The 55,350-nt window shown below is 68.7% G+C and carries 51 protein-coding genes (1 of these 51 running past the window's edge); 22 read left to right on the forward strand and 29 right to left on the reverse strand.

All coding sequences use genetic code 11. The annotated features are described in order from the left end of the window. The 4 genes from AC1Q6E_RS19685 to AC1Q6E_RS19700 all read left to right on the forward strand — a co-directional run. Positions 1-706 carry the 3' portion of a hemin-degrading factor gene (locus AC1Q6E_RS19685; RefSeq protein WP_492573367.1) on the forward strand. 326 nt of this gene lie to the left of the window's left edge, so only the last 706 of its 1,032 coding nucleotides appear in the window; its start codon lies beyond the left edge, outside the window; it ends in the stop codon at positions 704-706. A 20-nt stretch (positions 707-726) separates the two neighbouring features. Further along, entirely contained in the window at positions 727-1,605 is an 879-nt protein-coding gene (locus AC1Q6E_RS19690; protein WP_492573368.1) for a ChaN family lipoprotein, read from the forward strand. A gap of 94 nt (positions 1,606-1,699) precedes the next feature. Then, positions 1,700-2,677, forward strand: coding sequence for a Gfo/Idh/MocA family oxidoreductase (locus AC1Q6E_RS19695; RefSeq protein WP_492573369.1), 978 nt, complete (start codon positions 1,700-1,702; stop codon positions 2,675-2,677). A 125-nt stretch (positions 2,678-2,802) separates the two neighbouring features. Continuing rightward, positions 2,803-3,165 (forward strand): hypothetical protein, encoded by a 363-nt coding sequence (locus AC1Q6E_RS19700; RefSeq protein ID WP_296556127.1) that lies wholly within the window; start codon positions 2,803-2,805, stop codon positions 3,163-3,165. Here AC1Q6E_RS19700 and AC1Q6E_RS19705 read toward each other — a convergent pair. The 9 genes from AC1Q6E_RS19705 to AC1Q6E_RS19745 form a co-directional block, all read right to left on the reverse strand. Continuing rightward, the gene (locus AC1Q6E_RS19705; protein ID WP_492573370.1) at positions 3,136-4,551 is read right to left on the reverse strand and encodes a heavy metal sensor histidine kinase; all 1,416 of its coding nucleotides are present in this window, start codon (positions 4,549-4,551) and stop codon (positions 3,136-3,138) included. The two genes, AC1Q6E_RS19700 and AC1Q6E_RS19705, sit on opposite strands and share 30 nt — an antisense overlap. Continuing rightward, a complete protein-coding gene (locus AC1Q6E_RS19710) occupies positions 4,551-5,237 on the reverse strand; it encodes a heavy metal response regulator transcription factor (RefSeq protein WP_152797148.1) in 687 nt (228 codons plus the stop codon). The genes AC1Q6E_RS19705 and AC1Q6E_RS19710 overlap by 1 nt, the downstream gene beginning before the upstream one ends. Before the next feature lie 19 nt (positions 5,238-5,256). Continuing rightward, entirely contained in the window at positions 5,257-5,721 is a 465-nt protein-coding gene (locus tag AC1Q6E_RS19715) for a DUF411 domain-containing protein (protein WP_152797799.1), read from the reverse strand. A 20-nt stretch (positions 5,722-5,741) separates the two neighbouring features. Next, positions 5,742-6,668: a copper homeostasis membrane protein CopD gene (gene copD / locus AC1Q6E_RS19720; RefSeq protein ID WP_296556124.1), complete on the reverse strand. Its 927-nt coding sequence runs from the start codon at positions 6,666-6,668 to the stop codon at positions 5,742-5,744. A 3-nt stretch (positions 6,669-6,671) separates the two neighbouring features. After that, a complete protein-coding gene (gene copC / locus AC1Q6E_RS19725) occupies positions 6,672-7,055 on the reverse strand; it encodes a copper homeostasis periplasmic binding protein CopC (RefSeq protein ID WP_152797152.1) in 384 nt (127 codons plus the stop codon). Positions 7,056-7,096: 41 nt separating this feature from the next. After that, positions 7,097-8,068, reverse strand: a complete 972-nt coding sequence (locus AC1Q6E_RS19730) for a copper resistance protein B (RefSeq protein ID WP_492573371.1) — start codon at positions 8,066-8,068, stop codon at positions 7,097-7,099. A 10-nt stretch (positions 8,069-8,078) separates the two neighbouring features. Next, a complete protein-coding gene (locus AC1Q6E_RS19735; protein WP_492573372.1) occupies positions 8,079-9,818 on the reverse strand; it encodes a copper resistance system multicopper oxidase in 1,740 nt (579 codons plus the stop codon). Positions 9,819-9,918: 100 nt separating this feature from the next. Further along, complete coding sequence (locus tag AC1Q6E_RS19740) at positions 9,919-12,339, reverse strand: heavy metal translocating P-type ATPase (protein WP_492573373.1); 2,421 nt, start codon at positions 12,337-12,339, stop codon at positions 9,919-9,921. A gap of 97 nt (positions 12,340-12,436) precedes the next feature. Then, positions 12,437-14,710, reverse strand: coding sequence for a DUF6351 family protein (locus AC1Q6E_RS19745; protein WP_492573374.1), 2,274 nt, complete (start codon positions 14,708-14,710; stop codon positions 12,437-12,439). A 107-nt stretch (positions 14,711-14,817) separates the two neighbouring features. Between AC1Q6E_RS19745 and AC1Q6E_RS19750 the strand changes: the two genes are divergently transcribed. The 4 genes from AC1Q6E_RS19750 to AC1Q6E_RS19765 all read left to right on the forward strand — a co-directional run bounded on the left by AC1Q6E_RS19750 (position 14,818) and on the right by AC1Q6E_RS19765 (position 18,597). Next, positions 14,818-15,774, forward strand: a complete 957-nt coding sequence (locus AC1Q6E_RS19750; protein ID WP_296556116.1) for a LysR family transcriptional regulator — start codon at positions 14,818-14,820, stop codon at positions 15,772-15,774. Between the two features lie 122 nt (positions 15,775-15,896). Next, positions 15,897-17,282: an acyclic terpene utilization AtuA family protein gene (locus tag AC1Q6E_RS19755; RefSeq protein WP_296556115.1), complete on the forward strand. Its 1,386-nt coding sequence runs from the start codon at positions 15,897-15,899 to the stop codon at positions 17,280-17,282. Continuing rightward, entirely contained in the window at positions 17,279-17,632 is a 354-nt protein-coding gene (locus AC1Q6E_RS19760; protein ID WP_152797164.1) for an AtuA-related protein, read from the forward strand. Before AC1Q6E_RS19755 ends, AC1Q6E_RS19760 begins: the two co-directional genes overlap by 4 nt. Beyond that, on the forward strand, positions 17,629-18,597 hold the full coding sequence (locus AC1Q6E_RS19765) for a Bug family tripartite tricarboxylate transporter substrate binding protein (protein WP_152797166.1): 969 nt from the start codon (positions 17,629-17,631) through the stop codon (positions 18,595-18,597). The genes AC1Q6E_RS19760 and AC1Q6E_RS19765 overlap by 4 nt, the downstream gene beginning before the upstream one ends. Before the next feature lie 30 nt (positions 18,598-18,627). Here the strand turns inward: AC1Q6E_RS19765 and ftsH are convergent, their stop codons facing one another. Together ftsH and AC1Q6E_RS19775 are read right to left on the reverse strand one after the other, a co-directional pair. Next, the gene (gene ftsH / locus AC1Q6E_RS19770) at positions 18,628-20,667 is read right to left on the reverse strand and encodes an ATP-dependent zinc metalloprotease FtsH (protein ID WP_296556114.1); all 2,040 of its coding nucleotides are present in this window, start codon (positions 20,665-20,667) and stop codon (positions 18,628-18,630) included. Beyond that, the gene (locus tag AC1Q6E_RS19775) at positions 20,664-21,617 is read right to left on the reverse strand and encodes a LysR family transcriptional regulator (RefSeq protein WP_492573375.1); all 954 of its coding nucleotides are present in this window, start codon (positions 21,615-21,617) and stop codon (positions 20,664-20,666) included. The genes ftsH and AC1Q6E_RS19775 overlap by 4 nt, the downstream gene beginning before the upstream one ends. Positions 21,618-21,731: 114 nt before the next feature. Between AC1Q6E_RS19775 and AC1Q6E_RS19780 the strand changes: the two genes are divergently transcribed. Genes AC1Q6E_RS19780 through AC1Q6E_RS19795 form a run of 4 tightly spaced genes read left to right on the forward strand, consistent with a single transcriptional unit; the run spans position 21,732 to position 25,707 of the window. After that, positions 21,732-22,706, forward strand: coding sequence for a tripartite tricarboxylate transporter substrate binding protein (locus tag AC1Q6E_RS19780; RefSeq protein ID WP_296556113.1), 975 nt, complete (start codon positions 21,732-21,734; stop codon positions 22,704-22,706). A gap of 35 nt (positions 22,707-22,741) precedes the next feature. Continuing rightward, positions 22,742-23,734 carry a Bug family tripartite tricarboxylate transporter substrate binding protein gene (locus AC1Q6E_RS19785; RefSeq protein WP_492573376.1) on the forward strand — a complete coding sequence of 331 codons (993 nt, stop codon included), beginning with the start codon at positions 22,742-22,744 and terminating at the stop codon, positions 23,732-23,734. Positions 23,735-23,785: 51 nt separating this feature from the next. After that, positions 23,786-24,847 carry an isocitrate/isopropylmalate dehydrogenase family protein gene (locus AC1Q6E_RS19790; protein ID WP_152797176.1) on the forward strand — a complete coding sequence of 354 codons (1,062 nt, stop codon included), beginning with the start codon at positions 23,786-23,788 and terminating at the stop codon, positions 24,845-24,847. A 2-nt stretch (positions 24,848-24,849) separates the two neighbouring features. After that, positions 24,850-25,707, forward strand: coding sequence for an amidohydrolase family protein (locus AC1Q6E_RS19795; protein ID WP_492573377.1), 858 nt, complete (start codon positions 24,850-24,852; stop codon positions 25,705-25,707). Between the two features lie 1,071 nt (positions 25,708-26,778). Here the strand turns inward: AC1Q6E_RS19795 and AC1Q6E_RS19800 are convergent. The 3 genes from AC1Q6E_RS19800 to AC1Q6E_RS19810 form a co-directional block, all read right to left on the reverse strand. Next, positions 26,779-27,270 (reverse strand): DUF6306 domain-containing protein, encoded by a 492-nt coding sequence (locus tag AC1Q6E_RS19800; RefSeq protein ID WP_152797178.1) that lies wholly within the window; start codon positions 27,268-27,270, stop codon positions 26,779-26,781. Between the two features lie 20 nt (positions 27,271-27,290). Further along, positions 27,291-27,644, reverse strand: a complete 354-nt coding sequence (locus AC1Q6E_RS19805) for a cupin domain-containing protein (protein WP_152797180.1) — start codon at positions 27,642-27,644, stop codon at positions 27,291-27,293. 133 nt (positions 27,645-27,777) lie between these two features. After that, positions 27,778-29,808: a glycoside hydrolase 5 family protein gene (locus AC1Q6E_RS19810; RefSeq protein WP_492573378.1), complete on the reverse strand. Its 2,031-nt coding sequence runs from the start codon at positions 29,806-29,808 to the stop codon at positions 27,778-27,780. A gap of 206 nt (positions 29,809-30,014) precedes the next feature. Here AC1Q6E_RS19810 and AC1Q6E_RS19815 point away from each other — a divergent pair, with 206 nt between their 5' ends. The 6 genes from AC1Q6E_RS19815 (at position 30,015) to xth (ending at position 34,336) form a co-directional block, all read left to right on the forward strand. After that, positions 30,015-31,049 (forward strand): helix-turn-helix transcriptional regulator, encoded by a 1,035-nt coding sequence (locus tag AC1Q6E_RS19815; protein WP_296556106.1) that lies wholly within the window; start codon positions 30,015-30,017, stop codon positions 31,047-31,049. A 98-nt stretch (positions 31,050-31,147) separates the two neighbouring features. Beyond that, complete coding sequence (locus AC1Q6E_RS19820; RefSeq protein ID WP_492573379.1) at positions 31,148-32,344, forward strand: NnrS family protein; 1,197 nt, start codon at positions 31,148-31,150, stop codon at positions 32,342-32,344. An 11-nt stretch (positions 32,345-32,355) separates the two neighbouring features. Continuing rightward, positions 32,356-32,811 carry an azurin gene (azu, locus tag AC1Q6E_RS19825; protein WP_492573380.1) on the forward strand — a complete coding sequence of 152 codons (456 nt, stop codon included), beginning with the start codon at positions 32,356-32,358 and terminating at the stop codon, positions 32,809-32,811. 86 nt (positions 32,812-32,897) lie between these two features. Next, a complete protein-coding gene (locus tag AC1Q6E_RS19830) occupies positions 32,898-33,212 on the forward strand; it encodes a type II toxin-antitoxin system RelE/ParE family toxin (protein WP_296556104.1) in 315 nt (104 codons plus the stop codon). Beyond that, on the forward strand, positions 33,209-33,520 hold the full coding sequence (locus AC1Q6E_RS19835; protein ID WP_152797194.1) for an addiction module antidote protein: 312 nt from the start codon (positions 33,209-33,211) through the stop codon (positions 33,518-33,520). Before AC1Q6E_RS19830 ends, AC1Q6E_RS19835 begins: the two co-directional genes overlap by 4 nt. A gap of 36 nt (positions 33,521-33,556) precedes the next feature. Next, a complete protein-coding gene (gene xth, locus AC1Q6E_RS19840; protein WP_296556102.1) occupies positions 33,557-34,336 on the forward strand; it encodes an exodeoxyribonuclease III in 780 nt (259 codons plus the stop codon). Between the two features lie 6 nt (positions 34,337-34,342). Here the strand turns inward: xth and AC1Q6E_RS19845 are convergent, their stop codons facing one another. The 9 genes from AC1Q6E_RS19845 to AC1Q6E_RS19885 form a co-directional block, all read right to left on the reverse strand. After that, positions 34,343-35,887 (reverse strand): gamma-glutamyltransferase family protein, encoded by a 1,545-nt coding sequence (locus AC1Q6E_RS19845; protein WP_492573381.1) that lies wholly within the window; start codon positions 35,885-35,887, stop codon positions 34,343-34,345. 5 nt (positions 35,888-35,892) lie between these two features. Continuing rightward, a complete protein-coding gene (locus AC1Q6E_RS19850; RefSeq protein WP_152797201.1) occupies positions 35,893-36,510 on the reverse strand; it encodes an SRPBCC family protein in 618 nt (205 codons plus the stop codon). Next, complete coding sequence (locus AC1Q6E_RS19855; RefSeq protein WP_152797203.1) at positions 36,507-37,658, reverse strand: FAD-dependent oxidoreductase; 1,152 nt, start codon at positions 37,656-37,658, stop codon at positions 36,507-36,509. Before AC1Q6E_RS19855 ends, AC1Q6E_RS19850 begins: the two co-directional genes overlap by 4 nt. 37 nt (positions 37,659-37,695) lie before the next feature. Continuing rightward, the gene (locus AC1Q6E_RS19860) at positions 37,696-38,790 is read right to left on the reverse strand and encodes a DODA-type extradiol aromatic ring-opening family dioxygenase (protein WP_492573382.1); all 1,095 of its coding nucleotides are present in this window, start codon (positions 38,788-38,790) and stop codon (positions 37,696-37,698) included. Further along, positions 38,787-39,266: a (2Fe-2S)-binding protein gene (locus AC1Q6E_RS19865; protein ID WP_492573383.1), complete on the reverse strand. Its 480-nt coding sequence runs from the start codon at positions 39,264-39,266 to the stop codon at positions 38,787-38,789. The genes AC1Q6E_RS19860 and AC1Q6E_RS19865 overlap by 4 nt, the downstream gene beginning before the upstream one ends. Then, the gene (locus tag AC1Q6E_RS19870) at positions 39,263-40,111 is read right to left on the reverse strand and encodes an FAD binding domain-containing protein (RefSeq protein WP_152797209.1); all 849 of its coding nucleotides are present in this window, start codon (positions 40,109-40,111) and stop codon (positions 39,263-39,265) included. Before AC1Q6E_RS19870 ends, AC1Q6E_RS19865 begins: the two co-directional genes overlap by 4 nt. Next, positions 40,108-42,480 (reverse strand): xanthine dehydrogenase family protein molybdopterin-binding subunit, encoded by a 2,373-nt coding sequence (locus tag AC1Q6E_RS19875; protein ID WP_492573384.1) that lies wholly within the window; start codon positions 42,478-42,480, stop codon positions 40,108-40,110. Before AC1Q6E_RS19875 ends, AC1Q6E_RS19870 begins: the two co-directional genes overlap by 4 nt. 2 nt (positions 42,481-42,482) lie before the next feature. Then, positions 42,483-43,490 (reverse strand): Bug family tripartite tricarboxylate transporter substrate binding protein, encoded by a 1,008-nt coding sequence (locus AC1Q6E_RS19880; protein ID WP_152797214.1) that lies wholly within the window; start codon positions 43,488-43,490, stop codon positions 42,483-42,485. 71 nt (positions 43,491-43,561) lie between these two features. After that, on the reverse strand, positions 43,562-43,942 hold the full coding sequence (locus AC1Q6E_RS19885) for a RidA family protein (RefSeq protein ID WP_152797216.1): 381 nt from the start codon (positions 43,940-43,942) through the stop codon (positions 43,562-43,564). 317 nt (positions 43,943-44,259) lie between these two features. Between AC1Q6E_RS19885 and AC1Q6E_RS19890 the strand changes: the two genes are divergently transcribed. Next, positions 44,260-45,174 (forward strand): LysR family transcriptional regulator, encoded by a 915-nt coding sequence (locus AC1Q6E_RS19890; RefSeq protein WP_152797218.1) that lies wholly within the window; start codon positions 44,260-44,262, stop codon positions 45,172-45,174. A 9-nt stretch (positions 45,175-45,183) separates the two neighbouring features. On the opposite strand, the gene bioD is transcribed toward AC1Q6E_RS19890, so the two are convergent. The 3 genes from bioD to bioF are packed head-to-tail and all read right to left on the reverse strand — an operon-like array spanning position 45,184 to position 48,469. Then, a complete protein-coding gene (gene bioD / locus AC1Q6E_RS19895; protein WP_152797220.1) occupies positions 45,184-46,608 on the reverse strand; it encodes a dethiobiotin synthase in 1,425 nt (474 codons plus the stop codon). Further along, a complete protein-coding gene (locus tag AC1Q6E_RS19900) occupies positions 46,605-47,270 on the reverse strand; it encodes an alpha/beta fold hydrolase (protein ID WP_152797222.1) in 666 nt (221 codons plus the stop codon). The genes bioD and AC1Q6E_RS19900 overlap by 4 nt, the downstream gene beginning before the upstream one ends. Further along, positions 47,267-48,469, reverse strand: a complete 1,203-nt coding sequence (gene bioF / locus AC1Q6E_RS19905) for an 8-amino-7-oxononanoate synthase (protein WP_152797224.1) — start codon at positions 48,467-48,469, stop codon at positions 47,267-47,269. The genes AC1Q6E_RS19900 and bioF overlap by 4 nt, the downstream gene beginning before the upstream one ends. A gap of 99 nt (positions 48,470-48,568) precedes the next feature. Here bioF and AC1Q6E_RS19910 point away from each other — a divergent pair, with 99 nt between their 5' ends. The 3 genes from AC1Q6E_RS19910 to AC1Q6E_RS19920 all read left to right on the forward strand — a co-directional run bounded on the left by AC1Q6E_RS19910 (position 48,569) and on the right by AC1Q6E_RS19920 (position 50,994). Continuing rightward, the gene (locus tag AC1Q6E_RS19910) at positions 48,569-49,849 is read left to right on the forward strand and encodes an adenosylmethionine--8-amino-7-oxononanoate transaminase (protein WP_152797226.1); all 1,281 of its coding nucleotides are present in this window, start codon (positions 48,569-48,571) and stop codon (positions 49,847-49,849) included. A 97-nt stretch (positions 49,850-49,946) separates the two neighbouring features. Beyond that, the gene (locus AC1Q6E_RS19915; protein ID WP_492573385.1) at positions 49,947-50,090 is read left to right on the forward strand and encodes a hypothetical protein; all 144 of its coding nucleotides are present in this window, start codon (positions 49,947-49,949) and stop codon (positions 50,088-50,090) included. Positions 50,091-50,097: 7 nt separating this feature from the next. Then, positions 50,098-50,994, forward strand: coding sequence for a ZIP family metal transporter (locus AC1Q6E_RS19920; protein WP_152797230.1), 897 nt, complete (start codon positions 50,098-50,100; stop codon positions 50,992-50,994). Between the two features lie 29 nt (positions 50,995-51,023). Here AC1Q6E_RS19920 and ntrC read toward each other — a convergent pair whose 3' ends face one another. From ntrC to glnA, 3 genes are all read right to left on the reverse strand, one after another. Continuing rightward, a complete protein-coding gene (gene ntrC, locus AC1Q6E_RS19925) occupies positions 51,024-52,541 on the reverse strand; it encodes a nitrogen regulation protein NR(I) (protein ID WP_152797232.1) in 1,518 nt (505 codons plus the stop codon). Between the two features lie 50 nt (positions 52,542-52,591). Continuing rightward, a complete protein-coding gene (glnL, locus tag AC1Q6E_RS19930; RefSeq protein WP_296556082.1) occupies positions 52,592-53,680 on the reverse strand; it encodes a nitrogen regulation protein NR(II) in 1,089 nt (362 codons plus the stop codon). Between the two features lie 184 nt (positions 53,681-53,864). Next, positions 53,865-55,277: a type I glutamate--ammonia ligase gene (glnA, locus tag AC1Q6E_RS19935; protein ID WP_152797236.1), complete on the reverse strand. Its 1,413-nt coding sequence runs from the start codon at positions 55,275-55,277 to the stop codon at positions 53,865-53,867. Positions 55,278-55,350 lie beyond the last annotated feature (73 nt).

Genomic DNA, 55,350 nt, shown 5'->3' on the forward strand with positions numbered 1-55,350 from the left:
CTACGCCGTGGGCGGCGAGCGCCCCAGCCTGCAAGTGTTCGACCAGCAGGGCGAGGCGGTACACAAGATCTACGTGGTCGAGGGCACCGACCGCGCCGCGTTCGAGGCCCTGCTGGCGGCGCAGGCCGACAGCGCGCAGCCGGTCACCCCGGAGCCGCGGCCGGCGCCCGGGCGCAAGGCCGACCAAGAGGTCGACGTCGATGCCTTCCGCCAGGAATGGCGCAATCTGCGCGACACCCACGAGTTCTTCGGCCTGCTGCGGCGGCATGGCGTGGAACGCACGCAGGCGCTGCGGCTGGCGCCTCCCGAGTTCGCGCAGCAGGTCGGCGTCGGCGCCGTGGATGCCGTGCTGAACTCGGCCGCCGGATCGGGCCTGTCCATCATGGTGTTCGTCGGCAATGCCGGATGCGTGCAGATCCACACCGGGCCGGTCCACCGCATCGCGCCCATGGGCCCCTGGCTGAACGTGCTGGACCCGGGCTTCAACCTGCACCTGCGCATGGACCTGTTCACCGAGGCATGGTTGGTGCGCAAGCCCACCGTGGACGGCATCGTGACCTCGCTGGAATGCTATGACGCCGAAGGGTCGCTGATCGTGCAGTTCTTCGGCGAACGCAAACCCGGCAAGCCCGAGCTGACGGCATGGACCGCACTGGCGGACGGACTGGCCGCCATCGCGCCGGGCACGCCCCGGCCCGCGGCATGACGGCCGGCGGACTCGCCCCGATGCGGCGCCGTCGCGGCGCCCTGCCCGGCCCTCGGCCCCTGGCCGGCATGGCCGCGGCCCTGCTGCTGGCCGGATGCTCCTGGCTGCCCGGCAGCCGCGATGCCGCCGTCGCGTCGCTGGCGGCCGAGCTGCCGCGCCACGAGGTCGTGCTGCTGGGCGAAGTCCACGACAACGCCCAAGGCCACCGCCTGCGCCTGCAGGCGCTCACGCGCGCGGTGCGCGCGGGCTGGCGGCCGGCCATCGCCATGGAGCAGTTCGATCGCGAACGGCAGGCCGACCTGGACCGGGCCATGCGGACCTGTACGAACGCCGACTGCGTGATCCAGGCCGCCGCGCCGGCCAGGACGGGTTGGGACTGGGCGCACTACCGCCCCGTGCTGGAACTGGCGCTGCGCGAGAAGCTGCCCGTGGTCGCCGCCAATCTGTCGCGCGCCGATGCCGGCACCGTCATGAAGCAAGGCCCCGCCGCCCTGTTCGATACCGACGAATTGCGCCGGCTCGGCCTGCTCTCGCCCGCTCCCGACCTGCTGTCGGCGCAGCGCAGGGAAGTGGCCGAGGCCCATTGCGGCGCCCTGCCTCCTTCCATGCTGGGCGGCATGGCCATGGCCCAGCTCGCGCGCGACGCCGTGATGGCCGGAACGATCGCCAACGCCGCGCGCGTGCCCGGCGCTTCCGCCCCGCGGCCCGTCGTGCTGCTGGCCGGCAACGGCCACACCCGCCGCGACATCGGCGTGCCGCGCTGGCTCAAGCCCGCCGCCATCCTGTCGGTGGGCTACACCGAACAGCCCGCGCCACCCGGCGCCTACGACCGCGACATCCTCATTCCGCCCGCCCCGCGCGAAGACCCCTGCAAAGCGTTCCAGGTCCCCGGCCGCTAGTGCGGCGCGGGACCGCGCGCCTAGAATAGCGGGATCCCCTCGAACCACGGGCGCGGCCACCGGCCGCGCCTTCTCATCCCGGAGACCGCGTCCCATGCCTGCCCTCTCGCCCGCCCCCATCCGTCTGTGCATCGCCGGCGAAGGCGCCATGGGCTCGACGCACGCGCGCATCTTCGCGGCCATGCCGGGCGTGGAGATCGTGGCCCTGGCGGCCGCCGACATGTCGCGCGGCCGCCAGCTGGCCGCGCAATACGGCATCCCCGATTGCAGCGCCGACCTGGCCGCCACGCTGGCCCGTCCCGACGTGGACGCGGTGGTGCTGGCCACGCCCTCGGGGCTGCATGCCGGGCACGCCGAACTGGCCGCCCGCCTGGGCAAACCCATGCTGATCGAGATCCCCGCCGCGCTGACCCTGGCCGACACCGAACGCCTGGTCCGCGTGCAGACCGAGACCGGCGTGGCCATGATGGTCGCGCACAGCCGCCGCTTCGCGCCGCCGCACACCTCGCTGCGCGAGCGCATCCAGGGCGGCGATTTCACGCTGCACCACCTGGTCTGCGAGACCTACTTCTTCCGCCGCAACAACCTGAACATGTTCGGCGAACCTCGCACCTGGGTCGACAGCCTGCTCTGGCACCATGCCTGCCACACGGTGGACCTGTTCTGCTGGCTGCTGGACGAGACGGAGTTCGACGTCTGGGGCCAGCGCGGCCCCGATCATCCGGAGCTGGGCATCCCCATGGACGTCACCGTGGCCATGCGCTCGCGCAAGCGCGGCACGCTGCTGACCATGGCCATGTCGTTCAACAACAAGGGGCCCTTCGGCGGCTTCTATCGCTACATCGGCGAAGAAGACACCTACCGCGCCTTCCGCGACGAACTGACCGACAGCGACGGCAAGATCGTGGAGATGCCCGGCGCGCAGCCGGCGTTCGAGGCCCAGGACACCGAATTCATCGCGGCGCTGCGCGAAGGCCGTCCCAGCCGCTGCGACATCGCGTCGGTGCTGCCCGCGATGCGGGCGCTGGACGGGATCGACCGCATCATGCGGGGCGCGCCCGCCGCCGGATGACCGACATGTAATCCCCCGGCCATCCGGCTGTTGGTGCCCGGCTCCTAAAGTGAAGGCTCCTGTGCAAGCCCACGCACAGCCAACCAGACGCCATCGAACGGCGCCTGGCACTTCTGGAGATCGACATGTTGAACGGCAAGATGCTCATCCTCGTCGCGGCCCTGGCGGGCGGCGCGTCCCCCGCCTACGCCACGGATACGGCTATGTCCGGCTCCGCCCCGCGGACCGCGAACCCCGCGCTGCTGGCCAGCGCGGACGGCTGGGCCTTCGTCAACGGCGAGTGGGTCCGCCAGGACCATGCCTACGCCATGAAGGACGGCAGATGGGTCCATACCGATACGCTGCCCCACGCCTCGGCGCAAGCCGGCCCGGCCACGCCCAAGACGCAAAACGCTCCCTCGGCCAGGAGCGACAAGTTCATCGCCTCTGACGGCTGGGTGTTCGAGAACGGCGAGTGGTCATTGCCCCCGCGCGTCCGGGGCCAGTGACGCGGACGGCGCGTCCCTGCCCGGAAAGATCAGCGTGAAGCGGGTCCGGCCGGAAACGGAGCCGGCGGTAATGTCGCCCCCGTGCGCCACCATGATGGCGCGCGTGATCGACAGCCCCAGCCCCGAGCTTTCCGAGTCGGGCCTCGCCCTGGACTTGTCGCCGCGAAAGAAACGGTCGAACAGCGAGGGGATCAGTTCCGCCGGGATTGCCTTGCCATCGTTCTCGATCGCGATCGTGACGGCCTTGGCCTCGCCCGCGACGACGACGTCTATCGCCCCGCCCCGCGGCGTATGGCGCAAGGCGTTCGAGAGCAGGTTGCTCAAGGCGCGCCGCAGCATCAGCCGGTCGCCCACGATCCTGCCACGGCCCGTCAGGCGCATGGCCACCGCCTTGTCCTCGGCCAGGGCCTCGTAGAACTCGAACAGGGCGCCGACCTCGTCCTGGACGGCGATGAGCTCGGCATCGGGCAAGGTAATGCCGTGCTCCATCTTGGCGAGATACAGCATGTCGGACACCATCCGGGACAAGCGCTGCAGCTCCTCTTCGTTCGACGCCAGGATCTCGCGATATTTCGCCGCTTCGCGCGGCTGCGACAGCACGACGTGGGTCTGCGTCAACAGATTCGTCAGCGGTGTGCGAAGCTCGTGGGCCAGGTCGGACGAGAACTCCGACAACCGGCGAAAATCGTCCTGCAGCCTGGCCAGCATGGCGTTCAAGGTCGAGGCCAGGTCGGACATCTCCAGCGGGACGGCATCCACGGGCATGCGCGCATCCAGTTTCTGCGCCGTGACGGAACGGGCCCGCGCGGCCATCGTCCGCAAAGGGGCCAGCCCGCTGCGGGCCGCCCACCAGCCGAACACCCCGCTCACGAGCGCGGACAGCGCCACGTACAGCACCAGCGACTGGAGGAAGCCCCGCATGAAGTGCGCATGGATCCCGGTCGCCAGCCCGACGATGACGCGCAGTTCGCCTCCCGGCTCGCCCGCGGTGGCCGTGGTGGTGCGCAACCCCCGGTACTCGGCCCCGTCCTGCTTCCAGGTGAATGCCTCTTTTCCCGCCGGCAAGGCCTGCGCCGCGCTCAAGGCATGCCGGAACTCGAAGCCGTCCGTGGCATACACGCTCGCTCCCCGCCCCGTCTGGATCCACGCCACCAGCCCGGGATGATTCTGAAGGGCGGCGCCCAGGCGCACCGGCATCGAGGCGGCCTCCGCTTCCCGGGCGATTTTCCGGACCAGGCTGGCCTTCTCTTCAAGCACGGCGAAGTCTTCGTAGGCGAAGTGCTGGTCCATCGACGAGGCGATCAGCGCCCCCAATCCAAGGAGCACCGTGGCCGACGACAGCGCGAAGAAAGTCGTCAGCCGCGTCGTCAGGGAAAAAGGGCGCATCAGGCCGGATCCTCCGGTTCTTCGAAAACGTAGCCCATGCCCCGCACGGTCTGGATGAGCTTCGCCTCGAACGCGTCGTCGATCTTGGCGCGCAGCCGGCGGATCGCCACGTCGATGACGTTCGTGTCGCTGTCGAAGTTCATGTCCCATACCTGGGAGGCGATCAGCGACCGCGGCAGCACCTCGCCGCGCCGGCGTACGAACAGTTCGAGCAGTGCGAACTCCTTGCTCGTCAGGTTGATGCGCCGGCCGGCGCGCGTGGCCCGGCGGCGGACGAGATCGAGCACCAGATCGCCGACCTGGATGCGATCCGTGGCGATCTGCCCACTGCCCCGCCGCAGCAGGGTCCGGACACGGGCCAGCAGTTCGGAAAAGGCAAAGGGCTTGACCAGATAATCGTCCGCGCCGAGCTCCAGGCCCTTGACCCGGTCGGCCACGCTGTCGCGCGCGGTCAGGAACAGGACGGGAACATTGTTTTCGACCGCCCGCAGGGTTTGCAGGATGCGCCAGCCATCCACATCGGGCAGCATCACATCGAGCACGATCAGATCGTAGGGCTCGCTCAACGCCCGGTACTGTCCGTCCAGCCCGTTGTCCGCCAGGTCGACCACGAACCCGGCCTCGGTCAGCCCTTGCCTGAGATACTCGCCGGTCTTGGCTTCGTCTTCCACGACCAGTAGTTTCATCGCGAAGCCTCGCCGCGCATCAACGATAGGCCTGGTAGACGCTGGACCGCCCCCCGGCCCGGAGCAGCACGACATCGTAGGCGGATTTCCGGCCCCCATACTCGGGGCCGTCCATGCCCGGCGAGCCCAGGGGCATGCCCGGGACGGCCAGGCCGATGGCCGGCGGACGTTCGCGCAGCAACCGCCTGACTTCCCGGGCGGGCACGTGTCCCTCCAGCGCATAGCCTTCCACCACCGCGGAATGGCACGAGCCATGGTCGTCCGGAATGCCGAGACGGCTGCGCGCCGCGGACGTATCGTCGACATCGTGGGCGATCACGCGGAATCCGTTGTCCTGCAGGTGTTTGATCCAGTCCTTGCAACATCCGCAAGTCGGCGTCTTCCAGACTTCCACGGTCGTCGCCTTCTGCGCCCGGGCGCCAAGGGGAAGCAAGGCGGCTCCGATCAGGAGCGCGCGACGTGACAGGCTTGCGTGCTTAGGCATCATGCATGGTTCCTTGAAAATCAGGCGGGCGGGCCGAGCGTTCCCAGCCACGCCACCAATAACAGAATCGCGGTCGCCGCGCCGGCTTCCAGCGCCAGGCTCTTGCGCAGAAGGACCAGGGCGGCCTCGGGACGGCCGCCAGCGATCGACGCCTCCAGCATGGGACCGAGGCGAAACCGGTTCGCGGCGGCCAGGCCCAGCATCAAGGCGAACAACCCTAGCTTGCCGACAAGAAGCCAGCCATACAGCCCCGACAGCAGGCCTTGGACGGTGGGGCCGACGATGAACCAATAGTTGGCGGCACCCGTGAACGCCAAGGCCGCGACGATGACGGTCCCGAGGCCCGCGAACCCCGTCAGCCCCCGGCTCAGCAGGCGTACCTGCCGATCGGGTGCGCCATCCGGGCGCAGCCACAGCATCGCCGCGAATACGGTCAATGCCCCCAACCAGCCCGCCGCCGCGATCAGGTGGACGATATCGGCGGCCAGATGCAGATACCCCCGCGCGCCATCGTCCATGGCGCCATGTCCGCCCCAGGCAAGGCTGGCCAGCGCGACCAGGGCCGATCCGGCAACGGCCCACAGGCCGGACACGCAACGATACTTCATCGACACGGCACAGGCCAAAGCCAGCATCAGCGCCACGATCCGTATCGCGGCCGCCAGTCCCGCATCGGTGCCGCCGACCACCATGGCCAGGATGGACGGCCGCAAATCCATGAGATGCTCCGCGCCGCTCATGGATTGGGCAAGCAGCGCCAGGCCGAGCCCGGCCAGCGGAATGCCGATGGCCGCGGCCGTCACCAGCAAGGCGCCGAATCGCAGGCTCTTCTCGCCGTCCTCCCATTCACGGCGAAAGCTGTGGAGGATGAACAGCGGCACGCCGCCCAGCAGCGCCAGGTCCACGTAGAGCGCGAAGCGTACCGCCACGCCCAGTCCCTCGGACATGGTCTATTTCACGCTGAACGGGAAATTTCCCGTCACCGGATGCGTATCGGACGATACCGCCCGCCACTCCACGCGGTAGGTACCGGTCACCAGCGGCCTGGCGGGCGTGATGACCATCGTCTTGGGATCGGCATCGCCCGAGACCTTGGCCTCCACCGGCATGGGCGCGTGGGTCATGCCGGGCATGCCGGTCATGAGCAGCCGGGCGCCCGAGAACTGGGTGACGAGCGCTTCCGAAAAACGCAGCTCGATTCTCGACGGCGCCGCGGTCTCCGCCCGGGCCTCGGGCGTCGACGACACGAGTTCGGGATGGGCCTGGGCCGCGGCGGCGACAAGCAGCCCGGCCGTCAGGACGGCGGCACTCAGGGCGGTACGAGCGTTGGACATGATGCACCTTGCGATGGGTAGGAAAGAGAGATGGCGGGAGATCAGAACCACATGCGCACGCCGACCACGAACCGGGTGTCGCTGCGGCGTTCCCCGTGCGCCCGCCCATAGTCCGCGGTGGTCCCATAGGTCCGGTTCCAGGTCACGCCGACGTAGGGAGCGAATTCGCGGCGGATCTCGTATCGCAGCCGCACGCCCAGCTCCGTGCTCGACAGGCCGGACCCGATGCCTCGCCCGTGGTCGTTCTTGCCGAAGAAATTGACCTCGGCGGCCGGCTGCAGGATGAGCCGGTTCGTGAAGAGGATGTCGTACTCCCCTTTCAGGCGCGCGGCGGTCTGTCCGTTCTCGCCGGCGAAGACGAGGGCGGACGCCTCGAAGTTGTAGAGCGCCATTCCCTGGAAGCCGAACGCGGCCCAGGTCCGCGACGAACCGGGCTTGAAGTCGTGGCGCACCCCGCCCACGACATCCCACCAGGGACTGATGGCACGGCCCCACAGCGCCTGCACCTCGGCCTCGTGGAGCTTCCCGCCCGAACGCTCGCCTTCCGAGCTGAGCCACAGGCGGTCGATGTCGCCGCCGATCCAGCCCTTGAAATCCCAGCTCAAGGCGTTCCCGCCACGCGCGTCCTGCCATTCCAGCCGATCCACGAGGAACAGGGAATTGATGCCCTTGTCGTGCACGGCATGGCCCGACGTATCCAGGGCTGCGGCCTTGCGGTCGGCATCGGTCAGCCTGGGAATGGGCGTGCGGCTTTCCGTGGGCGCGGCGTCCATGGTCTGCATCGGGGCGTGATCCATGCTTTGCATGGGACCGTGATCCATGCCCGGCATCTTGCCGTGATCCATCCCTTGCATGTGCGAATGGTCCATCCCTTGCATCTGCGAATGGTCCATGCCCTGCATCTGCGAATGATCCATCCCCTGCATCTGGGCATGGGCCGTCGACGAGGCCAGCGCCAGGCCGACGAACGCGGCGGACAGCGCCGGCGCGGTGCGGTGAATTGAAAAAATCATGGCCCCCCCTTTACTCTTGCACCCGGACTTCGCGGAACATGCCGGCTTCCATGTGATACAGGAGGTGGCAGTGATAGGCCCAACGCCCGAGCGCGTCGGCGGTCACCCGGTAGCTGCGCCGCGACCCCGGCGGCATATCGATGGTGTGCTTGCGCACCATGAAATTGCCGTTCTCGTCCTCCAGGTCGCTCCATAGTCCATGCAGGTGGATGGGATGGGTCATCATGGTGTCGTTCACGAGCACGATCCTGACCCGCTCGCCGTACTTCAGCAGCACCGGCCTGGCGTCCGAGAACTTGATGCCGTCGAACGACCAGGCGAATTTCTCCATGTGGCCGGTCAGGTGCAGCTCTATGGTCCGGCCTGGCGCGCGTCCGTCGGGATCCTCGAAGGTGCTGCGCAGGTCGGCGTAGGCCAACACGCGGCGGCCGTTGTTCCGCAGGCCCATGCCGGGGTCGTCCAGCTTGGGCGCGGGGCTCATCGTCTGCATGTCGACCAGGGGATTGTTCTTCTCCGACGCGGGATGGGACTGCATGCCGCCCGAGGCCCCCTGCCCATGGTCCATGCCTTGCATCTGGCCGTGGTCCATCCCGGCCATGCCACCATGATCCATGCCGGCCATGCTGCTGTGATCCATGCCCATGTCCTCCATGGCCAGGATCGGCCGCGGATCCATGTCGGGCACCGGCGCATGCAGGCCCTCGCGCACGGCCAGGGTGCCGCGCGCATACCCCGTGCGGTCCATGGACTGGGCGAAGATGGTGTAGGCCTCGTCCCTGGAAGGCTCGACGATCACGTCGTAGGTCTCGGCCACCGCGATGCGGAATTCGTCGACCGCGACGGGCTTGACGTGCTGTCCGTCGGCCGCCACCACCGTCATCTTCAAGCCGGGGATGCGGACGTCGAAATACGTCATGGCCGACCCGTTGATGAAGCGCAGGCGCAGGCGTTCACCCGGCTTGAACAGGCCCGTCCAGCCGCCGTCCGGTGCCTGTCCATTCAGCAGATAGGTATAGGTGTACCCGCCGACGTCGGCGATGTCGGTCGGGTTCATCCGCATCTCGGCCCACATCTTCCGGTCCGCGATCGTGGCCGACCAGCCCTTCTCCCGGACATCCCGGAAAAAGTCGCCGACGGTGCGCTTGTGGAAGTTGTAGTAGTCGGACTTTTTCTTCAACGTGCGCATCAGCCGCGCCGGATCCTCGTCGGTCCAGTCCGACAGCATCACGACGTACTCGCGGTCGTAGGCGAACGGTTCCGGCTCCCTGGCGTCGATGATCAGCGGCCCGTAGACGCCCGCCTGCTCCTGGAATCCCGAATGGCTGTGGTACCAGTAGGTGCCGTTCTGGCGCACCTTGAAGGTGTAGACGTACATGCCGTCGGGCGCGATGCCTTCGAAGCTCAGCCCGGGCACGCCGTCCATGTTGGCGGGCAGCAGGATGCCGTGCCAATGGATGGACGTGGACTCCCGCAGCTTGTTGCGCACGCGCAAGGTGACGGTGTCGCCTTCGCGCCAGCGCAGGAGCGGCCCCGGTATGCCGCCGTTCACGGTCATCGCGGTGCGCGGGCTGCCGGTGAAATTCACTGGCGTCTCGCCGATCTGCAGGTCGAACTCGGTGCCGGCCAGCACGTGGGGGGCGCCCGGCCCGATGGCCGCCCAGACGGGCCTGCGCCAGAGTCCCAGCGCGCCCAGCGCGCCGCCGGCGGCCAGGGCGGTGACGAACGTCCGCCTTGAGGTCTTGGTGTGCATGCGATATCCGATGAATCCGGTCAGGCCGCCACTCTAGCCAGCGGCCTCCCACCCCAGCCTGACCCGAAGATTACGTTTGTGTAATGTTGAACCCGCGCCGTCAGGCCCGGCCCTTCCACCGCCGCAGCAGCAAGGCGTTGGAGACCACGCTGACACTGCTCAGCGCCATCGCCGCGCCGGCCAGGACCGGACTGAGCAGGCCCAGGGCCGCCAGCGGCACGCCGACCACGTTGTAGATGAAGGCCCAGAACAGGTTCTGGCGGATCTTGGCGTAGGTGCGCCGGGAGATGTCGATCGCGTCCCCGACCAGCGCGGGATCGCCGCGCATGAGCGTGACGCCCGCGGCATGCATGGCCACGTCGGTGCCGGTCGACATGGCGATGCCCACGTCCGCGGCCGCCAGCGCCGGCGCATCGTTGATGCCGTCGCCCACCATCGCCACCACATGGCCTTCGGCGCGCAGCGCGGCGATGGCTTCGGCCTTGTGCTCGGGCAGCACCTCCGCGCGCACGTCGTCCACGCCCAGCGCCTGGCCGATGGCGCGCGCGGCGCCGGCGTTGTCGCCGGTCAGCAGCACGCTGCGTATGCCTTGCGCACGCAGCGAGGCCACTGCCGCCTCCGAAGTCGGCTTGAGCGTATCGCCGAAGGCCAGCAGGCCCAGCAGCACCGGTTGCCCGCTCACGCTGGCGACCCAGGACACGGTGCGCCCCTCGGCCTGCAGCGCCGCGGCCCGCTGCGCCAGCGGCGCGATCTCGACACCCAGCTCCTGCATGTAGCGGCCGCTGCCCAGGCGCAGCTCGCGGCCTTCCACCGACGCCGCCATGCCGCGCCCGGCCACCGCCCGCGCCTGGGTGGCGGCCGGCACCGCGATCCCCTCGCGCCGCGCCTCGGCCATGACGGCGCGCGCCAGCGGGTGTTCGCTGCCCGCCTGCAAGGCGGCGCTGGCGGCCAGCAGGTCGCGACGCTCGCCCTGCGCCGGCTCGGCGGCGATCAGTTCAGGCTTGCCTTCGGTCAGCGTTCCGGTCTTGTCGAACGCGACGACCTTGACGTTGTGCGCCACTTCCAGCGCTTCGGCATCCTTGATCAGGATGCCGTGGCGCGCCGCCACGCCGGTCCCGGCCATGATGGCCGTGGGCGTGGCCAGCCCCAGCGCGCACGGGCAGGCAATGACCAGGACCGCCACCGCATTGAGGATGGCCAGTTCCCAATCGCCGGTCGCCCCGCCCCAGGCCAGCAGGGTCACGATGGCGATGACGACGATCACGGGCACGAACACTTCGCTCACCCGGTCCACCAACCGCTGGATCGGCGCCTTCTTGGCCTGTGCCGACTCGACCAGCCGCACGATGCGGGCCAGCACCGACTCGGCGCCGACGGCGGTGGTGCGGACCACCAGCAGGCCTTCTGCATTGACCGAGCCGCCGGTGACGCGATCGCCGTGCTGCTTGTCCACCGGCAGGCTCTCGCCGGTGATGAGCGACTCGTCGACCTGGCTGGCCCCCTCGACCACTTCGCCGTCCACCGGCACGCGCTCGCCCGGGCGCACCACGACGAGGTCGCCAGGATGCACCGACGCGACCGGCATCTCGATCTCGCCGCCTTCGCGCCGGACGCGCGCCACCTCGGGCCGCAAGGCGTTCAGCGCGCGGATCGCCTCGGTGGTCTGCCGCTTGGCGCGGGTCTCCAGCCACTTGCCCAACAGGACCAGCGTAATCACCACCGCCGAGGCTTCGAAGTACAGATGCGTGGCCCCGTGGGCGCCATGGCGCAGCAGTTGGTAGACGCTCAGGCCGTAGGCGGCGCTGGTGCCGAGCGCCACCAATAGATCCATGTTGCCGGTACGCGCCTTCAAGGCCTTCCAGGCACCGCGATAGAAGCGCGCGCCCAGCCAGAACTGCACCGGCGTCGCCAGCGCCCACTGCACCCAGCCATTGGGCATCCAGTGGACGCCGAAGGGCATCAGCACCATGGGCACGACCAGCGGCAGGGAAAGCACCGTCGCCAGGGCGATCGGCCACCACGACGGCAGGCCAGCGGAAACCGCGGCGGCGGCCGGAGTGGATTGCGCGGGCAGGCGCGCCTCGTACCCCGCCTTTTCCACCGCGGCGATCAGCGTGGCCGGATCGACCCTGGACACGAGCGAGACACGCGCCGTCTCGGTGGCGAGGTTGACTTCGGCGCCGGCCACGCCGGGCACCCGGGCCAGGGCCTTCTCCACCCGCGCCACGCACGAGGCGCAAGTCATGCCGCCTATGCTCAGGTCCACCGATTCGGCGGGCACCTCGTAGCCGGCCTGCTCGACCGCCGCGCGCAGCGTCGCGGCTTCCACCGGAGCATCGGCCTCGATCTCGGCCGTTTCGGTGGCCAGGTTGACGCTCGCCCGCCGAACGCCGGGCACGCGCGCCAGGGCACGCTCGACCCGGCCGACGCAGGAGGCGCAGGTCATGCCCTCGATGGGCAAGGTCCAGCTCACGGGCGAATTGCCCGGGCCGGCCGCCGCCGGCGTTGACTGTCCATTCATGGTTTCCTCGCGATACTGGGAGTGATGCTTCACAGTATCAAGCTTCCCATGATGGGAAAGTCAAGCGCCGGATCCGGGGCCGGCCCCGCCGGGGGGGTCAGGCCCCCTCGCCCGCCTCCGACACCGGCGCGGCGCCCAGCGGCTTGCCGCCAGGCCCGGCCATGAAGCTCTGCCAGGGTTCGGGCGCGGCCTGGCCGGCGCCGGGCTTGCCGTAGTCGCACACGCCGTTCGGGAACACCGCCTGCAGGCGCGTCCATTGCTGACCGCTGAAGGCCACCGCGAAATCCGCCCGCGCCAGCGGCTTCAGGGCACACTTCATGATATCGCTGGCCAGGCCTTCGCCCGCCGCGACGCGGGTATCCCGGAAGACCGGCCATTCGTCCACCCCGGGGCTATAGACCGCCGCCGCCCCCGATCCGGCCACGGTCGATGCCGAGGTCGGGTCGGCGCCGGTATTGCAGTAGTCGGCATCCGTGCTCCAGGCCGCCGCATCGGCGCGCCAGCACGCGTCCGCCGCGACGGCCGGTTTGTTGGCGACGATCTTTTCCCGCAGCGTCTTGCCGGAGGTGTCGGCCTCGACCTTGCCCAGCCATTCGTTCATCGCGTCGAACCGGCGCGCGGTGTAGTCCGGCGGCGTGGACTTGTAGCGCCAGATGACGTGGTTCGCGTAGTCCCCGTGCTCGCGCAGGATGCGGTTGCGGATCACGTAACCGCGGAAGTCGTAGTGCTCTTCCCGCACGTTGAAGCTGATGGACTGGATGATGGCCACGTCGCCCAGGAACCGGCCGTGCGCCACGCGCCCGGACTGGTGCGCGATTTCCGCCGCGCCGGGATCGGCCGCCATCCGCGCCGGCTGCCACTGGCCGTTGATGTCGTAGCCGCCCACCTGTTCATTCACCATCACGAACTGCTCGGGCGAGATCTTGCCGGTGTTGACCGCCTTGAAACCGTAGAGGATGCCGATATTGTCGATCGGCGTCTTGGCATAGCCGGTCGCGTCCCGCGGCCCGAACACCGCGATGTTGAAATCCTGCAGCGTGCAGCGGATGCCCGTGGTGTTCCCCGCCGACCAGACGTTCCAATGCGTTCCGCAGCCCGCGCCGCCCACCGTGGGGTCGAGGTAGAACGGCGTGCGCGAGGCCATGTTGGTACTCGCCGGTCCTTCGCACACCTGGTCGTAGACATGGCCGTTGATATGGGCCTTCTCCATGATGGAGAACGGCGACCCGGCGGTCCTGCGCGCGTCATAGAACCGCTTGAGCAGCCCGCAATCGGCGAACTCCCGGCCGGTGGTCCAGGTATCCTGCCACCCGTCCGAAGGCATCAACCCCTGCAGCAGGCCCGGATAGTTCGAGGCGTGCAGGTGTTGCTGGTGCGCGCCGCCGGAGCTGCCGTCGGCCATGGTGTAGCGGATCTCGCCGTAGTTTTCGGTGATGTGCTCCTTGAGCATGATCACCGTCTCGGCCGACGTCGTGTCGTTGCAATGCGTGCCGTATTGCGTCATCTCGGACGATGCCACCATGAAGCCACGGCTCAGGGCCACATCGTCCAGAACGCTGCCCGGATTCCCCTGGGCGCGGCTGTATTCGCAGCCCGACCCGAACTTCCAGTGCAGCTTGCCGTTCCAGGAAGCGGGGCGGGCATACGGCGTCCATCCCTTGGTCGGATCGGCCGGGTTGGCCAGGTAGGCGATGTCGTATTTGCCACGGTTGACCACGCCGCGTTCGATGCGGACGATGTAGGGCACGGTCTTGCCTTCGTCGGTCGTCGCGCTGGCGATCTGCGCCGCCGCAGGCGGGTTGGCCGGGTCATAGACCGCGAACCGGCCATCCGTGGTCCGGTACTGGTAGCGGAATACCGGCGCGGCGATATTGCACTGGCCGTCGAGCGCGTCGCCCAGATCAGGATTGGTCGGCGTGGGCGCCGCGACCTTGGTCGCGCATTCCCAATAGCCGACCTGGGCCCCGGAAATGACGGGGCCGCCGTTCGGATGGTTCTTGATCGCCAGATGCGCGGTCGCGCCGTCGTCCGTCCGCGCCACCAGCGCATTGTCGCCGTCGGCGAGCCCTTCCACCCGGCCCATGTAGCGGCCGTTCCCGCGCACGGCGAACGCGCTCGTCACGTCCTTGCCGTTGAGCAGCATGCGGATCCGCTCGAAGCGCGTGGTGGAACCCTCGGGAACCTTGACTTCGACCAGCGCCTGCCCGCCGGATACGAGATCGGCGCGATTCCCCAGCACCGAAATCCTCAGGCTCGGCGCGCCCGGCGCCGGGGGACCGCCGCCATCCGACGTTCCCCCGTCCCCTCCGCCGCAACCCGCCAGCGCCACGGCCAGCGACATGCCGGTCAGCGCGAGTGATGCCTTTTTCATTGAAGTCTCCTCATCATCGTTAGCGTTGTCGTGCCACCCACAGCGACCGGATAGTAAGATTTGCCAATCATCGAGGGCATCGCTTTTTTTTGATGGAGTGATCGAATATGCAGATAACCGATCTGAATCTCTCCACGCGCCAGGTCCGGGCCTTCACGGCGCTGGCCGAGCACAGAAACTTCACGCGCGCCGCCGAACAATGCCATTTGTCGCAATCGGCGTTCAGCAGCCTGATCAGGACGCTGGAGGACACGCTCGGCATCCGCTTGTTCGACCGCGACACCCGCCGCGTAGAGTTGACGCCCGAAGGCCGCTTGTTCCTCGGGGGCGCGACGCGTGTGCTGGCCAGCCTGCGCGACGCGCTGGAAGACCTGGGCGAGCACTCCGCCGGCCGGCGCGGCCGTGCCGGCGTCGCCGCGCTGCCCTCGCTCGCGGCCGGCTGGATGCCCGGCGTGCTGGCGGCGTTCCATCAGGAATACCCGGGCATCCAGGTGGACGTCGCGGACGTCCTGTCCGAGAGCTGCATCGAGTTCGTGCGCAGCGGCCGGGCCGACTTCGCGCTGGCCTCGATGCGCTCGGTCGGGCCGGACCTGCAGGCCGAACCGTTCTGCCGCGACGGCTTCTATCTGGTCTGCCGCAAGGACCATCCGCTGTCGCGCCGGCGCCGGCTCACGCTCGCGGCGCTCAGCGGCGAACCGTTCATCCACCTCGCCCAGGACAGCAGCGTGCGCCAGCACATCGAGGCGGCCATCCATCCGGCCAAGATGAACGGCATGATGGAGCTGGACCAGTTGAGTACCGTGGCCGGCATGGTGCGGGCCGGCCTGGGTATCACCGTCGTGCCGGCGCTGACGCTGTTCCACTTCGACGGCCCGGACCTGACGGCGCTGCCGGTCGAGACACCGGGGCTGACCCGGGAGGTATTCGTCGTCCGGCGCCGGGATCGCAGCCTGTCCATCGGCGCCCAGGCGCTGCTCGCCTTCATGATGCAGCGCCGGCCGCAGCCGGGGGAAAAACGCGGAGCCCGGCCCAAGGCCGGGCCATCGCCCACCCGCCGCCGGTAATCGGTTTTTCAAATCAGTTATCCCAAATAATCCATTTCCCGGAATACTCCCCGCCCCCCTATCGTCTCGCTCATCCGCAGGTCCCGATCCGGACCCGCTTCCACGACCACGACCGGGTGTGCATGCCTTCCTCTTCTTCGTCCTCTGTACCGCGCCTGCGCATCGGCTCCGGCGCAGGCTTTTCCGGGGACCGCTGGGACGCGGCCGTCCCCGTGGTCCGGACCCTGCTGGCGCACGACGGGCCGCGCGCCCTGATCTTCGAGACCCTGGCCGAACGCACCCTGGCGCTGGCGCAGTTGCAGCGCAAGCTGAATCCGGACTCGGGCTGGGAGCCCTCCCTGGAGCGCTTCGTCGCCCCCGTCCTGTCCGACTGCGTGCTCGGTGGCATTCCGATCGTCGGCAACTTCGGCGCGGCCAACCCGCGCGGCGCGGCGCGGCAACTGCAGCGGCTGGCCGCCTCCCTCGGCCTGCCCGCGCTGCGCGTGGCCATCGTCAACGGCGACGACCTGCTGACGGCGCTCACCGCCGGGCAGATGCGCGCGCTGCTCGAACAATCGTCGATCGAACGGCCCCTGGTCAGCGCGAACGCCTACCTGGGAGCGCGCGAAATCGCCGCGGCGCTGCGGGCCGGCGCGCAGGTCGTGGTCACCGGCCGGGTGGCCGATCCCGCGTTGGCGCTCGGCCCCATGCTTGCCCATTTCGACTGGCCCGACGACGACTGGGATCGACTGGCGGCGGGCACCATGGCCGGACACATTCTTGAATGCGGCGGACAGGTATGCGGCGGCTATTTCGCCGACCCGGGCTTCAAGGACGTCCCCGATCTCGCCGACCTGGGCTTTCCCATCATCGAAATGCACGAGGACGGACGCTTCGTCGTGACCAAGGCCGAGCACACCGGCGGCTGCGTGGATCGCCGGACCGTCATCGAGCAGTTGCTGTACGAGATACACGACCCCGGCGCCTACCTGACACCCGACGTGGTGGCCGACATCACCGAGGCCGAGGTCCGCCAGATCGGCGGCGACCGGGTGGAGATCACCGGCGTGCGCGGCCATCCACGGCCGGCCACGCTCAAGGCCACGCTTTGCTACGAAGGCCCGTGGCTGGCGGAAGGGGAAATCTCCTATGCCGGCCCCAATGCGGCGGCGCGCGCGGCGCTGGCGGCCGACGTCGTGCGCAGGCGGCTGGACGCTCTCGGCCTGGGAAACCTGAAGATGCGCGCCGATTTCATCGGCGTCACCAGCGTGTTCGGCGACGACAATGGGCACTGGGCGGCCGCGGCCGATGTGCCGGTCTCGCCGGTGCAAGACCTGCGGCTGCGCATCGCCGCGGCGGCCGCGTCCCGCCAGGATGCCGAGCGGGTGGCGCGCGAAGTGCTGGCCCTGTATACCTGCGGGCCGGCCGGCGGCGGCGGGGTGCGCACGGCCGTCACGCCGCGGCTGGGCAGCGGCTCATGCCTGGTGCCGCGCGACTGGCTGGCGCCGACCTGGGAGTTCGCCGCATGAACAAGACGACGCCTCCCCGTACCGTTCCCCTGCACCACCTGGCTCACGCCCGCACCGGCGACAAGGGCAATCGCGCATCCATCAGCGTCATTGCCTACGACCCCGCCGACTGGCCGCTGCTGGTCGAGCAGGTCACCGAAGCCAGCGTGGCCCGCCTTTTTTCTTCGCGCTCGCCGACCCAGGTCAGGCGCTACCTGCTGCCGCGCCTGGCGGCCATGAATTTCGTGCTGGACGATGTGCTCGACGGCGGCGTCAACGACTCGCTGAACCTCGACACGCACGGGAAGACGCTTTCCAGCTTGCTACTGACGCTTCCCATTTCCATCGACAATAAGGAGGAGACATCATGAACACCCATCGCCGCCGGCAGCTTGCCGTGCTCAGCCTCGCCTTGCTGGGCGCTTCGGCCGCCAGCGCCCAGACGTTTCCCGACAAACCCATCACCTTCGTCGTGCCCTTCGCCGCCGCCAGCGCCACCGACCAGATCGCGCGGGCGCTCGGCCAGGCCGTCTCGGAAGCGACCGGGCAACCCGTGGTGATCGAGAACAAACCGGGCGCCAACTCCTTCATCGGCGCCCAGACCGTGGCCCGCGCCAAGAATGACGGCTACACGGTGCTCATCACGACCAACACCACCCATGCCGCCAACGAGCACTTGTTCAAGAAACTGCCCTACGACCCCGTCAAGGATTTCGAACCGGTGACGCTGCTCGGCAAAGGCGGCCAGATCATGGTCGTGCCGCCCAGCCTGCCGGTCAGCAACGTGAAGGAGTTCATCGCCCTCGCGAAGGCCCAGGCCGGCAAGCTGTCGTTCGGATACGGAAGCTCGTCCAGCCGGGTGGCCGGAGAACTGTTCAAGCAATCGACGGGGACGGAAATCGTGCCGGTGCCCTACCGCAGCAATCCCATGGGCGTCACCGACCTGCTCGGCGGCCAGATCCAGGTCATGTGGACCGACATGACGACCGGCCTGCCCCAGGCCAAGAGCGGCAACCTGAAAGCGCTCGGCGTCACGACCTCCACCCGCAGCCCGCTCGCGCCCGACGTGCCGACCATCTCGGAGTCCGGCGTTCCCGGCTATGAATCGACCTACTGGTTCGCGGCCTACGTGCCCGCCGGCACCTCCGACGCGATCGTCACTCGTCTCAACCAACTCCTGGTCACCGCGGCCAAGTCTCCGACGGCGGCGAAATTCTACGGGCCGACCGGCACCGAACTGGTGACCAGCACGCCCGATGAGCTGCGCCGCTTCCAGGCCGCCGAATCGCAGAAGTGGGCACAGATCATCGCCAAGGCGGGCATCCAGAAAGAGTGACGCGGGCGCGCGCCGGCACGGGCCGCCGCATCACAGCAGCGGCAGCTTGCCTTCGTCGTCCCGCCGCCGGCTGCCTTCGGGCAGTTCGTTGAGGCGCGGCGCGGGCGGCAGTCCCGTCGCCGCGAGGATTTCTTTCTCGTCCAGGGTTTCCCGCTCCAGCAACGCGCGCACCAGCGCGTCGAGCTGGGCACGATGTTCGCGCAGCAGGCCGAGCGCGCGATCGTGGCAGCCATGGATGAGTTTCTGCACCTCGTCGTCCACCGCCCGGGCCGTTTCCTCGCTGTACGGCAGGCTGCCGCCCCCGCCTCCCAGATAGGGATTCTGGCGCGGCGCGAGCTGGACCATGCCCAGCCGGTCGCTCATGCCCCAGCGCATGACCATGTTGCGCGCCAGGTTGGTCGCCTGCTCGATGTCGCTCTCCGCGCCGGTGGTACGCGTGCCGTAGACCACCTCCTCGGCCGCCCGGCCGCCCAGCATGCCGACGATGCGCGCCAGCAGATAGGCCTCGGGATAGTTGTAGCGATCGGTCTGCGGGCGCTGGTAGGTCACGCCCAGGGCCTGGCCGCGCGGCACGATGGTGACGCGGTGCACCGGGTCGGCGCCCGGCACCAGCAGCCCCAGGATGGCGTGGCCGCCCTCGTGATAGGCGATCCGCTCACGGTCGGCATGGCTCAGGATCAGCGGGCGCTCGGGGCCCAGCACGATTTTCTCCAGCGCGTCGTTGAAATCCTTCTGGTGCACCTGGTCCTGGTCCCGGCGGGCCGCCAGCAGGGCCGCCTCGTTCACCAGGTTCTTCAAGTCGGCGCCCGACAGGCCCGGCGTGGTCGAGGCCAGCTCCGGCAGGTCCACGTCCGCGGCCAGCGGCGTCTTGCGCGTGTGGACCTTCAGGATGGCCTCGCGGCCGTTCTTGTCGGGCAGGTTGACCACCACGCGCCGGTCGAAGCGGCCCGGCCGCAGCAAGGCCTTGTCCAGCACATCGGGCTGGTTGGTGGCCGCCAGCACGATGACGCCCTCGCGCCCGGAGAACCCGTCCATCTCGGTCAGGATCTGGTTCAGGGTCTGCTCCTGCTCGCTGGATCCGCCCAGCGCCACCTGGCCGCGCGCGCGGCCGATGGAATCGATCTCGTCGATGAAGATGATGGACGGCGCCTGCTCGCGCGCCTGCTTGAACAGGTCGCGCACCCGCGCCGCGCCCACGCCCACGATCATCTCGACGAACTCGGCCGCGCTCATCGAGAAGAATGGCACGCCGGCCTCGCCCGCCACGGCCTTGGCGAGCAGCGTCTTGCCCGTGCCCGGCGCGCCCACCAGCAGCACGCCCTTGGGGGCGGAGCCGCCCAGGCGCGTGTACTTGGCGGGATTCTTCAGGAAATCGACCACCTCGACCAGCTCGTTCTCGGCCTCGTCGATCCCGGCCACATCCTCGAACGTGACCTTGTCGCCGCCCTCCAGGTCGTAGCGGCGCGCCTTGCTCTTGCCCAGCCCGAACATGCTGCCGCCCATGCCGCCTTGCCGCGCCGCCCGCCGGTACAGCCAGACGTAGAACGCGATGATGAAAATGGCGGGCCCGAAGCCGAAGATCACCGTGGTCAGCCAATTGCCGCTCTGGATGGGCTCGGCGCTGATCTCGACCTTGTGGTCGATCAAGAACTGTTCGAAGCCCGGCCCCACGAACACCGGCAGCGTGCTTTCGAAGGTCGTGGACGTGCGCGGCGGCTGGGCCTGTGCGCCGGCCTTGGCGGGCGCCTCGGTCGTTGCCGTCGGCCAGGTGACGGCCTTGACGAAGCGGCCCTCGATGCGCTCGCCCTGGCTGTAGATCGCCGTGACGTTGCCCTTGGCGACTTCTTCCTTGAAGACCGTGTACGGCACGGTGATGGGCGCGTCGGCGCCGCCGCCCGACAGGTAGCGGGCCAGGAAGTAGTTGACCAGCAATACCGCCAGGAAAATCAGCCACATGCGGCGCGGCGGCATGGACATCGGACTGCCCGCGTTGCGGCCGTCGGGCAGTCCGCCCTTGCCTCCCGCGGTATTCGCAGGTTTTTTCGGCTCTTGCTGGCTGGGCCACTTCATGGCGTCTTCCCCGTGTGTCGGTCGGCTGCCGCCAAGCATACTCCGGTACGATCCTCTCGCCGTGCCCGTGCTTCGGCGACGATGACATCCCGGAAGGCCTGCACCGCGGGCGCGGCCGGCTGGCCGCGGCGCCAGATGAAGCCCACCTGCCGGCCCAGCACGGGCTCGACCAGGTCCACGCTCGCCAATCCCTGGCCCGCCGATCCGGACAGCGCGTGCCTGGGCACGGCGCCCACGCCCACGCCCGCCTGGATCAGGCTGAGCAGCGCCGGCACGTGCAGCACCTCGCCTATCCAATTGGGACGCGCGGCCAGATGCGCCAATCCCTGGTCGATCAGCAGGCGGTTGCCGCCGCCGGCGGCCAGGCCGATGCACTCCACGCCGGCCAGTTCCTCCCAGCGCACACGCCGCCGGCGGGCCAGCGGATGATCCGGCCGGCAGGCCAGGACGAAGGGCTCGCGGGCCAACTCCTCGAACTCCAGATCGGGTTCGCGCGTGCCCAGGTAACTGATGCCGAAATCGGCGTCCGAACGCGAGACCGACAGCAGCACGTCGGGCGCCGGCTGGTCCAGCACCCGCAGCCGGATGCGCGGGAAACGGGCGTGAAAAAGACTGGCGGCCCGGGCCACGAAGTTGTCCACGGCGGACGGGATGCACGCCACCGTGACCAGCCCGCGTATGCGCTCGGACAGCTCGGTCATGCCCAGCAGCGCCCCTTCCAGTTCCGACAGCACGTGCTGGGCGCGGGGCAGGAACGAACGGCCCATGGCATTGAGCTCGACTTTCCGCGTGCTGCGCTCGAACAGCCGCATGCCGAGCGCCTGCTCCAGCTTGTCGACCCGGCGCGACAGCGCCGGCTGGGATACGTGCAGGGCCTGCGCCGCGGCGCGGAAGCTGGCCAGTTGCGCCACCGTCACGAAGGCCCGGAGATCGGACAGGTCGAAATTCATACGATAAGCGTATCAATTGAAAGTATTTTTGCAATTTACAGCAGGAACAGAATGCATGACGATGCCGGCAAGGCACCGATGAGTGCCTTCCAGAACATTTTTGGAGGCACTTCCATGAAGCGACGCTTCATTCTCCTGGCCGCCGCCGTGACGGCCGGCACGCTGGCATCCCCCTGGGCCCGGGCCGACGATGCCTGGCCCCAGCGGCCGGTCACGCTCGTGGTCCCCTTCGCCGCGGGCGGCGGCACCGACAGCATCGCCCGCGACATCGCCAAGCAGATGAGCGACCAGCTGCGCCAGCCCGTGGTCGTGGAAAACCGCGGCGGCGGCGGCGGTTCCATGGGCGCCAACGCGGTCGCCAAGGCGCGGCCGGACGGCTACACCGTGCTGTTCGCGACCTCGACCTTCGCCACCAACGCCGCGTTCGAGCCCAAGCTGCCCTACGATCCGGAACGCGACTTCGCCCCGGTCGCCATGATCGGCCGCGGCCCCCTGCTGTTGGTGACCAGCAAGCAGCTCGGCGCGGCGACGGTGCCGCAACTGCTGGCCACCGCGCGCGCCCGCGCCGAAGGCCTGAACTTCTGCTCGGCCGGTCCCGGCAGCATCAACCACCTGGCCGGCGAACTGTTCCGGCAGCAGACAGGGCTGGCCATGACCCACGTGCCGTTCAAGGGCAGCGCCCCGGCCAGCATGGAACTGCTGGCCGGACGCGTGGACGTGTTCTTCGCGACCGTGCCGACCATCCTGCCTCACATCAAGGAAAACAAGCTGAACCTGCTGGCCGTGACCAGCGACAAGCGCTCGGCCTTGTTTCCCGAGGTCCCCACCCTGGCCGAGACGGGTGTAAAAGGCTATGACGTGACCACCTGGTGGGGCGTGCTGGCCCCCGCCGCCACGCCCCCCGCCGTGGTGCAGGCCCTGAACAAGGCGGTGATCGCCGCCGCCTCGGCCGCGCCCGTGCAGGAGCGGCTGCGGCACGAAGGCGCGACGCCGCTGTCGCTCAGTCCCGCCGCGTTCGGCCAGGAACTGCGCAAGGAACTGGCGCTGTGGCGCGGCGTCGTCGCCAAGCCCGGCATTCAACTGCAATGACCGGCCCGACCAAGAAAACCATCGCGAGACTCCCCATGACCACCTTCTCTTCCTTGTCACGACGCGACTTCGTCCGGCTCGGCACGGCCACCGCCATGCTGGCTGCCGGCGGCGCCGGCCGCGCCGCCGGCAACTATCCGACCAAGCCCGTCACGGTCATCGTTCCCTACGCTCCCGGCGGCCAGGGCGACGTGTTCGCGCGGCTGCTGTCCCAGGACCTCGGACACGCCCTGGGGCAATCCGTCATCGTCGAGAACCGTCCCGGCGCCAGCGGCGCGCTCGGCACCCGCCAGGTCGTGCGCGCCGACCCCGACGGCCACACGCTGCTGCTGGGCCAGACCGGCGAGATCGCCATCAACGGCTTCGCCATGAAGAACCCGGGCTACGACGCCCAGAAGGACCTGCGCGCGATCGCCCTGGTCGGCAACGCGCCGCTGGTGCTGGCCGTCCCGCAGAACTCGCCCTACCGCAGCGCCGAGGCGCTGCTGCAGGCCGCGCGGGACAAGCCCGGCAGCGTCGCCTACGCCTCATCGGGCACGGCGACGCCCGGCCACCTGGCGGCCGCGGCGATGGCGGTCCGCTCGAAGACCGACATGACCCACATTCCCTACAAGGGAGCGGGACAAGCGATCTCCGACCTCATCGGCGGACAGGTGCAGTGCTTCTTTGCCAGCGCCTCGTCGATCATGCCCCACATCCAGGGCGGACGCGTGCGCGCGCTGGCCGTCTCGTCGCTCGAGCCGGTCGCGGCGCTGGCCGGCGTGCCGACCGTCGCCCAGACCCTGCCCGGCTTCGAGTTCAGCCTGTGGGGCGGTTACTTCGCGCCGGCCGCCACCCCGCCCGCGATCGTCGAGCTGCTGGCCGGCCACATCAACCGCATCACCCAGAAACCCGAGCTGCGCAGCCGCTTCGAAGCCGAAGGCAGCGCCGTCGCCCCGATGACGCCCGAGCGCTTCGGCAAGTTCGTGCGCGCGGAAATGGATAAATACGCGGCCCTGGTCAAGAATACCCAGGCGCACATCGATTAACGCTTTCCAGGCCCGTCGGCCTGTACCCCCTTACCTTCTGGCTGGAACATCATGAAAATCATCGTACTTCCCGGCGACGGCATCGGCCCCGAGACCATGGCCGCCACGGTCGAAGTGCTGCGCGCGGCGTCGCAGCGCTTCGGTTTCGAGCTTGCCCTGGAACACGACATCGCGGGCCACGACAGCCTGCGGCGCCACGGCGCCACGGTCACCCCGGCGCTGCTGGACAAGGTCCGCGCCGCCGATGGCCTGATGCTCGGCCCGATGGCGACCTTCGATTTCAAGGACGAAAGCAAAGGCGAGATCAACCCCTCCATGTTCTTCCGCAAGGAGCTCGACCTGTACGCCAACATCCGCCCGTCGCGGACCTGGCAGGGCGTGCCGCACAAGGTCGACGCCTTCGACCTCGTGGTCGTGCGCGAGAACACCGAGGGGTTCTACGCCGACCGCAACATCGCCTCGGGCGGCAGCGAGATGCTGATCACCGAGGACGTGGTGGTGTCCCTGCGCCGCATCACCCGCCTGTGCTGCGCGCGCATCGCCCGCGCCGCCTTCGAGCTGGCGAGCGCCCGGCGCAAGCATGTCAGCATCGTCCACAAGGCCAACGTGCTCAAGATCGGCGACGGCATGTTCATCGACGAATGCCACAAGGTCGCGCGGGACTTCCCCGACGTGACCGTCGACGACTTCATCGTCGACGCGATGATGGCGCACGTGGTCCGTGCCCCGCAGCGTTTCGACGTCATCGTCACGACCAACATGTTCGGCGACATCCTGTCCGACCTGACCGCCGAACTGTCCGGCAGCCTGGGGCTGGGCGGCTCGCTCAACATGGGCGCGCGCTACGCGATGGGCCAGGCCGCGCACGGCTCGGCGCCGGATATCGCCGGCCAGGACATCGCCAATCCGTTCTCGCTGATCCTGTCCGCCGGCCAGTTGCTGGACTGGCACGGCCGGCGCACGAACCAGCCCGCCTATGTCGCCGCGGCCGATGCCATCGCGCGCACCGCCGCCATCGTGGTCGAGGCAGGGGAATCCACGCGCGACGTGGGCGGCAACCTCGGCACCGCCGCGACCGGGCGCGCCTTCGCCCAACGGCTGCTGGAGGCCTAGGCATGTCCCGGGCCGCAGCCGACATCCAGGCCGACCTGCCGGCCCTGGCGTGCGATTGCCATACCCATGTGATCGGCGACGCCTCGGCCTATCCCATGGTGGCGGAGCGCCACTACACACCGGGTCCGGCCTCGGCCGCCCAGTTGCGCCGCCACCTCGAACAGGCCGGCATGACGCGCGTGGTCATCGTGCAGCCCAGCGTCTACGGCACCGACAACCGCTGCCTGCTCGACGCGCTGGCGGAGATGGGCGGGCGGGCGCGAGGCATCGCGGTGATCGATGCGGGTTTCACGCCCCGGCAGTTGCAGATGCTGCACGACGGCGGCGTGCGCGGCGTGCGCGTCAATCTGGAAAGCGCCGGCCTGCAGGACATCGGCGCAGCGGAACAGGCGCTCGCCGCCGTCGGCGCACAGGTGGCCGGCCTGGGCTGGCATGTGCAGCTCTATGCCGCCCATGGGGTGATCGCGGCGCTGGCGCCACTGCTGGCCGCGCTACCCTGCCCCGTGGTCCTGGACCACTTCGCCATGGCTCCCTGGTCGCCCGAGGCCGCCGCGGCCATCACCGGCCTGCTGCGCTCGGGATGCGTCCATCTGAAACTGTCGGCGCCCTATCGGCTGGCGGACCGGCAGGATGCCGCCCGGTGGGCCCAGGCGCTGTGCCAGGAGGTCCCGTCCGCGCTGCTATGGGGCAGCGACTGGCCGCACACCGCCCGCGCGGCCGGCAAGGCGGCGCACGAGGTCAGTCCCTATCGTCAGATCGGCGCGCGCCAGTTGCTGGACGATCTGGCGCAATGGCTGCCGACTCCCGGGTTGCGGCAGGCGGTCCTGGCGGACAATCCCGACCGGCTGTACTGGCGCTGACGCGCTTCGCCCGCAGGGCCTGGCGGATCCAGGCCACGTTGTCGCGCAGCCGCTCGTCGCCGGGGGCCATCCGCAAGGCCTCTTCGGCATGGGCCAGCGCCTCGCCGCCGCGCCCCAGTTGCCAGTTGGCGATAGCGGCGAGATCGTGCGGCAGCGCACCATGGCACACCGGGTCGCTCATGTAGCCGTCGGGTTCGCCGGACAGCGACACCCCCCTGATCGCCGCCGCGCGGCACTCGGCCCACTCCCCGCGCCGGTACCGGATATCGGCCAGCGTGACCCAGGGTTCGCGCCGCTCCGGACACTCGGCCGCGGCGCGCAGCGCCCAGTCCAGGCCGTCGCGCCCCCGCGCCATCTCGCACTTGGCCAGGTACAGCATGCCGGCCGACCGCTCGGGCCGGAAGGCGTTGCCCGGCAGGGCCAGGTAGCGTTCGAACTCGCGCGCGGCATCATCGTAGCGTCCGGCATGGAACAATTCGCGCGCATGGTAGTGCGCCATGCGCGGATCGTGGGGTTCCTCGGCCGCCGCCGCGGCCAGCAGCGGCAGGTAGGCGGCGCGCGGCCTGGCGCGGTCGGGATGGTGCTCCACGCGCACGCCGGGCGCGAGCACGCCCTGTTCGGCGATGCGATCGGGATAGATGCCTTCATGGCAGGCGTGGCGCCACCGGTAGCCATGGCGGGCATGGATGCGGTTGTTCAGGAAACGTATCGCCGGCCTGCCATCCTCATGGAAAGCGGACACGAAGTCGTAGTGCGCCCGCGTGGTGCCGGGCACCCAGGCAGCTTCCAGGGCCGGCCGCCACCCCGGGCAAAGGATCTCGTCCAGGTCCAGCGACACACACACGTCCACCTCCCCAGGCACCAGCGCCAGCGCGGCGTTGCGGGCATCGTCGAAGCGCCAGGGCTCGATGGACACGCGATGCACGGCCGCCCCCAGCGCTTGCAGATGTCCGATGCTGCCGTCGGCCGACCCGGTGTCCGCGACCACCACCACGTCGGCGCCCGCGCAGGACGCCATGAAGCGTCCGGCGAACCCGGCTTCGTCGCGGCAGATGGCGTAGACGGCGATTTTCAGGGCTTGCCCGCCGCCAGTTGGATCTCGACACGATCGATGTTCTCGCGATGCGCGACCAGCATCGCCAGCAGATCGTCCTGGATGCCAGCCTCCTTGACCTTGGGCACCAGGACTTCGAGTTTCCTGACCACCCAGGCCTGTCCGCGATTCAGGAAAGCCATCCGCGCGGGCAGGTCGGCGATGGCCATGGCCTTGCCGTGGAAGGCGCCCGTGCGCGAACCGGGCTTGGCGTCCAGCGACTTGATGGCGGCGATCAGCACGCCGCACCATTTCACTTCGTCCTGCCGGATGGCCTCCATCAGCGCGCGCTCGGCGGGGTCCTGCAATTGCGCCACGGTTTCCTCGGCCACGCGGGCCCCCGCCCGCTCGGCCTCCAGCAGTTCGTCCAGCGCCGCCAGCAGTTCCCCGCGCGGAAGCTGGCCCATGTAGGCGGCATCGGCCTGCTCGGCATAGCACACCGGCGATGCGCGATCGGATTCGGGCTGCATGATTTCTCCAGGATGACGGGTCAGGCAGCGCCGGGGCCGGCATCGCCCGGTTTGCGAACCAGCGTGACCAGCAGCGTCGTGTCGGCCAGCGCCCGCACCGCGTGCGGCTCCTGGCCGAGCAGCGCGACCAGTTGGCCGGAACGCAGTCCGCAGGTGCCATGCGGCGTGGTGACGACGGCTTCGCCGGCCAGGCACTGGATGGTCAATTCGCCGGGCACATGGTGCTGCGGCAGTTCGTGCCCGGCGGGAAGCACCAGTTGCATGAGCTGCAGGCCGTCCGTGCGGAGCAGGCTGCTGCTGGCATGGGTTCCCCGCTGTTCGTCGCTGGCATGCAGGTCGATCGCTTCCAGGGGACTTGCGTGTCTGAGGGCCATGATCGCACCGACTGAACCTGTGGGCGCTCCAGTTTCCAGGCCGAGCGCGTTGCCTTGCTTCGCACCTGTCTTTATACGCCAGTCCGGCGGCGACCGCATGATGCGGCGCCGCCGGCCGGCCCTGCGCCCGATCCTACTTGTAGGCGTCGACCACCGCGTCATGCAAGCTGGTCTTGACCAGTTGATCGATGGTCAGCACGCCATAGTTGGTCTTGGCCTGGTCATCGTAGAAGTCGTAGTCGGCCTTCACGGTCTGGATCTGCTTGACGATGTCGCCGTGGTGGAACGCCCCGAACGCCCCTTCGGTGTCGGTATCGTGCTCGGTCTGCTTCCAGACCTTGTCGTCGAACTGGAAGTGGGCGATGCCGAGTATCTGGCCCGGATTGCTCTTCTGGTAGTCCAGCACACCTTTCAACTGCCGGTTGACGTAGTTCGGGGTGTAGTCGGGTTTCGCCCGGCTATAGCCGATTTCCGTGAACAGGATGGGAACGCCGAACTGCTTGTAGGTGGCGGGAATCCAGCCCTGGCCCGTGCTTTCCGCGTTCTTGAGCAGATAGGTCTCGTCGTTGTAGGTCTGCGGGGCCAGCATGAGGCGGTCCTTGTATTTCGCGGTCCGCGAGTCGGTCAGCAGGCGGTTGAACTGGTTCCAGCCCGGCATGTTCTTGCCGGACAGATAGGGCTCGCCGCGCGGCACGAAGGTGATCGGCATGCCCACCGGCACACTCTTGCTGAACTTGCGCTTGTCGGCCTCTTCGATGAAGCGCGCGACCAGGCCGATGGCCGTGTTGTAGTTGCCGGGATAGCCTTCGGCATCCAGCTCGTTGGAAATGATCACCCCGGCGATCGCGGGATGCCAGTCGGTCCCGGCCTTGTTGCCGAAGTTCCGGTTCGAGAAATACGCGGCCAGCGCCGTGTTCCAGAGCGGATCGCCCTGCGTCGAGATCCAGTTGCTGAGCGGCACGACGACCTTGATGTTCAGGCTGTTCGCATAGTCCAGGAACTGGCTGTGGTCGTTGCGGGTATCCCAGTCGTACAGCCGGATCAGGTTGATGCCCATGTCCTTGATCGTCTTCAGGTCGTTGCGGCAGTCGGTTCCGCAGCCTTGCGACAGATAGGACTGCTTGCCCCACAACGATCCGGCCTGCTTGCGGGCGATGTCGCTGCCGAAATAGATGTAGCTGGTGTTCGCCGTGGACGGGTTGTAGCCTTGCCCGAAGGCCTGGTAGGCGGTGCCCTTGCCGGGGATGGGAAAGCGCGTGAAGCGGCCCGCGGCGACGCTCAGCACGGCATCGCCCAGGGCTTCCGGCGCGCCCGCGTTCGCGCCCCGCAGCGTCGCCGTATAGCTGATCTCGTCGGTATCGGCGTCATAGGCGGGATTGGACAGCGTCATGGCGTACAGCTTGGGATCCCCCTTGGCCGTGGTGCCGAACAAGGTGGCTGCCGGCGCCGTCTCGCCGTAGGCGTAGGACCACTGCGGCAGGAAATAGGAAACCGGCCGGGCCTCGGAATACGTGCCCGGCGCATTGTCCACCAGGAACATGTCCTCGCCCGCCTGGCTCAGCACCACCTTGTACTGGCCGGCCGTGGCCGTGGGCTGCAAGGCCGCCTTCGAGGCGTATTGCGTGTATTCCGCCACCTCTTTGTCATCCACCAGGTTGTTGAGCACCCTGACGGTGACATTGTCGAAATCCAGGGCGGCATCGACATCCTGGTCCAGGGTGTCATTCTGCAACTGCGCCTGGAAAGTCATGGTCCGGGTCTTTTCATCGTAGGCAGGTCTGGAAAGCACCACATACACGCCTTCCAGCCCACCTCCCCCCGACAACTGGAACTGGACCGTCGCGTTGGGATCGATACCGTCATAGGCGTCCCGCCAGATGTTGCCCGCGTACTCCTTGGCCGCGGACTTTCCCACCTCCACGCTCTGGCCACTGGCATACCACAGCACGTCGGGCTCGACGTTCTTCAAGGCCAGGGTCCGGACCGCCCCACCCGCGCCGGCCGACAGTTGCCCCGACCCGGCCACCAGCATATAGATGCGGGACGAGTAGGCGCCGCCGGAGCCGGCTTCGCTCTTGGCGCCGTCCCCCCCGCAGCCGACCAGCATCGCACCCGAGGCCAATGCCAGCGCCGACATGAGAAATCGTCTTGTTTTCGTTTTCATACTGCCGCTCCTGAGAAATCGGCCATGTCTCGCGGACGACCCGGCGTCCGGATATTCACGGCACCGCGTTAATCGCATGGAAAGGATGAACAAATGTTAGAGAAAGGCCTCTCTTGCGGGTAAGGCATGTTTGGGTCAAGCGTCCCGAATACCGGGAATTCGTCCCGGGTGTGGCAAAACGCGCGACGGGTGTATCATTTTGTGTCATGCCGACCTCCCCACCCCCTTGCGTAGCGGAGCATCTGTCTTCCCACGATGTGGAACCGGCGCTGCGTTTCGATGCCTGGCGCGAGCGCGCGCACCAGTGGGTGGAAATGCTGCCCCCGCCGCCCGGGGTCGAACTGGATGCGGAACTGCTCACGCTGCGCAACAGTGCCTGCATCTTCGGCACCATGCGCTCGTCGGCCTATGAAATGCGCGCCGCCTCCCGCCGCCTGGCCCACGCGCCCGACATGGTGGTGGTCACGCTGATCCAGTCGGGCGAGCTGGTGCGCGACGCCGCCCCGGGCGAACTCCAGCGCGTCGGCCCGGGCACCATGGGCCTGTACGATCCGTGGCGCATCGGGAACTACCGCTGGAGCCAGGGATCGCGCGAGGTCTTCCTGGCCCTGCCGCGCGGCGAGGTCCGCGCGGCGCTGGGGCGCGAACCGGGCAACGCGCCCATTCCGCTGGAACACTGCACGCTGGCCCCCGCCCTGGCCAGCCAGTTGAACCATCTGGCCCTGCTGGCACGCCAACCCCAGAAACTGGACGACGTGGAATACGCCAGCCTCCTGGAAGGAACGCGCTCGCTCGCGCTGCTGATGCTGCGCAACTACGGACGCCAGGGATCGCGCGCGGGCCTGTCCGATCTGGAAGACGACCTGAACGCGGGCCGCCATGCCGCGGCGCTGCGCTTCATGGAGCGCGAAGCCCACCGCCACGACCTGGACGCCGCGGCGATCGCCCGCGGCGCCGGCTGCTCGCGCACCCGTCTTTACGCGGCTTTCGCATCCCGGGGGGAAACCGTGATGGGCATGCTGCGCGAAATCCGCCTGCAACGCGCCAAGGCCTTGATCGAGCGCAGCCCCAGGCTGCACGTCGGCTCGCTGTCGTGGCGCTGCGGCTTCGCGGACCAATCGGCCTTCAGCAAGTTGTTCCGGCTGCGCTTCGGCCTGCTGCCCTCCGAATGGCACCACCGGACGTGGACCAGCCCCGTTCCCGCTTCCTCGGCCCGCCTTCGCTCACCAGATCGCCGTTGAAAATCCCCGGCGCCGTCAGCGGTATTGGAATTCCCCCATAAAGATTCATTTAATATATACCTTCAAGCCAGACATGCACGTCCTCACGGAGCCGGCCCATGCCCATGCTGCTGAAAGTCGAAGAACCCGTGCCCGCCGCCCCACCGCCGCCACAATGGCACGCGTTCCTGGAACTGGGTTTCCGGCCCCTGTACCTGGCGGGCTGCCTGTGGGCCGCTGTCTCCGTCCTGCTCTGGGTGTATGCGCCGCAGGCGCTGACCGGACCGCTCGGCGGCGTCGCCTGGCATGCCCATGAAATGCTATGGGGCTTCATCGCCACCATCGCGGTGGGCTTTCTATTCACCGCCGGCGCCAACTGGACCGGCATCAATCCGCTGCAGGGCAAGGCCCTGGGCGCGATGACGATGCTCTGGCTGCTGGCACGGGCCGGCTATCTGGTGCCGGACCGCACCGGATTCTGGCTGGCCACGTGCAGCGAGACGCTGTTCTTCGCCGGTGCCGCCGTGGCCCTGGGACGGTCCATCTACCCGGCGCGCAGCCGGCGCAACTACGGAGTGCCGGTACTCGTCCTCGGCCTGGGCATCGCGAACGTCCTTTATCTCCATACGGTCCTGCAAGGCGACTACGCCCTGCTGCTGGCGCGCTTCAATCTCGGACTGCTGTGCATGGCGGTGATCGCGCTGCTGGTGGCGCGGCGCGTGATCCCCTTCTTCGCGATGCGCGCCGTGCCCGGCCTGGACATCCCCATGCACACCCGCAGCGGCCAGTGGCAACTCGGCGCCGGCGTGCTGGCGATCGCGTTCCTGCTGGCCGGCTGGATGCCGTGGGCGGGCCTGGCGCTTGCCGCCACGGGCGCGCTGACCTGCTGGCAACTGCTGACGTGGCGCCCCTGGGCGGTCCGGCGCGTGCCACTGCTGTGGATCCTGTACGTGGGCTACGCCGCGCTGGGCACGGGCTTGCTGGTAGCCGCGGCGCACGCGGCGGGCTGGATCGCGCGCCAGGCCTGGCCGGCGCACGTCATTGGCGCGGCGGGCTTTGCCGTGCTGATCATCGGCATGGTGACGCGCACGGCGCTGGGCCACCTAGGGCGGCCGCTGCGCACCGACCGTAGCATCGTGGCCGCCTACGCGCTGGTGATCGCGGCGGCGGCGCTGCGCCTGGCCGCGCTGCTGCCCACGCCCTGGACCATGGGCGCCCTGCACGCATCGGCGGCGGCCTGGACCCTGGGGTTCGCGCTGTACCTGTGGCGCTTCTTCCCGCTGCTGATCCGTCCTCGTTTCGACCGACATTCCTGAAGGAGAACCTGATGAAGATCCTGCATACCACCCCGGCGCTGCTGCTGGCCGCCACCCTGGCCAGCCCCGCCTTCGCCGCGACCTGCAACGTGGAGATCGCGGGCAACGATGCCATGAAATTCGACAAGACCAGCATCGACGTTCCGCAAAGCTGCAAGCAGTTCATGGTCAAGCTCACGCACCCCGGCAAGCTCGCCAAGAACGTCATGGGCCACAACTGGGTGCTGAGCAAAGCCGCGGACGTGCAGGGCATCGCGGCCGACGGCATTTCCGCGGGGCTGGACAAGAACTACCTCAAGCCGGACGATCCGCGCGTGATCGCGCACACCAAGGTGATAGGCGGCGGCGAAACCGACTCCGTCACCTTCGACACGGGCAAGCTCAAGGCGGGGGAAAACTACGCGTTCTTCTGCTCGTTCCCGGGGCATGCGGCGCTGATGAAGGGAACGGTGACGGTGACGAAATAGGCCACGAAGCGCAGTCGGAAACTCCGTCAGCAACGGACCGGAAACCTCGCTCTTGATGGGAAGTATTCGATCGAATACAATACCCCATGTACACGATTAAGCCCCTGCCGGAGTTCGACGCCTGGTTCGACAACCTGAAGGACCCAGCCACTCGCTCCCGCCTCATCCGCAGGCTTGAGAAAGCTGCGCGGGGCCTGCTGGGCGACGTTGAGCCGGTTGGCGAAGGGGTGAACGAAATGCGCGAGTGCTTCGGCCCCGGCTGGCGCATGTACTACATCGAGCAGGGCGACGTGCTGATCGTCGTGCTGGGCGGAGGCTCCAAGGCCACGCAAAGTCGCGACATCAAACGCGCCAAGGAGTTGGCGCGCGCCCTAAGAAACAACGAGGAAAACCAGTCATGAGCAAGAAGACGATTCAGGTTTCCGAACTGCCTACCTTCGACCCCGCTCGCTACCTGCGCGACGACGAGGACATCGCTGCCTATCTTACGCAAGTGATCGAGGACGGCGACGCCGGCGAACTTGCACAGGCGCTGGGTGTCGCGGCGCGCGCGCGTGGCATGGCACAAATCGCCGAGGCCGCCGGCATTGGCCGGGAATCCCTTTACAAAGCCCTGCGTGCTGACGCCAGCCCGCGTTTCGATACCATAGCCAAAGTGTGCAAGGCACTGGGCGTGCGCCTTGTCGTCCAGGCCGTTCACCCTGCCTGACTCACTGGAAACAGATAAAAAGAGTTCCCCCGTACCATGAAATTCGCCACCTGGAACATCAACTCCCTGAACGTGCGCCTGCCCCAGGTCATCGCCTACCTGCAGTCCACGCCGGTCGACGCGCTGTGCCTGCAGGAACTCAAGCTGACCGACGACAAGTTCCCCGTCGGCGCCTTCGAGGAAATCGGCTATCACGCGGCGTTCACCGGCCAGAAGACCTATAACGGCGTGGCCATCCTGACCCGCCGGCCGGTCCGGGACGTGGCCAAGAACATCGACGGCTTCGAAGACCCCCAGCAGCGTGTGATCGCGGCCACGCTGGATACGCCCGCGGGCGACGTGCGCGTGATCAGCGCCTATTGCCCCAACGGGCAATCGGTGGACAGCGACAAGTACGACTACAAGCTGAAGTGGTTCGCCGCCTTCCGCGACAACCTGCAAGAGGAACTGGACCGCCATCCGCGCCTGGCGGTGCTGGGCGACTATAACGTCGCGCCCGACGATCGCGACGTGCACGACCCGGCCAAGTGGGAAGGCAACGTGCTGGTGTCCGAGCCCGAGCGGGCCGCGTTCCGCTCGCTGCTGGACGTAGGCCTGCACGACGCCTTCCGGCTGTTCGAGCAGCCGCCCAAGTCCTTCAGCTGGTGGGACTACCGGCAATTGGGGTTCCGCCGCAACGCCGGCCTGCGCATCGACCACATCCTGCTGTCCGACACGCTGAAGGCCGTGTGCAGCGAGTGCGTGATCGAGCGCGAGATCCGCAAGAACGAGCAGCCATCGGACCACGCGCCGGTGGTCGCGACGCTGGACATCTAGGGCGGATCAGTCCGCCAGCGCGCAGGCCTGTCGGCGCAGATCGGCCGCCGCTTCCAGCGTGCCGTCCGGACGCATGCGGATGGCCTTGGCCGAGCCGAAGTAGAACTCGTGCAGGGAATCTTCCTCCACCGGCACGCCGGCTTCGCGCAGCCGCCGCGCCACCCCTGCCGCGAAACCGGGTTCGAGCAGGATGTCACCGCCGCGCGTGATGCTCCAGCGCGACGCATCGATGGCCTCGGCCAGCGGCAGGCCCTCGAAGCAGGCATGGGTGATGACCTGCACCCCCGTCGTGGTCTGGCTCACGCCGCCCGGCGACACACCCAGCATGACCGGCCGGCCGCCTTCCATCACGATATAGGGATTCAGGGTATGGACGGGCCGCTTGCCCGGGCCCAGTACGTTGGGACTGGCCGGATCGAGGTCGAACTCGATCAGGCGGTTGTTCATCAGGATGCCGGTTTCCGGATCGACGCAGCCGCTGCCGAAAGGCTGGAACACGCTTTGCAGCATGGCCAGCGCGTTGCCCTGGTCGTCCGCCAGCACGATGCCGGCGGTGTCGCCGGGATCCCGCGCGCCCGAGGGCGCGGGATTCGCCACGCTGGCGAGGCGCCGCGCGACCTGCTCCGGCTCCAGGGTCGCGGGCCACGGCGCGGCCGGATCGGCCACCTTGCGCTGGAAGGTTTCCAGGCATAGCCGGGCGATCTGTATCTGCGCGATCGCGCGCTGGCCGGCGGCCCCGTCCAGGTACGGCGCCAGCGCGTCGAGCTGGGCCAGCATCAGCACGCCCAGCGAGTTCGGCGGCATGACGTGGATGTGCCTGTCGCGCACGGACAGACTGACAGGCGATGCCCAGTCGGCGCGCTGGGCCAGCATGTCATCCAGACGCAGCAGGCCGCCCTGCGTGCGCGAAAAGGCGTCCAGGCTGCGGGCGATGGAGCCGACGTAGAAAGCATCGGCGCCGTCGCGCGCGATGCGCCGCAGGGTATCGGCCAGGGCAGGCTGGCGCAGGAGATCCCCCGCCGACAACGGCTGGCCCCCGGGTGCGAACAAGATGTCGAAGCCGGGCTGGCGGACCACCGCCGGCTTGGCGCTCTTGAGGTTCCGGTGGATCTCGCTGGAACAAGCCAGGCCGTCCGCCGCGTGGCGCACGGCGTCCTCCAGCAGCGAGGCCCAGGGCAGGCGCCCATGGCGCCGGTGCGCCTGCTCCCACAGGCGCACGAGTCCGGGCACCACCCAGGTCGACGGTCCGCGCGGGCCGATGCCGCCGTCGCCGAAGGCACCGGGGCCGGCCAACCCGGGGGCGCGGCCCGTGCCGTTCAACGCCTGGACCGTGCCGGCGGCCGCATCGTAGTACAGCATCATGCCGCAACCGCCCAGCGAGGTCGCATGCGGCAGCGCGACGGTCAGGACGGCCGATGCCGAAATCATGGCATCGACCAGCGAGCCGCCCGCCCGCAAGGTGTGCAGCGCGCTCTGGCTCGCCAGGTGATGGCCGGTGACGACGGCGCGGCGCCGGCCGAACACCGCCGCGCGAGGAACGGGCCTGGACATGCCGGTCATCGCAGCAGGTTGGCGCAGAAGGTTCCCACGAAGCAGCCCACCCCGCAGGCTATGGGCAGCCACCAGCCTTGCCAACGGCCCGCCGCCTGGGCGCCGGACGGCGCTGTCGCCGGCGCGCAAACGGCCTGGCCCTGGGCCGCGAGCCCGGATACGGACGCGGCGGCGACCGCCCCGCCCCCCGACAGTTCGCGCTGCACGTTGGCGAAGAACTGTTCCGAGAACTTGCGCGCCGCGCCGTCTATCATCCGCGCCCCCAGTTGGGCGACCTTGCCGGTCACCTCCGTCTCGGCGCGGTAGCCCAGCAGGGTGCCGCCGGCGATGTCCTCCAGCGTCACCGCCACGCTGCCAGTGGCGGCGCCGGCCACGCCGGCCGAGCCCTGGCCCGTCAACGTGAAGCGCTCCTGCTGCGCCTGCACCGCGCGGGCGAAGGCCACGTCGAAATTGGCGCGGATGGGCCCCACGCCCGCCGAGATGGTGGCCCGGTAGCCGCCGTCGTCGGTGCGGCTGATGGCACGGCAATCGGGAATCGTGCGGCGCAGGAAATCCAGGTCGTCCAGCGCCTCCCAGACCCGGGCGCGCGGCGCCGCCAGCGTCTTGGTGCCGTCTATGATCATGGCCGTGCCTCTCCCATCATGTCTATGCCCGCCTGCGCCAGGCCTCGGTCGGCCACGCGCATGCGCTCGTTCAGGCACTTGAACTGGCCGAAGCTCCAGGCCACCAGCGGCCGGGCGAAATCCAGCGACGTCGGCCACTGGCGCGTGAACCAGTCGTAGCGCACGGCCCAGGCCTGCGTGCGGTCGCTGATGAAGCGCACGCGCTGTTCCCAGGCCGCCACCGCGGCGGCGACATCGTCGGCGTCTGCCACCAGGTGCGCCAGCGCGTAGGCGTTCATCAGGGTCAGGCCCGCGCCCTGCCCCAGGGTCGGCGGCAGGCCATGGGCGGCATCGCCCAGGATGGCGATGTTGCCGACGCTCCACTTCGGGCACTTGACCAGGCCGTAGTGGTATTGCGTGCCTTCCGCACGATGCAGCACCGCCATCAGGTCCGCGATCTTGGGAAAGCGCCGGCTCCAGTCCTCGGCGTCGATGGGAAAGCGCGCCGCCTTGGCGTCCCAGGCCGGGGCGACCATGTAGACGTAGGTGTGGTCGGGCCCCGAGGGCGTCACGCCTATGCGCCGGTTGCCGGACCAGTGCTCCACCGTCTTGGGCTGGGACGTGAAGGCGCGGCCTTCGACCAGATAGCGGTTGATGATGGTTGGCAGCTCGGTGAAACCGCCCCCCATCTTCAGCGAATTGCGGACCGCCGAATGCACACCGTCGGCCGCGATGACCAGATCGGCCTCATGCAGCCCGCCGTCGGCGGTCAGGAGGCCCTTGCCGGGCAGCGCGCCGGTCACGCGCGAGCCGGTCACGATGTTCACGCCGGCCTCCAGCGCCGCGTCGCGCAGCCCCTCGATCAGCACCTGCCGGGCGAAGGTGTGGACGCGGGACTTGTCCCGCAGCGGCCGCTCCTGCTTGACCGTGCCGTCGGCGAACTGGATCTGGGCGCGTTCGAGCACCGTGCCCTGGCCGCGGATGCGGTCCAGCACGCCCAGCTTCTCCAGCACTTCCAGGCTGTTGTTCTTGATGTAGATGCCCGCGCCCACTTCGCGGATCTCGGATCCCTGCTCGTGGACGTTGACTTCCCAGCCGCGGCGCGCGAACAGCGCGCCGGCGCTCAGGCCGGCGATGCCGCCCCCGGCGATTTCTACTTTGCGTTTCATACCCGATACCCGAAGAAAATGTTGGAGCGAAGAATCTCTATCCGGCCTGGCGGCGCCTGGCGGCCAGGCCGATCTGCATGGCCGCGCCCGAGGTCAGCAAGGCATGGATGCCAAAGCGGTCGCGCAGGACTTCCCATTGCATGGCGCGCAGCGCCTCGCTTTCGTCCTCGGCCAGGAGAAACGGCTGGCAGAAGGCGGCGGGGTCGTCCAGGAAACGTTCCGCCGCCTCGGCCCGCGTGCGCAGGGTCAGGACCGCTTCGGCCAGCCGGGCCCTCTCCGGCGGCATGGCCGGATAGCGCAACGGGTCGCGCGCCGGCGCGGGCTCGGTCAGGTCCCACCCGGCCGAGGCATAGATGTGGTGCCAGGACGGCTCCAGCAGCGCCGTGAACGGCGGCCGGTTCTCGCCCAGCGCCCCGGCCAGGATCAGCGGCGCGCGCAGTTCGACGTTGCCGGTGCGGTCCAGCTCCCAGTCGTCGTAGCTGAGCAGGTGCGTCAGATGTCCGGCCTGGATTTCGGCGAAGATGCGCTGGTCGGTCTCCAGGTCGGGGTGCGGATAGTGCACCGTGCCCGGGTAGTGGGACAGGCCGCCGCTGGCGATCAGCAGCGCGCGCTTGCCCAGCCGCTGCAGGGCGGTCTGCAAGGCGGCCCCGAAGGCGTAGCAACGGCGCCCGCCGGGCTGGGGCGGCACATAGGCGTTGACGAACAAGGCCACCAGCGGCACGTCGCGCCCGAAGCCCATGAACTCGTAGGGAATGGTGAAGGCCGTCTGCAGCTTGGCGTTCATCGTGAACGCCAGGTCGAAGCCGGCCCGCTCCATTTCCGGGACAAGGGCATAGCCGGTTTCGCCGTCGATGGCCCACATGCCCCGGTGTTTGTGCATGCCGTCGGCCTCGTCGGCCACGTGCACGCAGAACGGCGGCACGCCGTGGGTGACGAAGTGATCGCCATGGTCGTTGGACACCATGACGATGCAATCGGGTTCGAGCGCCCGCAGCCGTTCGCCGATCGCTTCCAGGGACCGGCGCACGCGGGCGACCTGTTCGAGGTCCTCGCTTTCGGGCAGGGACAGGAACTGCGGCGCGTGCGGCACGATGGCCGCGCCGACGATGCCGTAGGGATTGGAGGATTTCACGCTTGCACCTCGGTGATGGGTCGTTCTTCGTTGGCGACTTCGACGACGGCCGCGACGATGCCGTGATAGCCCGTGCAACGGCAGATGTTGCCCGACAGGCACTGGCGGATCGACGTCTCGTCGCTCAACTGGCCGCGGCGCACGATGTCGTATCCGCTCACGACCATGCCCGGCGTGCAGAAGCCGCATTGCAGGGCGTGGTGTTCGCTGAAGGCCCGGCGCAGCCGGTCGGCCGTGGCGTCGCACAGCCCTTCCAGCGTCGTCACCGCGCAGCCGTCCACCGAACCCGCCAGGGTCAGGCAGGCACGCACCACCTTGCCGTCGACGATGACGTTGCAGGCGCCGCACACGCCATGCTCACAGCCCAGGTGCACGGAGGTCTGCCGGCACTGCTCGCGCAGGACGTCGGCCAGTACCGCGGAAGGTTCGACCTCGAGTCCGGTCTCGCGGTCGTTCACGGTCAATGTGATGTTCATGCAGAAGCTCCTTGCCATGCCTGTTCGACCGCCCGGGCCATCGCCTGCGCGTGGCGGGATGCCGCCAGCGGATCGATGTGCGGCCGGGTGGCCAGGATCTCGTCCAGGGCCGCGGCCGCGATGTCGCGCCTGGCGGGAGGCTGGCCCCCGGCGGCGGCCAGCCTCCCCGCCGTGGCCGGCAGCGCCAGCGGTCCGGGGTCGATCGCGCCCAGCCAGCATGCCCACCGGCCGTCCGCTCCTTGCAGCGCCAATGCGCTGGCCGAGGCGAATTCGCCGGCCCGGTGCATGAGCTTGCACCGGCCCCATCGGGCGAGGCCGGATGCCCCCTCGGGCAATGTGACCGCCAGCGCGATCTCGTCCACCTGCACGTCGCTGTCCATGGCGCCGCGGATGAAATCGCGCAAGGCAACGGCACGTCGCCCGCGCAGGCTGGCCAGCTCCACCGTGGCGTCGAGCGCGGTCAGCAGCAACGGCCAGTCGCCCGCCGGATCGGCGTGGACCAGGCTGCCGACCACGGTGCCCCGGCCGCGCACCGGCAGGAAGGCGATTTCCGCCGCATGCGCCCGCAGCAGGTCGAACAGCGCGCCGGCCTGCGCGCACCGTTCAATGTCGGCATGGGTGACGGCCGCGCCCATACGCACGGCGGGCGTGGTATCCAGGCGCGCCAGCGACGCCACCCGGGTGATGTCGATCAGCGCATAGGGACGCAGCATGCGATAGCGCATCATGGGCAGCAGGCTCTGCCCCCCGGCCAGGACCTTGGCATCGCTGCCCAGGGCGGCGCGCAGCGCCAGCGCCTCGTCCAGCGTGCGCGGCACGTGCAGCGCGAAAGGTGGCAGCTTCATCGCGCGCCTCCTTGCCCGGCTTCGTGCAACTGGCGCAGCAGGTAGTCGGGCGTGATGGGCGTGCGGCACACGTCCACGCCCAGGTCCGCCAGCGCGTCGCGCACGGCATTGGCGATGGCCGCGGGTGGGGCCACGGCGCCTCCCTCCCCCATGCCCTTCATGCCGAATTCGGAATGGGGCGACGGCGTGCTGAAGTGCAGGATGGAAATCGGCGGCACCTCGACCGCGCTGGGCACGGCATAGTCGCCGAAGGTCACGGTCTGCGGCTGGCCGTTGCTGTCGTAGATCATTTCTTCATACAGGGCCTGGCCGATGCCTTGGGCGACGCCGCCGCGTATCTGGCCATCCAGGATCAGGGGATTGACCACGGTGCCGCAGTCTTCCACCACCAGGTAGTCCAGGATCCTGACGAAGCCGGTGTCCGGATCCACGCTCACGCGCGCGGCATGCAGCGTGTAGGAGAACGTCCCGGTCTCGACGCTGGGCCGGTAGTCGGCCTGGAACGAGAAACCGGGAGAAATGGATCGCGGCAGCTTGCTCACGCCCACGTAGGCGACGCGGGCCAGGTCGCCGAAGGACGTCGTGCCTTGCGGCGAGACGCAGGCTCCGTCGCGCACCTCGACCCGCGCCTCGTCCGTCTCGTGCAGCACGGCGTGGATGGCGCGCGCCTTGCCGACGATGTCGCGGCAGGCCATGGCCACCGCCCCGCCCGCCATCACGATGGAACGCGAGGCGACCGAGCCCAGGCCGTAGGGCGCCGCCGAGGTATCGCCCTGGCGTATCCGTATCGCCGAGATCGGCAGCGTGGTGATCTCGGCGGCGATCTGCGCCAGGCTGGTGAAATGCCCCTGTCCGTGCGACAGCGTGCCGACCTCGATGACCAGCGTGCCGTCCATGTTCAGCGTGGCGCGCGCCGATTCGTGGCCGTAGATCAGCGGCGAGCCGCGGCGGCGCCATTCCTCGGCGCCGTGCGCGGCCTGCTCGACCAGCATCGCGTAGCCCACGCCCACCCGGCCGCCATCATCGGCCTGCCGCGCGGCGGGCCAGTTCTCGGCCACGAAGCGCCCGGCGGCATCGACGATCTCGCGATAGTTGCCCGAGTCGTAGGCCAGGCCGGTGGCCGACACGTAGGGCATCTGCGCCGGCGCGATCAGGTTGGCCCGGCGCACGTCCAGCGGGTCGGCGCCCAGTTCGCGGGCGACTTCCTCGATGATGCGCTCCATCGCGAAACAGCCGCCGGGCCGGCCCACGCCCCGGTAAGGCCCCAGCGGGCTCTTGTTGGTGTGGATGCTGACCGCCTCGAAGCGATAGTTGCGGATGTCGTAGGGCCCCAGCATGACGTTGGTGGCCATGTTGGCCTCGATGGCCCCGGTGGAGGTCTTGGCCGAATAGGCCCCGGCATCCACCACCACCAGCGCGTCCAGCGCGTGGATCCTGCCCGTGTCGTCGAAATAGGCGGTGATGCGCTGCTCATGCTGGCGGCTGTGGTTGCTGGCGACGAAGTGCTCGTAGCGGTCCTCGATCCAGCGCACCGGCCGCCGCAGCTTCCACGCCAGCGCGGTCACCAGCACTTCCTCGGGGTAGAGATTGCTCTTGGAGCCGAAGCCCCCGCCCACGTCCGGCACGACCACGCGGATGTCCGCCTCGGCCAGGCCGGGAATCTGCTCGGCCAGGAAGGTGCGGATCAGGTGGGGACGCTGGCTGGACACGTACACGATCACGCCGCCGGCCGGATCGGGATAGGCCAGGCAGCCCCGGCATTCGAGCGGGCTGGCCAGCACCCGGCCCATGGACAGGCGGCGCGTGACCTGCCGCAGGCCGCGCGCGGCGGGATCGTCGATGATGGCCTGCGCATCGCCCAGCGCTCGGCCGATGCGCATGACCAGATTGGACGCCAGGTGATCGTGCAGCGGCACGCCCGGATGATCGATCTCGTCCCAGGCATCGACCACCGCGGCCAGCGGCTCGATGTCCAGTTGCACCTGCTCGGCGCGTTCCTCGGCCTCGGCGCGGGTCGCGCCCAGCGCCAGCACCACGGGTTCGCCGGCGAAGCGCACCTTGCCGTCGGCCAGCAGCGGATACGGCGCGCCGTTGAACTCCGGGCGCAGCAGCGCGCAATAAATGGGCAAGGCCAGGCCGGCGATGTCGGCCGCGCTCCAGAACGTGCCCGCCGGAAACTCCGGCGGCAGCGTCACGCCCCGCAGGCGGCCGTGGGCCACCGGGCTGCGGCAGAACGCCACTTCCAGGCATCCGGACATCTGGATGTCCGCCACGAAGGCGCCCCCGCCCGCCAGGTGGCGGGCATCCTCCACCCGGGCCAGCGGCCGCCCGATATGGGCATAGCCACCGTCGACCTTGCTTTCCCCCATGCTCACTCCAGCGTCACCTTGGCATCCTTGATGATGCCGCCCCACATGTTGAAGTCATTGCTCATGCGCTTTTTCAGATCGTCCACCGAGGTGTCCATGGGCGCAAGCCCCAGGTCGATCAGCGAGCTGCGCACGTCGGATTTCTTCAGGATCTTGTTCACTTCGCTGTTGATGGACGCAACCACGGCGGGCGGGGTCTGCGCCGGCGCCATCAGGATGAACCAGCTCGACAGTTCCTCGTCGGGCAGCCCCGATTCCTTCAGGGTCGGCAGCGCCGGCGTGCTCGGGAAGCGGTTGCGCGCGCCCACCATCAGCAGGCGCACCTTGCCGGCATCCACCATGGGCCGCAGGGGCGGGATGTTGTCGAAGCTGAAATCGATATCGCCCTGGGCCAGCGCCACCGACGCCGGGCCGCTGCCCTTGTAGGGCGAGTGCACGGCCTTGATGCCGAGCTGCTTGACCAGCCACTCGGAAGCCAGGTGCAGCGTGCTGCCGGGCCCCGCCGAACCGAAGGTCACGCCCTTGTCGGTGGCGGCCTTGGCCTTGATCTCGGCGATGAAGTCCTTCACGTTGGTCGCCTTGATGCCCGGGCCCACGGCCAGGAAAGGCGGCACGTCGACGATGCCCACCACCGGCACCAGTTCTTTCATGGCGTCGTAGTCGAGCTTGGGGTACAGGTGGGCGTTGTTGACGACCGACGTGGTCGCCAGCAGCAGCGTGTAGCCATCGGGCGCGGCCCGTATCACGTTGCGGGTCGCGATCTGGGTGCTGGCGCCAGGCTGGTTCTCGACCACCACGGCCTGGCCATAGGCTTCCTGCAGCTTCCTGCCGATCAGCCGCGCCGTCACGTCGCTGCCGCCGCCCGCGGCGAAGGGCACGATGATCTTGATGGGACGGCTGGGATACGTGTCGGCCGCCGTGGCGGTGGCCGCACAGGCCACGGCGGCGCAGACAAGCACGGCACCGGTGGCGCGTCGTGCGAAAAACGACGAACTCAACGACATCTTCATGTTCGATACCTTGAGCGAAAAATGGGAAAAAGCACCAGGCGGCGCGCGACGTCCGCGCGCCGCCCGCCTGCCTAGCGGGTCGCGACCACTTCGATCTCCAGCATCATCCCGGCAATGGCCAGGGGCGCCTCGATCGTGGTGCGGGCGGGAAACTTGCCTTCTTCGAAATAGCCTCGATAGATCTCGTTCATTTCGTTGAAACGGCTGATATCGGTCAGGATCACGTTGGACTTGACGACCTTGTCGAGCGAGCTGCCGCATTCGCCCAGGATCTGCTTGAGGTTCTTCATCACCTGGTGCATCTGCTCGGAGAAGCTCGGCGCCAGCTCGCGATTGGCATCGAAGGGCGTGGTGCCCGAGACGAATACGAAGTCTCCGGCGACGACCGCGTGCGAAAGCGGCGCCTTGGGTTTGGCGACGGCGTCGGACATGAAAATCTTGCTTGTGGACATGAGGGACCTCGATAATGACTGGCGGGAAACGCTTGAACCGCCGGCTGCTGTACCGCCTGGGCATCAGCCTTGCCGGGTAGTAGAAAAATGCCCCACGCTACGCCTTCGGCTTCGCTGCCCCCGAGGGGGCGTTCTTGCCTTGAGGCGGCTAGGCGGCAAGAAAATTATCGGGAGATCCCTTCCCCCCAACAAGACAAGGGGCACGCACACCATGTTCTCGATCCGAGAACACCCGCACGCCACCAGGGCATGCGACGCTACATCCTTGGACATCGATCGCACGAGGCCGGTGCGCGGCACCGACATGGGGAACAAGCATGAACCCGGCTGACCTGGCCAGCTTCTACGAAGTCGCGGTATGCAAAGGCATACGCCGTGCATCGGAACGGCTCGACATCGCTCCTTCGGCCTTGAGCAAGCACATCAAGCGCCTGGAAGGAGAGCTGGGCATCAAGCTGCTGGACCGGTCCAGCCGCGGCGTCGTGCTGACGCCCGCGGGCGAGGTCTGCCTGCACTACGCCGAAGAAGTGTTGCACGGCCAGCGGCGCATGCTGGCCGAACTCGAAGCGCTCAAGGGACTGCGCAACGGCCACGTGAAGCTGTATTCCACCGAAGGCCAGATCGAATTCGTCACCCAGACCGTGGCCGGATTCCAGCAGCGCTATCCCGGCGTGACCTTCGAAATCGTCGTGGCCGGCACCGAGACCACGCTGGCCGCGGTCACCAGCGGCGACGCCGACCTCGGCCTCGCGTTCACCCCCACGCCGCACGACGCCATCGAATGCGCGCTGCGCATTTCCGCGCCGCTGGAAGCCGTGATGGCGCCCACGCATGAACTGGCGCGCCGCAAATCGATATCGCTGCGCGAGATGTTGAACCACCGGACCGCGCTGCCGGCCTCGGATTTCGGCATACGCCGGCTGATCGACTCCATCTGCGCGGGCGAGCGCATGCGGGTGGCGCCCGCGATGGTGACCAACTCCATCGCCGCGATGAGGAACTACGCGCGCAACCAGGGCGGCATCACCATCCTGTCGCACATGTCCATCCATCATGAACTGGACTCGGGCGATCTGGTCAGCATCCCGCTATCGCATCCCATCCTGGGCAAGACCTGCGTGGACGTCTGCGTGCTGGGCCGCCGGCGCCTGCCGCAGGCGGTCAGCGCCTACCTGCAGCACATGCGCAAGCACGTGCGCGGCCTGTACGGCCAGGATGCCGACAGGCGTTGACCCCCGGCCTCACGCACGCCCGGGGCGCACCGCCGCCAGTATCCGGTCCAGGGGTTCGATCCCTCGTGCCAGCTCCGCCACCGCATCGGCGTCCACGTCCGGCAACTGCGGGATCTCGGCCAGCACGCGGACCTTGCCGAAGTGCTCGATGCCCAGCCGGTTGCCCGCCGAGGGCTCGCCGCTCATCACCACGCCCGCCACCGGAATGCCGCGCGCGCGCAGCGCCTCCAGCGACAGCAGGGTGTGATTGAGGGTGCCCAATGTGCTGCGCGCCACCAGCACCACGGGCAGCCCCAGGCAAGCGATCAGGTCGATCATGGTCGCCCGGTCGTCGATGGGGACCAGCAGCCCGCCGGCGCCCTCGACCACCAGCGGCGAACGGGTGGCGGGAAGCGCGATGTCTGACGCGTCCAGCCTCGCCCCTTCCGCCCGCGCGGCCGCCCAGGGCGACAATGGCGCCTGCAGCACCGCGTGGGGCGCATGGATGCGTCCGGGCGGCAGGTTGGCCAGACGCGCCACCGTGCCCGTGTCGTCGGGTTCGGTCGCCACGCCGGTTTGCAGTGGCTTCCAGTAGTCGGCCTGCCAGGCGCACGCCAGCACGGCCGACACCAGCGTCTTGCCGATGCCGGTATCGGTGCCCGTCACGAATACGCCGCGCGGCGCCTCGCCCTTGTTCCAGGTGCCGTAGGCCAGATGGTAGGTCACGCTTGCCCCCTGTGTATCGAAACTGCGCAGTATCCGCTTGAGCATGGCGGCCGGCAGCGGCCGGCGGCCGGGCGCCGGCGCGTCCGCGCCTATCGCCTTGAGTCCGCGCAGGAACGCCATGCCGTCGTGGTGCGGCGCCACCCGCCGCTCGGCCTGCATGATGCGGCGCAGGCCGGGTAGCGCGGCGCCGATGTCCCCGGGACGGGGATAGTGGCGGACCGCGGCATCCACGCCATGTCGCGCATGCGCGGCCCGCCACTCGGCGAAGGTGCCGTCGGCCAGCGTGGCCACGGCCATCCAGCCGCCTTCGGCCAGCAGTCCGCCCAGCCGCGCCAGTCCGGCATCCAGATCGCCGAACCATTGCACGGCCATGCTGGAACAGATCAGGTCGAACTCGCCCAGCTCCGCGTCGGGATGCTCGCCATCCATGGCCAGGAAACGGCATGTGCCGGGCAGCGCCAACCGTCGCCGCGCGGTCTCCAGCATGGCGGGCGAGATGTCGGTCAGCGTCCAGCATGCCGGCCCCAGCCGGCGCGCCAGGGCCTCGGCCAGGAATCCCGTGCCGCAGCCTATCTCCAGGATGCGCGGGCGGGCCGGCAGGGGCAGCCGGGCGATGCGGACGGCAAGCTCCTCGGCCACGTCCCGCTGCAAGCCCGCCTGGCGCTCGTAGCGTCCCGCCGCATCTCCGAATCGGCGGGCCACGGGCCGCCCATGAACCTGCTCCGTCATGCCCGCCCCGGCGACGCGGCCAGTTCGCGCACGAATGCCCGGATCTGGCCGGCGCACCACTCGGGATGCGTCAAGGGCAACAGGTGTCCGCCACCGGCGCACCAGGCGACCTCCTCGCCGAACGAGGAAACAGTGAGGGCCGGCGTGACGACCGGATCGGCCTCTCCGGCCAGGATACGGGCCGGCACGCGCCGTCCGCGCCAGGCCGGGCGCGCGTCGCCTTCGCGCAGGTCGCGCAAACCACCGACCAGGGCCGGGCCGTCCGGCGAACCCGCGGCCATGGGGTCATCGGCCCCGCAACGCCGGCGGAACTCGCTCACCACGGCGGCGGGATCGGCCGCCAGACGGGCCAGCATGCGGTCCAGGACCCGGGCCGGCACACCCGCGGGGAAATCATCGGCGGCCGAGAAGCGGGCAAACCCATTGATCAGGACGAGGCCGCGGCAACCGCCTCCCTCGTCCAGGCAGCGCATGGCGCCCAGCGAATGCCCTACCGCCACATAAGCGGCGGGACGCTCCGGCACCACCGCACGGCCGAAATAGCCGGCATCGGCGGCGTGGATCTCCCAGCCGTCCAGGCGCGCGCGCATGGGCTCCCAGGTCGAGGCATCGAATCCCCAGCCATGCAGCAGTACCAGCGGCAGGCGCGCGCCGTCCGTCATGCGCGGCCTCTTGCTTCGCCCGCGGCCTGTCCACGCAGCCCGGCTATGGCATCGGCCAGCCGGGCCACGTCCTCTTCGCCATGCGCGGCGCTGAGCGCGATCCGCAACCGGCTGGTGCCCGCCGGCACCGTGGGTGGACGGATCGCCACCGCCAGCAGGCCGCGCTCGCGCAGTCCGTCGCTCAAGGCCAGCGCGGCGCCGGCCTCGCCCACGATGGCGGGCACGATCTGCGTCGACGACGCCCCCGTCTCCAGTCCCTGGTCCGCCAGCGCCCGCCGCAGCCCGTCGCCCAGCCCCGCCAGCCGCCGTCGCTCGTCGTCCATGCCGGGGACGAGATCGAGCGCGGCGTCGATGGCCGCCAGTACCGGCGGCGGCAAGGCCGTGGTGTAGATGAACCCCGAGCAGGTATTCACGAGGTAGTCGCACAATTGCCGCGAACCCGCCACGTAGGCGCCGAAGCTGCCCATGGCCTTGCTGAAGGTGCCCATGGCCAGGTCCACCCGGCCCCCGCCCAGGCTGGCCAGCCCGGCGCCGCGCGGCCCCAGCACGCCGGTCGCATGGGCCTCGTCCAGGTAGACGAAGGCGCCATGGCGTTCGGCCACCTGGCACAGCGCGGCCACGTCGGCGCGGTCGCCGTCCATGCTGAACACGCTCTCGGTCGCGATCAGGCGCACGCCCGGTTGGCCGGCGCGCTCGGCCAGCAGCGCGTCGAGATGGTCCAGGTCGTTGTGCCGGAAGCGTATCTGGCGCACGCCGGCTGCCTGGCAGCCGTGGTGCAGGCTGGCATGGTTCAGCCGGTCGCAGAACACCAGGGGCTCGCCCTGGCCCGCCACGCGCAGCAAAGCCGGCAGCACGGCGGCATTGGCCTGCCAACCCGAGGCGAACAACAGCGCCGCCTCGGTCCCCTTGAAGCGGGCGAGCTTGGCCTCGACCGCCTCGTGCAGGTCCAGGTTGCCCGACACCAGGCGCGAGGCGCGCGCCCCCGCGCCATGGCGGGCGGTCCAGTCGGACACGCGTTCGGCCAGCGCGGGATGGCCGGCCAGGCCGAGATAATCGTTGCTGGAGAAATCGAGGGCTTCGCGCCCTTCGAACATCACGTGCCCGCCGCGCGCCGTGGCGGCGGTGCGCAGGCGGCGCCGCGTCTGGCGCCGCGCGGCGCGATCGAGCTCTTGGGCAAACAGGGAATCGAATATGGACATGGCCCGGCGATGCGCCCGAAGACGCCCGCACCGTAGAATGCGTGTCATTGTAGAGGAACGACCGGCCCGGCTTCGCGCCCGGGCCGGCGCAGGACGATCATGAATACATCCCCTCCCGCCTGGGTCGCCGACGGCGCCCGCCACGTCTGGCTGCCCTATGCGCAGATGAAGACCGCCGCGCCGCCGCTGCCCGTGGTGCGCACCCACGGCAGCCGCATCGAATTGGCCGATGGCCGCAGCCTGGTGGACGGCGTGGCCTCGTGGTGGACAGCCTGCCACGGCTACAACCATCCCGTCATCGCCCAGGCCCTGCGCGAGCAACTGGACACGGTGCCCCACGTCATGTTCGGCGGGCTGACGCACGAACCCGCCGCGCGGCTCGCGCAGCGCCTGTGCGCCCTGCTCGGCCCCGGCTTCGACCGCGTGTTCTACACCGATTCGGGCTCGGTGGCGGTCGAGGTGGCGATGAAGATGGCCGTGCAGTTCTGGCTCAACCGCGGCGAACGCCAGCGCTCGCGCTTCCTGGCCTTCCGCGGCGGCTACCACGGCGATACATTCGGAACGATGGCGGTCTGCGATCCGGAGGACGGCATGCACAGCCTGTTCCACGGCCTCCTGACCCCGCACGTGATCGCGCCGCTGCCGCGCGACGACGAATCCGAAGCCGAGCTCGATGCCCTGCTGCGCCGGCGCGCCCACGAGCTTGCCGGGATCCTGGTCGAGCCCCTGGTCCAGGGCGCCGGCGGCATGCTGATGCATCCGCCCGCCGTTCTGGCCCGCCTGCGCCGGCTGGCGGACCGACACGGCCTGCTGCTGATCTACGACGAAATCTTCACCGGCTTCGGCCGCACCGGCACGATGTTCGCGTTCGAACAGGCCGATGCCCGGCCCGACATCGTCACCCTGTCCAAGGCCCTGACCGGCGGCACCCTGCCGCTCGCCGCCACCGTGGCCAGCCAGCGGGTGTTCGATGGCTTCTGGTCCGACGATCCCGGCCACGCCCTCATGCACGGCCCCACGTTCATGGGCAACGCCCTGGCCTGCGCCGCCGCCAACGCGTCACTGGACCTGTTCGAGCGGGAACCTCGCCTGGCCCAGGTGGCGGCGCTGTCCCGCGCCCTGGAAACCGGCCTGGCCCCCTGCCGCGACCTGCCGTGGGTGCGCGACGTCCGCGTGCTGGGCGCTATCGGCGCGATCGAACTGGACGGGCCGTTCGACCGCGACGCGTTGCGGGCCAGGCTGGTCGAAGCCGGCGTGTGGGTGCGCCCCTTCGGCAACATTGTCTACCTGACGCCGGCCTTCACCATCGATCCGGCCGACCTGGATTTCCTGGTCTCCGCGGTGGCGCATGTCGTGCGGGGCATGCCCGCCCCCGGGTAGCGAAGTCGCCCACGGATTTCCGCTTCATGGCCTCCCTGGTTTTATTTTTAAATAAAAATCATTATCATTAACACCGATGACAATGATGGAGTGCTCCATGCCCCCTCCGCCCTGCGCCGGCGAGGCTCTCGAACCCCGCATCGACACGCGGGCCGTGGAGATCCACGCCCTCCGGCACCACCCTGCCCGCATCGACAATCCGAATGCCGAGCCGGGACACCCGCCGCTCATGGCGGGCTGAGGCTCCCATGACGACGGCCAGCCGCCCCGCCTCTCCGGGACAGGTCCTGCGCAAGGCCCTGGGCGGCGCGATCGTGCTGCTGGGCCTGGCTCTGCTCGCGCGTCACCTGTGGGAACGGATGGCCGGCGATCCGGTGGTGCTGGAGGCCTTGACAGGCGGCATGATGGCCGCCGGCGCGACGGCGCTGGGAGCGGTGCCCGTGCTGTTCTCCCAGCGCCTGTCCAATCGCGTGCGGGACAGTCTGTTCGGCTTCGGCGCCGGCGTCATGCTGGCGGCCAGCGCCTTTTCCCTGGTCGTGCCAGGCATCGAGGCGGCGAAGCTGCAGGGCGCCGGCGCCTGGGGAGCGGGCATGGTGATGGGCGCGGCCATCCTGCTGGGAGCCGCCCTGCTGCTGGCGATGGAACGCTATCTGCCCCACGAGCACTTCATCAAGGGCGTGGAGGGCAAGCACACCAGCCTCGCCATCCGGCGCACGTGGATGTTCGTGTTCGCCATCGCGCTGCACAACCTTCCCGAAGGCCTGGCCATAGGCGTGGCCTTCGCCGGGACCGATCCGCTGCGCGCCTCCGCGCTCACCACCGGCATTTCGATCCAGGACGTGCCCGAAGGACTGGTGGTCGCCGTCGCGCTGCTGGGCATCGGCTACAGCAAGGGCTTCGCGTTCTTGCTGGGCGCGCTGACGGGGCTGGTCGAGCCGATCGCCGCCGTCATCGGCGCCTCGGTCATTTCCTACTCCGCGATGCTGCTGCCATGGGGGCTGGGTTTCGCCGCCGGAGCGATGCTGTTCGTGATCAGCCACGAGATCATTCCCGAGTCGCACCGCAAAGGGCACGAAGTCCATGCCACCTGCGGCCTGATGGTGGGCTTCGTCATCATGATGCTGCTGGACACGGCGCTGGGCTGACGGCCAGGCCGCCGCCCGCGCCGCCGGCATCAATCGTCGTCCAGGCCGAGATCCTGGATCTTGCGCGTGATGGTATTGCGCCCGATGCCCAGCTTGAGCGCCGCCTCGATCCGCCGGCCCCGGGTGACACGCAGCGCGGTCGAAATCAGCATGCTTTCGAACTGGCGGGTCAGGGTCTGCATGATGTCGGGCTCGCCCCGCTGCAGCCGTTGTTCGACGTCGCTTTGCAGGCCTCCCAGCCACGGATTCGAACGGTCGGCCACCGCGGCGCCGGCAGCACGCCCCGCCGCTTCGGCACCCGGCGCGGCCAGGCCGCCGCGCTCCGGCGCCAGGGCTTGCATCATGGTGGCGGCCGCGCCCGGCACCGGCGCGATGTGGCCATCGGCCGGCATCTTTTCCAGGAGTTCGGGTGGCAGATCCTGCACATCCACCGTCTGCGCCGGCGCCATCACCGTCAACCAATGGCAGACGTTCTCGAGCTGGCGCACGTTGCCGGGAAACGGAAAGCGCGACAAAGCAGCCAGCGCGGCGGGCGTGAAGCGCTTGGGCTCGACACCCAGGTCGCGCGCGCTGCGCGCCAGGAAATGGCGGGCCAGGAGCGGAATGTCCTCGGCCCGTTCGCGCAGCGGCGGCAGCCGCAGGCGGATCACATTGAGCCGGTGGAACAGATCCTCGCGGAACAAACCCTGCTTGACCCGCTCTTCCAGCGGCTGGTGCGTGGCCGCGATCACGCGCACATTGGCATGTACGGGACTGTGTCCGCCCACGCGATAGAAACTGCCGTCCGACAAGACCCGCAGCAACCGCGTCTGCAATTCGGCCGGCATGTCGCCGATCTCATCCAGGAACAATGTGCCGCCGTCGGCCTGCTCGAAGCGGCCCCGGCGCATGCTCTGCGCGCCGGTGAAGGCGCCGCGCTCGTGGCCGAACAGCTCGGACTCCAGCAGGTCGCGCGGAATCGCCGCGGTGTTGATCGCCACGAAGGGGCCGGAGGCCCGGGCACTATGCCGATGCAGCGCGCGCGCCACCAGCTCCTTGCCGCTGCCCGATTCGCCGGTGATCATGACCGTGACCTGCGACTGCGACAGGCGCCCGATGGCGCGGAACACTTCCTGCATGGCCGGCGCCTGGCCCAGGATCTCGGGCGTGCCGACCAGGGTCTCGTCGGCCGAAGCCTCCTCGCGCAGGCTTTCCTCGACGGCGCGCCGTATCAGCTCGGTCGCGGTGTCCACATCGAAGGGCTTGGGCAGGTACTCGAAGGCGCCGCCCTGGAAGGCCGACACCGCGCTCTCCAGGTCCGAATACGCCGTCATGACGATGACGGGCAACGCCGGAAAGCGCCGCTTGACCGCTTGCAGCAATTCAATGCCGCCCGCGCCGGGCATCCTGATGTCGGTCACCAGCACCTGGGGCACGTCATCGTTCAGGGCGTCCAGGGCTTCGCGCGCCGTGCCGAAGCTCCGGCTGGGCAGGTCCTCGCGGGCCAAGGCTTTTTCGAGCACCCAGCGGATCGAACGGTCATCATCTACGATCCAGATCGGTTTCATCGCCGGCTTCCTAGGTACGCTGGGGAAAAAAAATCCATCCAATTCTTCGATCAAGGTAAGGGCAACAGCATGCGGAAATCGGTCAGGCCGGGCCGGCTGTCGCATTCGATCACACCCTCGTGCTGCTGCACGAAAGTCTGAGCCAGGGTCAATCCCAGCCCGCTGCCGCCTTCTCGTCCGGACACCAGCGGGTGGAAGATCCGGTCCAGCAATTCGGGAGGAATCCCCGGGCCGTTGTCCATCACATGCAATTCCAATGCCAGCCTGAAACGCTGCTTGGCAAGCGTGACCTGGCGCGCCACACGGGTGCGCAGCGTGATTTCGGCATCGCCGGCCGCGATGCGCGCCGACAGGGCCTCGGCGGCATTGCGCACCACGTTCAGCACGGCCTGGATCAACTGCGCCTTGTCGCCCCGGAACTCGGGAATCGCCGCGTCGTAGTCGCGCACGATGCGCAGTCCGTTCGGGTATTCGGCCAATACCAGCGACCGCACGCGCTCGCAGACCTCGTGGATATTGACGTCGCCGACGATGCGCGGCGCGCGATGCGGCACCAGCAGCCGATCCACCAGGGTTTGCAGGCGGTCGGCCTCCTGGATGATGACCTGGGTGTATTCGATCAGCGCGGGGTCGGACAACTCGGCTTCCAGCAATTGCGCCGCGCCACGCAGCCCGCCCAGCGGATTCTTGATCTCGTGCGCGAGGTTGCGCAACAGCTCGCGATTGGCCTGCGCCTGCTCCAGCAGGCGCTCCTCGCGATCCACCTTCAACTGCTGCTCGATCTCGCGCAGTTCGATCAGCGCCGGCCATGGCTGGCCGTCCAGCGCGACCACGGTCGCCGACACCTGCGTAGCCTCGCGCCCCAGGCGGTCGATTTCCAGTATCTGCCGCTTGTCGGCGAACAGGTGCTGCCGGGCCTCCACCAGCGACTGGCGCAACTGCTCGCCATCGCGGAACAGGTCGATGGCCTTGACCGCGTACAACTGCCGCACCGAGACCTCGAACAAATCCTCGGCCGGCGCGTTGGCATAGCGGATCAGTCCATCATCGTCGATGACGAGAATGGCGCTGGACAACAGCTCGAACGCGGCGAACGCGTCGGCATCGTGGAACGGTGGATCGAAAGGCGCAGGATTCATATCAGTTTTCCATGGCGCAACGCGCCACCCGCGACACATGAAAGGACTCGCCCCGGACCCAGGATGCGGTGGCTCCGGCGTTGCCGGCCCACCCGCGCCAGCGCGCGGGGGAGAGCCTCACACCAACGAAAACGGGGCGTTCCCGCCCCGTTTTCGTTCTTGCTGACGACTGGTCCTGTCCGGATCAGAGGCCGTAGTACATGTCGAACTCGATCGGATGGGTGGTGGCGCGGAAACGCGTCACTTCTTCCATCTTCAGGGTGATGTAGGCGTCGATCATGGCGTTGCTGAACACGCCGCCGCGGGTCAGGAACTCGCGGTCCTTGTCGAGCGCTTCCAGGGCCTGGTCGAGCGACGAGCACACCGTCGGGATCTTCGCGTCTTCCTCGGGCGGCAGGTCGTACAGGTTCTTGTCGGCCGGGTCGCCGGGGTGGATCTTGTTCATCACGCCGTCCAGGCCGGCCATCATCAGGGCCGAGAACGCCAGGTACGGGTTGGCCAGGGGATCCGGGAAGCGCGTCTCGATACGGCGGCCCTTCGGGTTGGCGACGTAAGGGATGCGGATCGAGGCCGAGCGGTTGCGGGCCGAGTAGGCCAGCTTGACCGGAGCTTCGAAATGCGGGACCAGGCGCTTGTACGAGTTCGTGCCGGGGTTGGTGATGGCGTTCAGCGCGCGGGCGTGCTTGATGATGCCGCCGATGTAGTACAGCGCGAACTCGGACAGGCCGGCGTAGCCGTTGCCCGCGAACAGGTTCTGGCCGTCCTTCCAGATCGACTGGTGGACGTGCATGCCGGAGCCGTTGTCGCCGACGACGGGCTTGGGCATGAAGGTGGCGGTCTTGCCGTAGGCGGCGGCGACGTTCCAGATCGTGTACTTCATGATCTGGTTCCAGTCGGCGCGCTGCACCAGCGTGCCGAACTTGGTGCCGATTTCCAGCTGGCCCGGGCCCGCCACTTCGTGGTGGTGCACTTCGACCTCGACGCCCTGCTGCTCGAGCAACAGGCACATTTCCGAACGCAGGTCCTGGAAGGAATCGGTCGGAGGCACGGGGAAATAGCCACCCTTGACCGACGGACGGTGGGCCAGGTTGCCGCCGTCATAGTCGATGCCGGTGGACCACGAGGCTTCTTCGGACTTGATCTTGACGAAGCAGCCCGACATGTCGACGTTCCAGGTCACGCCGTCGAACACGAAGAACTCGGGCTCGGGACCGAAGTAGGCGGTGTCGCCCAGGCCCGAGGACTTCAGATAGGCTTCGGCGCGCTTGGCCAGCGAACGAGGATCGCGGTCATAGCCCTTCATGTCGGAAGGCTCGACCACGTCGCAGGTCATGATCAGGGTCGATTCCTCGCGGAACGGGTCCATGCGGGCGGTCGAGGGCTCGGGGATCAGCAGCATGTCCGAAGCTTCGATACCCTTCCAGCCGGCAATCGAGGAGCCGTCGAAAGCGTGGCCCGTTTCGAACTTGTCTTCGTCCACGGTGTGGGACGGCACCGACACGTGCTGTTCCTTGCCACGCGTATCGGTGAAACGGTAGTCAACGAACTTGACCTCGTTGTCCGCAATCATCTTGAGGACGTCTTTGGGCGTTGCCATTAGGGCTCCTGATAGTCTCGTAACCGCCTCCGGCTCCCGGAGGCTCAAGCGTTCTCGATAGTGCACACAGCGC

Source organism: Pigmentiphaga sp. MLSB6-MA01 (genome assembly GCF_058793475.1).

What these genes read in the sequence shown, in the direction of transcription:
- AC1Q6E_RS19690 (WP_492573368.1), top strand. Translation starts at nt 727, where the DNA reads ATGCGGCGCCGTCGCGGCGCCCTGCCCGGCCCTCGGCCCCTGGCCGGC.
- AC1Q6E_RS19695 (WP_492573369.1), top strand. Translation starts at nt 1,700, where the DNA reads ATGCCTGCCCTCTCGCCCGCCCCCATCCGTCTGTGCATCGCCGGCGAA.
- AC1Q6E_RS19700 (WP_296556127.1), top strand. Translation starts at nt 2,803, where the DNA reads ATGTTGAACGGCAAGATGCTCATCCTCGTCGCGGCCCTGGCGGGCGGC.
- AC1Q6E_RS19705 (WP_492573370.1), bottom strand. Translation starts at nt 4,551, where the DNA reads ATGCGCCCTTTTTCCCTGACGACGCGGCTGACGACTTTCTTCGCGCTG.
- AC1Q6E_RS19710 (WP_152797148.1), bottom strand. Translation starts at nt 5,237, where the DNA reads ATGAAACTACTGGTCGTGGAAGACGAAGCCAAGACCGGCGAGTATCTC.
- AC1Q6E_RS19715 (WP_152797799.1), bottom strand. Translation starts at nt 5,721, where the DNA reads ATGCCTAAGCACGCAAGCCTGTCACGTCGCGCGCTCCTGATCGGAGCC.
- copD (WP_296556124.1), bottom strand. Translation starts at nt 6,668, where the DNA reads ATGTCCGAGGGACTGGGCGTGGCGGTACGCTTCGCGCTCTACGTGGAC.
- copC (WP_152797152.1), bottom strand. Translation starts at nt 7,055, where the DNA reads ATGTCCAACGCTCGTACCGCCCTGAGTGCCGCCGTCCTGACGGCCGGG.
- AC1Q6E_RS19730 (WP_492573371.1), bottom strand. Translation starts at nt 8,068, where the DNA reads ATGATTTTTTCAATTCACCGCACCGCGCCGGCGCTGTCCGCCGCGTTC.
- AC1Q6E_RS19735 (WP_492573372.1), bottom strand. Translation starts at nt 9,818, where the DNA reads ATGCACACCAAGACCTCAAGGCGGACGTTCGTCACCGCCCTGGCCGCC.
- AC1Q6E_RS19740 (WP_492573373.1), bottom strand. Translation starts at nt 12,339, where the DNA reads ATGAATGGACAGTCAACGCCGGCGGCGGCCGGCCCGGGCAATTCGCCC.
- AC1Q6E_RS19745 (WP_492573374.1), bottom strand. Translation starts at nt 14,710, where the DNA reads ATGAAAAAGGCATCACTCGCGCTGACCGGCATGTCGCTGGCCGTGGCG.
- AC1Q6E_RS19750 (WP_296556116.1), top strand. Translation starts at nt 14,818, where the DNA reads ATGCAGATAACCGATCTGAATCTCTCCACGCGCCAGGTCCGGGCCTTC.
- AC1Q6E_RS19755 (WP_296556115.1), top strand. Translation starts at nt 15,897, where the DNA reads ATGCCTTCCTCTTCTTCGTCCTCTGTACCGCGCCTGCGCATCGGCTCC.
- AC1Q6E_RS19760 (WP_152797164.1), top strand. Translation starts at nt 17,279, where the DNA reads ATGAACAAGACGACGCCTCCCCGTACCGTTCCCCTGCACCACCTGGCT.
- AC1Q6E_RS19765 (WP_152797166.1), top strand. Translation starts at nt 17,629, where the DNA reads ATGAACACCCATCGCCGCCGGCAGCTTGCCGTGCTCAGCCTCGCCTTG.
- ftsH (WP_296556114.1), bottom strand. Translation starts at nt 20,667, where the DNA reads ATGAAGTGGCCCAGCCAGCAAGAGCCGAAAAAACCTGCGAATACCGCG.
- AC1Q6E_RS19775 (WP_492573375.1), bottom strand. Translation starts at nt 21,617, where the DNA reads ATGAATTTCGACCTGTCCGATCTCCGGGCCTTCGTGACGGTGGCGCAA.
- AC1Q6E_RS19780 (WP_296556113.1), top strand. Translation starts at nt 21,732, where the DNA reads ATGAAGCGACGCTTCATTCTCCTGGCCGCCGCCGTGACGGCCGGCACG.
- AC1Q6E_RS19785 (WP_492573376.1), top strand. Translation starts at nt 22,742, where the DNA reads ATGACCACCTTCTCTTCCTTGTCACGACGCGACTTCGTCCGGCTCGGC.
- AC1Q6E_RS19790 (WP_152797176.1), top strand. Translation starts at nt 23,786, where the DNA reads ATGAAAATCATCGTACTTCCCGGCGACGGCATCGGCCCCGAGACCATG.
- AC1Q6E_RS19795 (WP_492573377.1), top strand. Translation starts at nt 24,850, where the DNA reads ATGTCCCGGGCCGCAGCCGACATCCAGGCCGACCTGCCGGCCCTGGCG.
- AC1Q6E_RS19800 (WP_152797178.1), bottom strand. Translation starts at nt 27,270, where the DNA reads ATGCAGCCCGAATCCGATCGCGCATCGCCGGTGTGCTATGCCGAGCAG.
- AC1Q6E_RS19805 (WP_152797180.1), bottom strand. Translation starts at nt 27,644, where the DNA reads ATGGCCCTCAGACACGCAAGTCCCCTGGAAGCGATCGACCTGCATGCC.
- AC1Q6E_RS19810 (WP_492573378.1), bottom strand. Translation starts at nt 29,808, where the DNA reads ATGAAAACGAAAACAAGACGATTTCTCATGTCGGCGCTGGCATTGGCC.
- AC1Q6E_RS19815 (WP_296556106.1), top strand. Translation starts at nt 30,015, where the DNA reads ATGCCGACCTCCCCACCCCCTTGCGTAGCGGAGCATCTGTCTTCCCAC.
- AC1Q6E_RS19820 (WP_492573379.1), top strand. Translation starts at nt 31,148, where the DNA reads ATGCCCATGCTGCTGAAAGTCGAAGAACCCGTGCCCGCCGCCCCACCG.
- azu (WP_492573380.1), top strand. Translation starts at nt 32,356, where the DNA reads ATGAAGATCCTGCATACCACCCCGGCGCTGCTGCTGGCCGCCACCCTG.
- AC1Q6E_RS19830 (WP_296556104.1), top strand. Translation starts at nt 32,898, where the DNA reads ATGTACACGATTAAGCCCCTGCCGGAGTTCGACGCCTGGTTCGACAAC.
- AC1Q6E_RS19835 (WP_152797194.1), top strand. Translation starts at nt 33,209, where the DNA reads ATGAGCAAGAAGACGATTCAGGTTTCCGAACTGCCTACCTTCGACCCC.
- xth (WP_296556102.1), top strand. Translation starts at nt 33,557, where the DNA reads ATGAAATTCGCCACCTGGAACATCAACTCCCTGAACGTGCGCCTGCCC.
- AC1Q6E_RS19845 (WP_492573381.1), bottom strand. Translation starts at nt 35,887, where the DNA reads ATGTCCAGGCCCGTTCCTCGCGCGGCGGTGTTCGGCCGGCGCCGCGCC.
- AC1Q6E_RS19850 (WP_152797201.1), bottom strand. Translation starts at nt 36,510, where the DNA reads ATGATCATAGACGGCACCAAGACGCTGGCGGCGCCGCGCGCCCGGGTC.
- AC1Q6E_RS19855 (WP_152797203.1), bottom strand. Translation starts at nt 37,658, where the DNA reads ATGAAACGCAAAGTAGAAATCGCCGGGGGCGGCATCGCCGGCCTGAGC.
- AC1Q6E_RS19865 (WP_492573383.1), bottom strand. Translation starts at nt 39,266, where the DNA reads ATGAACATCACATTGACCGTGAACGACCGCGAGACCGGACTCGAGGTC.
- AC1Q6E_RS19870 (WP_152797209.1), bottom strand. Translation starts at nt 40,111, where the DNA reads ATGAAGCTGCCACCTTTCGCGCTGCACGTGCCGCGCACGCTGGACGAG.
- AC1Q6E_RS19875 (WP_492573384.1), bottom strand. Translation starts at nt 42,480, where the DNA reads ATGGGGGAAAGCAAGGTCGACGGTGGCTATGCCCATATCGGGCGGCCG.
- AC1Q6E_RS19880 (WP_152797214.1), bottom strand. Translation starts at nt 43,490, where the DNA reads ATGAAGATGTCGTTGAGTTCGTCGTTTTTCGCACGACGCGCCACCGGT.
- AC1Q6E_RS19885 (WP_152797216.1), bottom strand. Translation starts at nt 43,942, where the DNA reads ATGTCCACAAGCAAGATTTTCATGTCCGACGCCGTCGCCAAACCCAAG.
- AC1Q6E_RS19890 (WP_152797218.1), top strand. Translation starts at nt 44,260, where the DNA reads ATGAACCCGGCTGACCTGGCCAGCTTCTACGAAGTCGCGGTATGCAAA.
- bioD (WP_152797220.1), bottom strand. Translation starts at nt 46,608, where the DNA reads ATGACGGAGCAGGTTCATGGGCGGCCCGTGGCCCGCCGATTCGGAGAT.
- AC1Q6E_RS19900 (WP_152797222.1), bottom strand. Translation starts at nt 47,270, where the DNA reads ATGACGGACGGCGCGCGCCTGCCGCTGGTACTGCTGCATGGCTGGGGA.
- bioF (WP_152797224.1), bottom strand. Translation starts at nt 48,469, where the DNA reads ATGTCCATATTCGATTCCCTGTTTGCCCAAGAGCTCGATCGCGCCGCG.
- AC1Q6E_RS19910 (WP_152797226.1), top strand. Translation starts at nt 48,569, where the DNA reads ATGAATACATCCCCTCCCGCCTGGGTCGCCGACGGCGCCCGCCACGTC.
- AC1Q6E_RS19915 (WP_492573385.1), top strand. Translation starts at nt 49,947, where the DNA reads ATGCCCCCTCCGCCCTGCGCCGGCGAGGCTCTCGAACCCCGCATCGAC.
- AC1Q6E_RS19920 (WP_152797230.1), top strand. Translation starts at nt 50,098, where the DNA reads ATGACGACGGCCAGCCGCCCCGCCTCTCCGGGACAGGTCCTGCGCAAG.
- ntrC (WP_152797232.1), bottom strand. Translation starts at nt 52,541, where the DNA reads ATGAAACCGATCTGGATCGTAGATGATGACCGTTCGATCCGCTGGGTG.
- glnL (WP_296556082.1), bottom strand. Translation starts at nt 53,680, where the DNA reads ATGAATCCTGCGCCTTTCGATCCACCGTTCCACGATGCCGACGCGTTC.
- glnA (WP_152797236.1), bottom strand. Translation starts at nt 55,277, where the DNA reads ATGGCAACGCCCAAAGACGTCCTCAAGATGATTGCGGACAACGAGGTC.